The following is a 57,671-nucleotide window of genomic DNA, read 5'->3' on the forward strand; positions in this document are numbered from 1 at the left end:
CGGTTTGTCAATTTTCTTTAAGAAGTTTTTATTCATGGCTCATAATTTTTAATCTTTAGTTTTTTTAAATCTTTAATATATACAAACGTGCCGCTCCTAAGGAGCTCTGTAATTATCATGTAGATGTTTTGCTACAAACATTCCGCTCCTACGGAGCGCAGATCTTTCTTTATGAATATTTTAGATTGTCCTTTAAGATGCATATTCTACCAAACGTGCCGCTCCTACGGAGCTTGAATATTACAGGATATTTGGATGAAAATATTACGACCCAATCGAGTGGGAAATTATTGTACCTGATTTTTTATAAAATATTGATCTTAAGAAGCAATAGAGAGGAGCTTGAAATCGGTTGGAAAAAGAAAAGAATTCACAATTTTATAAGCTAAAGAATTAAAAAAAGATAAGCATGTCTTATAAATACTTTTTTATAGTTATTGAACAGGAGAAAGTATATTGAAATAGTCTTGGTTTTGAAAAATCATATAAAACAAATCCCATAAACTGAATGGCTGATTTAAGATCTTTCTTGCAAACAAAGAGAAAGTGCAGAATGAGAAGAGGAAAATATGAAAAATGCTGAAAGAATTGATAGCAGATTATAGATAATTAAAACAAAAATACCTCAGGGAATTTTAGAGACATTATATATGCGTCTATTAGTTTTGAATGTTTTCAGATTCTCCTTAAATTTGTGTAAAATTAGAATAATGAATTACAAACTTGAGCTCAATACGCAAAAGCCTGGCTCTAAAATTGTTTTTAATACCATCGTATTTGACTGGTTCAAGATTAATATAGTCGAAAGATACATGGGAAGGATGGAAGCTAATCCGAAACTATGTGAAGTTCTGTTTAAAGTAAGAACTCTTGATGATGATATTATTAAAAGAAAAGATGGTCATTTAAGAATAAGAATTAAAGGGGAGGATTTTGAAGAATATCAGAAATTGAGCAAAGTATTGAATTCCTATGATTATCGGAACAAATTGCTCAACCGAAAGGATGCCGATCAGGAGTATGTTCATTTTATATTGAGGCTAGTGATCGCCAATTATGAACTTAACTGATTACTTTTGAAGAATCTAAGCAGCATTATACAACTTTCAATATTAAAAAATCATTGACAAATACAAAAGCATGTCTATAACAAATGAATCTGAGTTAATCGGAATGAAAAAAGTAAGTGATGTTGTTGCTTACACTCTGAAAGAAATGAAAAATCATGTCAAGCCCGGCATGACCACTAAAGAACTTGATAATTTTGGGGCGGCTATTTTAAAAAGTTTTGGTGCAAAATCTGCACCACTTCTGACTTATCAGTTTCCGGGTTGTGCCTGTATAAGCGTAAATAATGAATTTTGCCACGGTATTCCTTCTGAAAATACAGTTTTGAAAGAAGGTGATCTTATTAATATAGATGTCTCTGCTGAATTGGATGGATTCTGGTCTGATAACGGAAATTCATTTGTAATAGGAAAAGACATCCATCAACATCAGAAATTGGTTGACGCATCAAAAGAAATATTAAAAAAAGCAATCAATCATATAAAAGGCGGAGTAAAAATCGCAGATATAGGGTATCTTATGGAAAGCGAAGCTAAAAAGAAAGGTTATAAAGTGATAAAAAATCTTGGCGGTCATGGCATTGGGAAAAGTCTACACGAACAGCCTGAAGAACTTTTAAACTACAGAAACCGATTTGACCAAAGACGATTTAAAAAGAATGCTGTGGTTGCTATTGAAACTTTTATTACTACATCTTCATCATATGCTGTAGAACTGAATGACGGCTGGACAATGGTTGGTGATAAAGGAGGATTTATGGCTCAACATGAGCATACTATTCTTATTACAGACGCAAAACCGATCATTTTAACTGAAATGAATGGAGTCTGGAATTAGTAAAATTCCACACCAACTCAGACATCACAATATTGATTACATATTCCTAATTCTCCTGATAAGTTTAAACCTAAATTTTTCACTGTACTTTTCATATTAAATCAATACGATTTTAGTCTTTTTTTATTTATTCAAAATTCAGTTTAAAAGTGAATATTTTAAAGAAAATAAAAGAACTCTAACTGGCTTTACTCTTTATTTAGTTTGAAAATTTGGTTTCTCACAACAAGAAATCAAGAAACACCGATGAAGCCTTGCATAGCTCCAACTAAAAAAAGCAAAATGGTTTTCATCATATATTAAATGAATTATATCAATTCTTAAATAATTAAAATGAAAACTCTTGGTATCAGATTTGTAACTCACTGTGTCAGCAAATACATTGTATATGTACATTTTTCCTCTTTATTGGAAGTTAAATGAAACCAATGTAAATCACCACCACATCACAAAATTTAATGACTAATGAAAATATTCCTCACCGGAGCTACAGGTTATATCGGAAAAAGACTTCTCATCCAGCTTTTGAGCAACGGTCATGAAGTGATTTGCTCTGTACGTGATAAAAAACGTTTTGACCTTTCTCTTTATCAGAATTATGAGAACCAGCTTAATGTGATTGAACATGATTATAATGATGATTCTACACTCTCTCCTATTAATCAGGAAATTGATATTGCTTTTTACCTCATCCATTCGATGTCTGCTAATGCAGATTTCAGTAAGGCAGAAAAAATTTCGGCTAAAAACTTTGCTAAGGCTGTTGAAAAAACAAATTGCAGACAAGTAATTTACTTAACCGGGATTGTGAATGAAGACCAGCTTTCAAAACATTTGCAGTCAAGAAAAGATGTAGAAAAAGAACTTCAGTCAGACTCCTATGCATTAACGGTTTTGCGTGCCGGAATTATCATTGGCTCAGGATCGGCTTCGTTTGAAATCATCCGTGATCTTGTAGAAAAACTTCCTATAATGGTTGCTCCCAAATGGCTGAAAACGCTTTGCCAACCTATCGCCATCAGAAATGTAGTTGAGTTTCTCACAGGAGTAATAGGGAAATCTTTTACCTACAACAGACACTTTGACATTGCAGGTCCTGATATTCTTTCTTATAAAGAAATGTTGCTCATCTTTGCTGAAGAAAGAAAATTAAAGAGAACAATCATCTCTGTTCCCGTTCTCAGCCCAAAAATATCTTCTTACTGGCTTTATTTTATTACTTCTACATCCTATGTTTTGGCTAAGAATCTTGTTGACAGTATGAAAGTAAACGTCGTTGCAGAAAAGAATGATCTTGCAGAAAAATTAGGCATCAAACTGCTTTCTTACCGTGAAAGTTTACAATTAAGTTTCGATAAAATAGAACAGAATGATGTCTTATCTACATGGTATGACTCTTTCGGAAACTATAAATATTCTAAAAACGTCTGGAATTTTCTGGAAGTACCAACAATGGGAGTTTTTAAAGATAAAAAAGTAAGAAAAATAAAAAATGAAGAATTAACGCTTGATAAAATCTTTGGTATCGGAGGAAAAAACGGATGGTATCATGCAAATTATCTGTGGAGTCTGAGAGGAAGTATCGATAAACTTTTTGGAGGTGTAGGGCTGAAAAGAGGGCGGAAAAATTCAAAGTCAATCAATGCCGGAGACAGCATAGATTTTTGGAGAGTACTCTATGCAAGCAGAGAAGAAAAAAGACTCCTTCTTTTTGCCGAAATGAAAGTTCCGGGGGAAGCGTGGCTTGAATTTAAAATTACAGATGGAAAACTTATCCAGGAAGCTACATTCAGACCTGTCGGTATTTTTGGAAGGTTATACTGGTATGCGGTACTTCCCTTTCACGGATATATTTTTAACGGAATGATCAGTAGGCTTGCCGAGGATAAATAGAATTTATTAAATCATTTCTGAATATAAAATAGTAATAAATCTGGCATAAAAATTGAAATTAAAAAAATTAACTATTAAAAAATCTGTTCAAAGGAACTACAAATATTCTCAGCAAAAGTTGAGAATATTTTTTTGCTCTAAAATTTTAAATTTGATTCGTGTATCAACACTCAATGAATGATTAGATTTGTAAAAAATTACGCTTGCCAAACCAATCACATTTAAAAATGAAAAAGTTCCTTCTTATATTTTTAATCTTACTTCAGATCAATGCATTTTCACAGCAGAAAGAAATTGCAGATCATTTCACATTGCAGATACGTGAGGAAGAAGGAGATCTCAACAAAGATGGTTTGACAGACAAGGTGATTATTTCAATGGATACCATTGATGCCACACAACCATTGAGACTTCAAATCTATTTTAAGCAACCTGATAATAAATTTAAATTAATCATTTCTACGACCGATCTTCTCGATCCTCAATATCCAAATGGAAAATATGGTGGAAATCAAATTCCCGATATATTTATAGAAGATGGTTATTTAATTTTAAATTCTGAAATAAGAGATGAGCATATTGAGCATAAATTTCTCTTTAATAAAGGAATTTTTGAATTAATTCATCTTTCAAAAGTTATTTGGGATGGAAAAAATACAACTACCGAAACAGATTTTAATCTTATGACAGGAATAAAAACCGAAGTAGTGAAGTCCTTAGGTTCAGAAGAAATACTCTGGAAAAGTGAAAAGAAAATCAATATAAAGCCATTGCCTAACATTCTGAATATCAAAAATTTCATTTCCAAATTTGATTGAAAACATAAAAATCAGAAAAATCAATATTTTCAATATATTGATTTTAGGGCATAAAAAACCCCCGAACTCCTCCGGGGATAAAAACTAATAACCATGAAAACTCAATTAAACATGAGTACTATATTGTATTGAAAAATTGTGCCAAAATTTAGCATTTATAGGCTTTTAACATTATTTAATAGTTTCTTTTTTTTACAATTTTCGAAGCGTTCTGAAAATGAAATATTTATGATAAGTTCTTAATAAACTTAAGCTGATTTGTTTCTAAATATTGTTAAACTTCACTTATTATTTTTCAAATCTTAGAAATTATAGAATATTTTTATTTATAGGAATTCATATTCATTGAACCAAAAACTTTTGTGTTTTTATGCAAATCACGCTATTACTAAATAGTTTAAATCATACTGCAATTTATTCCAATTGTACTATCCATTTAATAATTCTTCCCACTCTTCAAAAGAAAGAGGGGGTAAACCTTGTTTCTCTCTCTGCTCATTTTTAATTTTTACTGAAATTGGGGTAATCTTCACTCTACTATTCTTCTTTGCTATTTCGATCTCTTGTTGAGAAGGAAGTTCAGGTAAAATTAATTGGTTTGTAAATTCTTCTATACTTTCAGCAACCTTGCTCGGCCATTTATCAACTCCCTCAAGTCCCCAATCATCAGTTTCATGAAACCAATAATAAACCTCGTCAGACTTCTTGTTCATGCACAATAAATCTCCGCCATCTACACTTCCTATAGGAAAAATTTCATCAGGCATTCTATTTACGTAGGTCTCATAATTCTCTGATAAACTTTGGTATTTATCTTCTGAAATTCCAAGAAAATAATTTAAATTAAATTCAAGGTTATTCTTTTTATAAAATGTTTTAACGGGCTTACAGACATTATAATCCAGTATGAGTTGTTTGAAGCTTATAGGAAGTTCCAAATAATATCTCAATTCAAAATCCTTAATTTTTTCAGCCAAGACATCTTTGTCTAATTCTACTAATGTTATTAATTTAGTCATATTATTTATTTTAAGGCAAAGTTCCATCTCTTAAACCAGAGGCTCCTCCGGTATGTGGAAAATTACCGTTGATTGATTTAGGAACTAATTGCATTGTTAATCCATCTTCGACATGATGCCAAACATATCCTGCTGGAGTTTCCGTGTAACCTGCAGCTGCATTAGCTAAAGCTTCATCATGTGAATACTTTCCATTCATACCTGTTACTGGACTAACTTCATCAATTGCATGTGGAGAAAAATCTGGATAACCTGCAGAATTATAAGTGACAGAATCTCCGTTAATATCTGTATAAGTTGTACTACCATCAGGATGATTGATTGTTTTGGAATGATCAATTTTTTTGTTTGTAGATGAAGGACTTCTTGGTTTACATCCATTATGAACCAAGACCCCATCTTCGGTCACATAATAATTCTCATTACCCTCAATATCAAAATTATAAACTTTTTCGTAATGAGGCAAGGTTTCGATGCTGATAATCGTAGTGTAATCTCCACCTTTTAGATGTAATAAATCTCCAGCTCTTAGGCTTCCAGCTTCAATCCATTCATCATTACAGTAAAATCTGTGTTCTGGAGTGACACGAACAAATTCTCCGGTTGGTAACTCTAATGAAAGCATTTGCTGGGTAAATCTTTCGTGCTTCTGAAGAATAGGTTTGTATTCCTGTTGCTTTGTTTCCTCATTATAAGTAAGTACAAAATCTCCTTCGAATAAATCTTCAATATTTGCCAATCCGTTTTGGGTATGAACCTTCGTTCCGGCAGGAAAACATACTAATGTTGCACCTTTAGCAGCAAAAATACCCAGTATAAGACTTACACCACTTTCCTGTAACTTCTCAAGGGCGCTTTTATCGCTGCTCCAAATGTTATACTGTTCATAATAAGCTCCACCAATTCCCAGTCCACGCATGGTTTTACAGAATAAGGAAGCATTTTTAAATCCTTTAAAAGTAAACTGTTCGATTAATTCTTTTCTTGCTGTATTTACAAACTGCTTACCAAATTCACGTCCGAAAGTAGCGGCTGTTTGTCGTATTCCGGTTGCTCCGGCGGCTGTAGTTGCTCCGGCTGCACCGCCTACCATTCCTACTGCGCCACGTCCTGCAAGAAAACCAAAAGCAAAATTGGCGACGTGACCAAGATTCGTTAATGCAGCACTTCCCCAAGCTTCCCATGCAGTTTCTTTTGGCGTAATGGTTCCTCCTTCTGCAGGGCAAACCATAATGGATGATAATGTAAGAGCTTTTTTGTTTTCTATTGAAAATTTCTGTGCAGTATTGGTCCATTTTCTAGTAGCCGCTGCTGCCTTACATTTTAAGGCTCCTATTGCAACCGCAGCCAAAATAGCTGCAGCAATAATAGCAGCAACAAGCCATCCCGGACCAGGAATCATGGCACATATTCCTACAGCAATTCCTGCTACGGCTCCTGCAATGAATGCTGTTTTTCCGAGGCAAATAAAGTTATTGCCTTTTAAAGTATCAAGTTCGGTTGCAGCTTTATCTCCGCTGAAGGTTACAAAATCCTGGCTTGTAACTTTCATCTTTTTGGGAGCTACGCCTTTATCACAAACGACATAGTGCTTTTCTGTAAGATATTGTTCATCAGCCATACTGTTAGAATTCTAAATGAGTATCCATATAACAATGATAATAGAAAAACTCACCAAGCTGCTCTGTGATTGTAAAGTCAGACTTCAGCAAGATTCTGTCATCATATAAGTACTTTCCTTTTACTTTGTAATCGGGGTGCATATAGTTGTCTTTTGCAAACTCCCGTAACCTTCGGATCATTTTATCATCTCTGATCATCATTCCTTCAACATTCCATTCGCTTAATTGCTGCTCGGTCAGTTTTTCCGTCACTGAAATATTAACAGGAATAACAACACCAGAACCAAATCTATCCATATCTTCTCTTTTCTGATAACTTTTGCTTCCTTCTGCCAAAGGTTCTTTACCAAAAATGTAGAAAAACTGATAGAGAAAGTGAATGTATCTGATGCTCTTGATTTCCATCTCTTCATTGGTAAGTTCATATTCTTTAGCTCTGATAATTTCATAAGCTTCGATGGGATGTGAGTTGGTTAACCAGCCTTTTACTTCTTTCCACTTATTCCGAATATCATCTTTATTATATATTTTAGCAATCTCTCCCTTTTTATTGACTCCAACTTCAAGTGTCCTGTAGATACTACAAACTTTATTGGTCATCTCAGTAATTTGTACAATGAGAGGATCTTCGTACATTTCTAAATTGTATTCGGTCTCAGTGATTTCAAAAATGTGAAAATCTTCATCGGGATCTTTCCCTTTATAAGTGACTGCTGTTTTAATATTTATTTTATAATTACTATCTAAACTGTGGACTTTTGTTTTGCCGATGATATCGGTATTATAAATATATTCTTTTCCTATTTCCATCAGAATTTACTTATTTATGTTGACCTTACTTCCGTTGATCTGCACTTCAGAGGTGCCGGTAACTTTTACATTTTTCCCACCGACGGTAGTTTCATTAGTAGCTGAAAGATTAATGGTTTGTGTAGCATCAACTTTTATCTCTTTACCGTTGATTGTAATTTTACCATCCTTATCAATGACAATGGTACTTGCTCCTACAACAATTTTAAATTCTGTCGTTGCAGTAAGAGAAACTTTCCCCGATTTGTCCATCTGAAGAATAGAAGCTTCACCGACATTGATCATGTTTGTGTTCCCTGCTTTTATGGTATTATCATTCGCCACATTAACTGAATTATTATTTCCTACTGTGACAGTTTTATCGTTATTGGTATTCGTCGTAGCATTTCCGGCTCCGTCAAATTTCATGTTTGCACCGCCTTGATCTGTTAGAAACACAGAACCAGCACCATCGTCCAGTTCAAGTTTATTTCCACTTCGGCTGCTTAAACTTTTAATATTATTTCCTGTTCCGCCGCCACTACCGACTTGTCCGTGGAACATTCCGCCCATAACAAAAGGTCTGTCCGGGTGTTGGTGTGCAAAATTGACAACCACTTGATCTCCTACTTCAGGAATTGCCATAAAACCACGGTTTTTGCTCACCTTATCGCTTCCTCCTGCATCGGGAGTCATTACTCTGATGAATTCAGAAGTGTCCTGACCGCTTTGCCAGTCAAATTGTACCTGCACTCGACCTTGATTTAAAGGATCTGTATTGGATATTACTTTTGCAAATTGTGCATCTGCTTTGGGATTTTCAAATTCAGGACGGGGAATATAACCGCAATCAGCGGCAATTGCCTCAAAATTCCCTGTATAATAACCTCTTGCATCTACAACATGGCTTACTTCGGTAATCATTAGTTTTGTGAAATAGGAAGTCTGGTTGGTATCGGTCTGCCGCATTTCGATATCTGCAGCACAACCCGGATACAGAAAAGGAACCGTCGTTGTTCCTGAAGTGATGAAAACTTCTGATGCTTTGCTCCCTGCTGTTCCTTTTTGGGATGCATCAACATCCATAAATGAAGATGCTTTTATTGGAGCAACCCTTAACGAAGGTGTTGTAAAAGTTTTTTCTGAAATTTCGTAAGCTCTTTTCGCAATGTCTGATGTATGGATAATTTTAGAGTTTCCTGTGGTCAGTTTTTCATTTTTACTGCTGTTATAACCATAGAATGTCGGGTTGACATGCTGAGCTTTCATTTTGATTTTAACATCATTTACGCTGCTTCCATATGTTAATTTTACAGGTTGCTCTGAAGGTGGAAGTTTCCCGAAATGGAGGACCTCGCCGTCATAAAAAAACTGCTCACCGTAAGCTTCAGCCATTCTTGCCAGATAATTATAATGTGTCTCTTCATATTGCGAGCTGTAAGAAACATTGCCGTGCTTTGCATCGACTCTGAAATCAAATTTACTTCCGCCCAAGCCTTCTTTGATCACCCGATCGGCAATACTATTTAAGCTGATTTCCTGTGCCCCACCAAAGCTCTGAATGTGCGGAGCTGCATCTAAAAGTACAGTCGGACTAAAACCTGTAAGAACAATATTTCCTAAACTGCCTTTTTCCTGACTGAAACCAACTTCTGTAATCACACCCACAAAATTTCTTTCGGGTCCATCGATCACATCTTTATATTTGAAAATAACAGTCAGTCTTTTGCCTAAAAAGTTTTGTGCTTCTTCTAAATTGTGATTTTCTGCATTTCCTAAACTATCATATGCTAATGTAAGACTAAACTGATGATGCTTGATTGCACTTTGATTCAATTCAAAATGTTTAAAATGCTTTATCACTTTTCCTTCAATGACGATCTCAAGTTTTACAACTCTGTTGATTCCCAAAACCTGACTTGAAGGTATGGCTTTGGCATTATGAATTTTGGAAGTCGGCTGTTTTGACCAAACTTTTTCTTGCGAAGTTATTGCATCATTGGAATGCAGATCCTGATTCATAAACATACCTGAAACGCCTTGAGCAGGTCCTGCAAATGATTGTATCTGAGAAACTTTATCTGCTGTTTTCTTTATATTTCCGTCAACTTTCTGCAGTTTAGTATTTGCTTTGGCTTTTACATTATTCACTGCAGATTCTTCCAAATTGTGAAAAGTTTCAGAAGATTTTACACTTTTAGGAGTCTCCGGTTTTGATGATTTATTATCCTGAAACATAGCTTAGTATTTTTGATTATACATCTGTCTTTTACTCTCAAAAGAGATCGTGATTTACATAACAGAATGCCTGTTCTGATAATCCTTGAAAAGTTTTATACAAATAAAAATATATAAAACGTAATCATACTCAAAGACAGAATAGCTTACTTTTTTAGAAGTATGCTATTCTGTAAAAACTCGATTTACCAAAGCTAATCTGCTGTTTTTATACTCCCGGCCAAAGACCTTTATACGCTGAGTTTCCGTAGTTGATTGTTTCTGCGCTCACAACAAAGCTGATCAGCATAGAATTTTCGTCAACTGCGTCGAAGTCTACTTCGTGCTGAATAACGTAACCGTTTTCCCAGTTTAAAGTGATCAGTGTGCCTTCTTCGTGAGATTTGTTAAAAGTAATCTCGCCGGTTGTAGGTTTGTACTTACCATTTAGTAAAGATTCAAGGATTTCAGATTTTTCTGTAGCCTCAATAGTAAGTTTAATAAGTGCATTCGAAGGATCTGAAGCTACTCGTCCCGAAACGTCTGTAGATCTTGATACGCTGTAATTCAGCTTTAATAATTTTTGTCCTTCGCTGCCATTGAATTTTAAGATTCCTCTTGAATTTGCTGCCATGATGTGTAAATTTTAATCTGTTAATATTTTTGTAAGTGATTGATTTGTATACTTCAAAGATAAACAGTGATTTGATATCAAGTAAAAATAAATCTGATTATTTTACATTTTGTAGTAGTTCTACGATTTGATGTAGTAATTCTACGATTCAGTTTTTTTGAACATATGGCGGCAACGAAAGTCACAAAGAATAATCTCTTAAAAAAAAAATTAAGAGAAGTATTATAAGTGTTATGTTTTCAGATAAAAGTGAAAGATTTTTGTGATCTTAAAAACACTCTTCTGAAGAGAATAAAAGTAATAACCCAAAGAGATCATCTATTATTTAGATAACATATAATGACTTATTGGGAATTAATAAGATTTGGTAAAATTAAACTCATGTGAAAATATTTAAAATTATAATGGCTAGCTCGTAGTTTCAAAAACCCTGTCAATATCAGAATTTGAAAGCAATCCTCTGATTTTAATAATCAGATCATCCATATCAAAAGGTTTCGGAACAAAATCTGTTGCTCCTGCCCCGTTTGCAATACTGCTTCCGTCTACACTAGCTGAAAGTACGATCACAGGAAGTTTTTCAAACTCATCGGTGGTTCTTAGTGCTTTTAAAACCTGGTCGCCGGACAAAACCGGCATCCAAAGATCAAGAAGTAAAAGATCCGGCAAATTGATTTTCATTTCCTTGATGAGGTTTGTACTGTTGATTTCGGTAATTACATCGAAGCCTTCAGATTCCAGCAGCATCTGTAATACATCAAGAATTCCCTGATCATCATCACAGACCATTATTTTTTTATTTTCCATTGTTATCAACTTTCATTATTGGTAAGGTGAAGCTAAAGGTTGATCCTTTACCTATTTCGCTCTCCACCCAAAGCGAACCTTTATGGTTGGCAATTATTTCGTGAGAAATATAAAGACCAATCCCCAGACCAGGGAATTTTTTCTGTATATCTCTCGCTCTGAAGAATCGTTCAAAGATCTTGGTTTTATCCTGCGGACTTATGCCCATTCCGTAATCCGTAACAGACACTTTTACAAAACTACCAACTCTACTCACATGCACATCTACTTTTTCTGCACCCGGAGAATATTTAATAGCATTTGATATTAAATTATTGATGACCTGCGAAACCTGCAATTCATCGCCCAAAATAACAGCATTGGCTTTTCCTGCCAATACAACTTTGTAATCAGGAGTTGCAATTGAAAGACTTTCAACAGTATCTTTTATGGTTTTATCGATGTTAAAAGGCTCATTGTGCAATTCTATATTACCCGACTGTATTTTTGAGGTGTCGAGAAGTTCTGTGATGAGGTTATTAAGTCTGTCTACATAATTTCCTACTTTGCTTAAAGTTGCCAAATATTTTTCTGAAGCTCCATCAGGTGGCATCCTCTGAAGCAACTGCACCAGACCTTTAATGGTCGTTAAAGGAGTTTTAAGCTCATGACTTGCGATCGAAAGAAAATCGTCTTTGCGACGGTCAATCTCAGTTTTATCAGTAATATCTTCTATGGCAATTAAAATTCTGTCTTTATACTGACCTTCAAATTCTACTCTGTAAGCATTCAGCAACATGACTTTTTTTCCGATGTGTGGGAAATCATGCTCTACTTCAAAGTCAATCACAGGATTATTGGTAGGAAGAATTTTGATCAAAAGTTCCTTTAAAGCTTCAATATCCCATTGGTGATTTCCTAATTCAAATAACAATGTACCGACTGTATCTTCTGCAGAAACTTTGAAAGTATTTAAAAAATGGGTATTTGCACTGATTACAACAAAATTGGCATCCAGTACCAAAAGACTTTCTCTTACGGTATGAATAATACTTGAAAGAAATGCCTGATTATCTATAAGCTCCTGAGTCCGCATCTGTATCTTTTTCTCAACAGACGCTTTCTCTTCTCTAAGCTCGTATTCCGATTTTTTGCGTTCGGTAATATCATTTTGAACACCTATAAAATGTGTTATTTCTCCGGCATCATTTTGTACGGGAGAAACATATAGCTCGTTCCAGAAAAGTTTACCGTTTTTCCTGTAATTTCTAATTTCTACTTTACACTCTTTTCCATTTTTTATGCAGTCTTTGAGAATACTTCTTTCTGGCTGTGACCGATCCTGAGATTGTAAAAAACGGCAGTTATGACCTATGATTTCGTTATGATGATATCCTGTAATCGTCTCAAACGCTTTGTTACAATAGATAATAGGATTATCAGGCTGAGTATTGTCAGTAATGATAATCCCTGAATTTGCGGAATTGAGCGCCTTAAGATAAATGTCGATATGATTTTCTAAGTTGCTGTATGACCCGTTTGAGGCCTCATTTGATGTTTCCAATTCTAAGCGGTTTAATTAACACAATCCTGCAATAATAGTAGAAATTTATAATTTATTCAACTATTTTTTGATGCAGATAACGTTACTATCCAAATATTATGCCCATAGTATATACAAAATCACAATTTTTTATTATTATTCATCAAATAAGATTATTATTCTTATTAAATCCAGTTATCTTAAATTTTATTTAAAACAATTTAATTTTAAAACTGACTTAAAGTTAAATATTACTTGTTTAGCAAGGAATTTGCTTTATCATCATCAATCGTCTACTTTTACAAAAACTGTTTAAAGACGGTCAATTATGATTGAAAATACCTTTGGCATAAACATCGTACCCGAAAATGACGCAGAGCGCATAGAAGCATTAAAGCGATACAGAATTACCGATACCCCCTCAGAAGAAAGTTTCGATGGAATAGCAAGACTTGCTACCCAAATATTCAATGTTCCTATTTCTCTTCTTTCACTTTTAGATGCCGAATCTGTATTTTTCAAAGCCAATATTGGTATGGGAACAGCAAAAGAAGCAAACCGAGGGAAAAGTATTTGTGCTTTGGCAATACTTAATCATAAAGCTACCGTTTTTGAAGATGCTTTGAAAGAACCCTGCCTTATATCTAATCCTAATGTAATGGGTGATTTTGGGTTAAGGTTTTACGCAGGTGCTCCTCTGATTACCCATGATGGCTTTTTAATTGGAACACTTTGTATTATTGATAAAAAAACGAGAGAATTTAGTCAGTCAGACAGAGAAATTCTTGAAGGTCTTGCATCAACTGCGATGGAACAGATAGAACTGAGAAGATCATCGCTGGACACGATTGACGAATTAAAGAAATCAAATCTTCAGTTAACAAATACAGAGCTTGATCTGAAATCTGCCATTGAAGAGCTCGCTACCATCAACGAAGAAATGGAAGCGACCAATGAAGAACTTCATACCGCTAATGAAAATGTAAGCAAATCCTACGACTTAACAGTAATTCTTAACAAAAACCTACAAAACAGCGAATTACGTTTAAAATCTTTTATCAGCAAAGCGCCAATCGCATTTGGAATCTTATCAGGCGAAAATCTTATAATAGAAGTTGCAAATGATATGATACTTAAAGTTTGGGGCAAAGACAAAAAGATTATTGGCACACCAATAGAAGAAGCCTTACCTGAGCTGAAAGGGCAACCCTATATTCCCATTTTAAAAAATGTTTTTAAAACCGGGACCACTTTTGTTGGTGATACTGCTCATGTAAAACTCGAATTTGAAGGAAATTTAAAAGATTCTTATTTTGATTTCATTTATGAACCTTTGAAAAATGACGAGGGAGAAACAATCTCAATCATCGTTATCGCCAATGAGGTTACAGACAGAATCTTAAAAAAACAGGAGCTGGAAAGTCTGAATCAGCAAATGGAGATTGCGCTGCATGCAGGTCAGTTGGGTTCTTATAATTTAAATTTATCAACGGGCGACATCAGTTCTTCTGATCAGTGCAAAGCAAATTATGGTTTAGCGAATGATTCTAAATTTGATTTTGATGATCTCATGGAAATTATTGTTCCTGAATACAGAGATGTTTTAAAAGAAAAAATAAACCTTTCTATTGAAAACGGAACACCACTACACGCAGAATATCTCGTCAAATGGCCTGATGAATCTCTTCATTGGATCAACGCAGCCGGACTTCCCAATTTTGACGAAAACGGAAATGCAACCCATATGATTGGTGTAACTGTGGATATTACCAAAAGAAAAAACTATGAAACTCAAAAGGATGATTTTTTAAGTATAGCAAGTCATGAGCTGAAAACTCCTATCACTAGTCTCAAAGCGAGTATACAGCTTCTCACGAGGTTAAAAGATAAGCCGACTCACGAGATGATCCCAAAACTGATCGATCAATCGGCAAAAAGCCTTGACAAACTGAGCACTCTTGTTGATGAGCTGCTAAATTTAAACCGATTAAGCGGAGGTAATCTTGAGCTTACCAAAGAAGTTTTTACAGTTTCGGAAATGCTGAATGCTTGTTGTGACGATGTAAGAATTACAGGAAAACACCATCTCATGCTTAAAGGTGATCTTGATGCGACCATCTTTGCAGATTTACAGCGCATTGATCAGGTAGTGGTCAACTTTGTAAACAATGCGGTAAAATATGCTCATTTATCGGAAGAAATTCATTTGATTGTAGAAAAATTAGACAACTGCGTGAAAGTGAGTGTTAAAGATTTCGGTGACGGAATTGATCCTAAAATTCAGCCATTTCTTTTTGACAGATATTTCAGAGCCAATCACAATGGTAAAAAATATTCAGGTTTGGGGCTTGGATTATATATTTCATCAGAGATTATTAAACGTCACGGAGGTGAAATTGGTGTTGAAAGCTCAGTTGGCAAAGGAAGCAGTTTCTGGTTTACCATTCCTTCAAATTAACATCTGAATTTATTAAATTTGTGTTCCTTAAATTTTTATGATTGAATTTGAGTTTCTCAACAATTACATTCAAACAACAATATATTATATTTTGTGAAATTTTAAAATATTTCATCATTGTAAACTGTATATTTGCGAAAATTATTTTTAAAAAAGATTGAACGATATCAATATGCAGAATTTTGATTTCCACAGACTGATACCGATGACCAGTTTTGTAATCGACTACTATTCACACGAAGGATATGCCGATCTGCAGAGCTTGCAACTGATGAAAAACTATGCTAGTTTCCTCAAGCAACCATTGTCATTAAGAATGTTTGTACCAACAGATACCAATGGTGAGCTTATGAAAGAACCTGAAGATTACCCAATCTGGAAAGAAGCAAAAAATAAGACCAGAAAAGATACATTCACTTCCGTACAAACTGAAAAATTCAAATTGTACGAAAAGGCTGAAAAAAAGCTTTTGTTTGAAGGTTTCAAGGTCGCATACAACGGATATTCGGTTGTAAGAATTGTTGCATCTTATGATGATTCTATAGAATTGTCTTTTAAAAAAGATCATTTAAACGATCAAACTACCGCAGATGTTGAATCTCTTACCAGCTTTGATGTTATCTATCTTAGCACGGCATCATTGAAATTGATAGGTATCAGCAAATAATCTGTCTGAACTTTTTATCTGAATTTAAAATTATCTCGCAGAACTTCCTGAATGTTTTCTTGCAGAACCTATTCCGTGAAAATTTTGATAGGTGTGATAAAGATCCTTGAAATAAAGATCAGACTCCACCTCAATGTAATCTGACGCAAAATACATATGTTCTGCTTTTGGCGGAGTTGAAATCTGAGTTGATTTCGCCGTTTTTTTTGTTTTGCTGCAATGACAATACTTGCGGTCTTTTATTCTGTGAATTTCCAAATCTAAAATTCTGACATCAATTCCCTGATATTGTGTTTTTGCTTCGAATATTTTTTGATCAAAGGTAAACCACGGTTCACCGTGATAAAAAAACTGATCAATAATTTCAGGATGGTCATAATCATTTCTGTCAACCGGAGTTGCTGAACAATATCCTTCACAACTTGTACAAAAAGCTACTTTAATAGAAATCGACTTCATATTTTCTTGATTTTGGATTGTACCTTTATATATCAGAAGTTGTGCCACAAATGGCTTCAGTAAAGAGAAAACTGAGATAAAGTATTTTTATCCTGCAACAAAATTTAAGCAACGAAAAATATAACACAACTTTCAACTTTTAAATAAAATAATTTATTGGTGAAAAATTTTTAGAAGAGAATTATTTTGAATTAAAAATTTAGTTATTGATGGAATAATCTTTGTCGGCTTCATAACGTACCAATATTTAATTTAAACTTTAATCTATGAAAATAGCGACTTACAATGTAAACGGTGTCAACGGTCGGTTACCTGTTTTGCTGCGATGGCTTAAAGAAGCGAAACCTGATATTGTATGCCTTCAGGAATTAAAATGTCCGCAGGAAAAATTCCCAATTGAAGAAATTAAAAAAGCCGGTTACAATGCAATATGGAAAGGGCAAAAAAGTTGGAATGGCGTTGCAATTCTTGCAAAAGGTTATGACATCACAGAAGTTCAGGGCATACTTCCAGGTGATTCTGAAGATCTACAAAGCCGATATATAGAGGCAATCATAAATCAAATGGTTATTTGCTGTCTTTATCTTCCCAACGGAAATCCTTACCCGGGACCAAAATTTGATTATAAACTTTCATGGATCAAACGTTTCAAAAGGCGAACCAATCAACTCATTAAAATGGAACTTCCTGATTTTAATATTATTCCCACAGAAAATGATGTGTACAAACCTGAAAAATGGGAGGATGATGCCCTTTTCAGACCAGAAGTGAGAAAAGCATACCAAGAATTACAAAAGAAAGGCTGGATAGATTCACTTCGAACAATTTATCCTGATGAAACGATTTATACTTTTTGGGATTATCTGTATAAATCTTATGAAAGAAATGCCGGAATGCGATTGGATCACATTTTATTAAGTCCATACCTTGCCGGTTCATTAGTGAATGCAGGAGTAGACAAAGATGTGAGAGGGTGGGAAAAAAGCAGTGATCATGCTCCGACCTGGATCGAATTAAAAAAATAACATCTTTTTATTAAAGCAAAAAGTCATACTTACGCATGACTTTTTGATTGTAATCTATTTTGAAATAATTATTTAGCTTCAAAGTAAACCCTTCTGTTGGCTCTGTTTTTCCATTCCGGGCATTTTGTTGCAGGATCACATTCAGGATATTTAAGGTCTTTTTTACCTTTACCCATTGCATCCAATTTTGTAGATTCTACACCGTTTTTGATCAGATAATCTTTTACGCTGTTTGCTCTTCTGTCAGACAATTTCTGATTGTACTCTTCAGAACCTCTGGTATCTGTAGCTCCAATTACTGTATAAGAACCGTTTGAAGAGTTGATATAATTTACAGCATTGTTCAGAACAGGTGTATTTGAAGGTAAAATTCTGTCTGAATTTAAATCAAATTCAATTCCGTCTAATTTTGTTTCTGCTTCTGTAACCGTTCCAGAATTAGTTGGAGTTGTAGGGCAGCCGTTGTTTTCTACAGGTCCCGGAACCGTTACACATTTGTCGTAAAGGTCGATAACTCCGTCCATATCAACATCCAAAGCTACACCAGCACCATCAACTCTTGCACCTGCAGGAGTATCAAGCTGTCTGTCCCAATCGTCGCAAACACCGTCGTTATCTGCATCACCTTTTTTACAAACTTCAACATCCATATTCTTTTCTGCAAGGACATCAAGTTTATAATAAATTTCCTGCAAAGGATCATGCCACATTAAGTGAGAATCGTGTTTCCCTAATTTAACAGAAAGACCAAGAGTTGCATTGAAGAAATTATCAGAAACCTGATCTTCTCTTCTGTTGATCGCACTGTACTGTTGTCCACCGCCATCAAACTGATCATCTGTGGTTACCACATACATTACTCTACCTTCAAGATCAAGTCTGTTGTTGATTTTATATTTCAGACCAGCTCCTGCCTGTCCGAAGAATGATTGAAATTTGAAAGGCTTAACCTCAGTCATTAATCTTTGTCCGGCATCATCTTTTAAGTAAGCTCTATAGGCAAGTGTTCCTATACCTGCATAACCATGTAAAGCCCATCTGTAAGGAGATTTGTTATCAACACGTCTCATTAAATTAGAAAAATTAATATCTCCTAAAATTGAAATTGCGTCGTACTGTGTTCTTGCACCCTCCTGTCTGTTTGCTGCTGCATTTGCAGGTGCTGCATCTTTAGTATTAAACCATCCTTGTCTTGTTTCTCCACGATCATATTGAAGGTTAATCCCGAAAGCATGGGTAATTGCTTTGTCAACACTTACATAAGCAGAGTAACCAATAAGGTTTTTACCATTTCCGTTTTTAATGGATGTCAAATCTGCAGACTGCATCAAAGGAACACCACCACCAAAGGATACCGACCAATCATTAAATCTCTTTGAAGATTGTGTAAACTTGCTTACGTTGGCAGATCCCGAGCTGAAAGTATTTGGATACTCTCCACTTGATACTACTTGTAAACTGTCTTGAGCAAAAGCCGTTGCAGGCAAAGATAATGCTAAAGAGAAAATTGCTAAACTTAATCTCATATTTTAAATTTTAAAAAATTATTATTTGACTGAAAAGTAAATCAATGTGATTTACCTGATACATATCTCTCGAAGAACCGATTTGTTCAAAAGTGCCTATAGCATGAGATTCGTACGTGCAACTGTACACAATTACTGTACCAAAAAAAACATCAAATAAAGATTTTAAAGAAATATTTTAAAGAGAAACTAAGAAAAACTGATAAAAATAAATGGTAAAATAGTACAATTTAAAATTTATAACTATCTCAAAGTAAGAAGCTTTCGATTCAATTAAAAAATTAATAAAGTTTTTCAAAAACAGTGAAAAATTTCACTTAATAAAATTAATCTGGAATCGATTTAAATAACATTTACACTACTCTATCACATACATAACTTTCATTTTAGCATAATTATAGGCATTTTTTGCATCGTCATAATTTATTTTGAGCGAAATTTCAAATCCGTTATTCAGAAAAAAGGTAACATAACCATCGTTATTAAAAGCCAAAAAACAGATATGTTCGGAGTCAAGAATGATAGGTGCACCTAAAGTTTTGGCACCTTCTACAGAATTTGATCGTCTGATTGACTGCACAAATGATGGGGAGATTATAATCTGACCCTCAACTGTTGTTTCGAGTTTAGTTTTCATAAAATATAATTTGGTGAAATGAGATATTTCTGAATTTGTGAATCAGTTGCTAATCTATAACTTTTGAGATTTTAGAATTCTATTTGATTAAAAATAATCAAAAACTATACCTGTTACAACAAGTTCATTAACTAATATTTCAATAATTCAATTAAATACTGTCACTTCTCTTTTACTATTTTCACTGTAACTAATTTCAGCTTTTTAATTATAAAATATACAGGAAGGATACATATTGTACAAGTAAGTGATGATTAATAGGACTGCTTTTAAAATTTCAGTATCCGAAAATGTAGACCAGCACGCATGTCTGTTAATAAATTTTTATCTATTGATAAACAACCAAAATATCAATAAAAATATAAGAATAGAATAAGCTATTGCCTTTTTATTGATCAATCCTATAAGAAATACGATAACAAATTTAATTGGCATAAAGAATAAAATCCCATCGAATGACGAATTGGTTCCATTCATAACAAGAAACTCAATCCGGTAAAAATAAAGCCATTTGTATTCTTCCAATAACATGTAGTAATTCTACAATTAGGAGAAGCTAGTTAGGTTAGGAGAAGGGAAAGTTTAGAACAAAAAAAAGCCGCCTCTTGCGAGGCAGCTTCATGTAACGATATATATCGATTATGCAAGTCTTACGTTAACTGCATTTAATCCTTTTTCGCTTTTTTCTACGTCAAAAACTACTTTATCATTCTCACGAATCATTTTAGTGTTTAATCCTGAAGAATGTACAAAAATGTCTTGTCCTCCTTCTGTTGGAGAAATAAATCCGAAACCTTTTGTTTCGTTAAAAAATTTTACTGTGCCTTGTTGCATTGTATTGGTATTAAAAATTGTTTTATTGTTTTATGTCTGATTCAGGATCAGACTTTTTCTGTTTTACTTCCTGAGTCATGAGACTGCAGAATATTCCGTGGTTTTCATGGTCTCCATTCTGCCGTTACAAATCTTGTCTGCAAAACCACTGACTTCCTTGGATAACGTCGATGAATAAAGTATGTTTTGTCTTTTTACAGGAAGTTTACTTATGAGTTTTTTGAGCTCATCGGGATTCTTTTCCAGTAAAATTTCAATATCATCTATGATCAAAAATTCTATTTTTGAAAGACTGATATGTCTCTGATCATCTAATTCCAGAAGTTTTTCCGGTGTTGCAATGAGTACGTCTAATCTTCTTCTGAGTGAAGAAAGCTGCGTTCCGTTTGAAATACCTTCATATACTGAAAGCTGTGATAATGGAAGATATTTGGTGTAAATTTCAAAATTATCTTCTATCTGCAAAACAGTTTCTTTGGTGGGAGTCAAAACCAGAACTCTTGTATCATTGTGATCCGGATTGTTCTTTTTCAACATCTGAAGAACAGGCATTGTGAAAGAAGTCATCCTTTCTGTTCCGCGAGGAATCTGACAAAGAACATCTTTACCACTCAGAATTTGCGGAATCATTTTGATCTGCAATTCTGTAGGCATCGGACATCCTGCTTCTGTAGCAGCGCGAATGATGGGATTGATTAAGTTTAGATTCTTAAAACTCATGGTATTATTTTGCCGAGTAACGGCTTTCCTTTTTCAAAATTGATCGGGAAACTTTATTTAATAGTTGTGATCGGTGAGATCGTTTTTTATGAGAATTCTAATATTCTCTGTTTATTATTTCTTTAAATTCATATCATAATCATTCAAAGCTGTGACAACTTATCTTTAAGCTGATTATGCTGCGTTATTTGTCTTTTGGAATTATTATTTTTGAACTCAATAAAGAAAAGGGGAATTTTTCTCAGAAGAACTTTTCAATTCTTATAGCATCGAGACTTAATGCAAAACGTATAACTCTTATGTTTTAAAATACTTTTTGAGAAAAACTGTTTTTTTTTATTTACTGAACAGCATCCAGATATTATTTTACCTGACAAAGGTGAGCTAAAAAACCACAAGATGTTTATATAAAAAAATATTCAATTTACATAAATCACACATTTTACAAATCTTCAAGGTTCTTTTTGCGTTTTAATTTCAGCTGCCTGTAAAAAGACGGAGCCAATCCTGTGATTTTTTTAAACTGATATGAAAGGTGTCCTACGCTGCTGTAATTGAGTTTATAGGCAATTTCGGTGAGATTTAATTCATTGTAGAGCAAAAGTTCTTTTACTTTTTCAATTTTATTCAAAATAATAAAGTGCTGTATCGTATAGCCATTAACTTCTGAGAAAACATTGGATAAATAAGTATAATCATATCCCAGTTTTTCGCTCAGATATAAAGAATAATTCTCTTTTGGCTGCTCATCAGCATTGTGAATCATTTCTGTAATGGTATTTTTAATTTTTTCAATTAAAATACTTTTTTTATCATCCAATAATTCCAAACCTAAATGTGCTAATCTTGATCTGAAAATTTCAAGTTTTTCATTTTCAATGATTCCGGGGAAATCTACAGTTCCCAACTGAACAACAGCATGTTCTAAACCGAGCTTGTCAATTTCTTCCTGCACCATCATCTTACATCGCAGACTGACCATATATTTGATGTATATTCTCATACGTTCCTTATTTATGGTAATCTGAAAAAATTTGTATTACATAATTAAAACGATGACCTTGTATTAAAATGTAAGGTACACAATTTAAATTTAATTTTCCCGGCTGATAAAAACAATATTCAGTTTTCACAATCAATTTAATCTTGGTTATATCAAAATCAAATATTTACAAATAATTCTCATTTCTTATTTGAAGTATAACTACCTTTAATCAAGTTGTTTGCTTCGGTGAATGATTGATAATAATAAAACCATGCAGACAACATTTTCGCAACCTCTTCCACAGACTCAAACTTCAGCTGTCAATTCTTCAGCTTCGGTGCGAATTGCGTATTTTATCATGATACACCATGAGCCTGAACAATTTATAAGAATGTTTAAGAAAATTTATACCCGAGATCAGTTTTATCTTATTCATATTGACCGAAAAGCAAATGAGGAAGTAACAGAAATGATTCAGGGATTTACAATTCATTACCCGAATGTTTATATTCTTGAAAGCATGAATATTACTTCAGGAGGTTTTAATATGGTTCAGATCGAACTTAATGCCATGGAATTTCTGCTGAATGTAAGCACAAAGTGGGAATATTTTATCAATCTAAGCGGGGAAGATTACCCTCTTAAATCTCAGGTGATCATCAGAAAATTTCTGACGGCTCAAAACGGGAAAAATTATCTTTTCTATTATGATCAGAAATTTTACAGACCCGATACGCTGAAAAGAATTCAAAATCATTTTACCGAATTGGCATTTAAGATCTCATCATTTATTTATAAAAGAGACTTCATGAAAGATGTTGTTCCTTACATCGGCGGAAAATGGATGATCCTCACAAGAGATACGTGCTCTTTTCTGAGCAACAGCGAAACGGTAATGGCTTTTGAAGATTTTTATCTGCATACGTATTTACCTGCAGATTCTTTTTTTCAGACTGTATTGATGAATACTTCATTTCATCAGATCATCGTGAATGATGACAAACGGGCTATTATTAATCTTAATGCTTTAGAAATGAATACTTCACCTTTTATTTTTGAAAATTATTTACGGTCAAACAATCATCTTTTTATCCGGAAATTAAAATCTAAAGATTTTGAGGAACTCTTGCAGTATATTGATGAAAATTTTCATTCACCTTTACCGGAAATCAATGACATTGATAAAGAACTCAAAAACAGATCTGACCAAAATAACTGATGAAATTTAATTTTTAAAACAAAAATCTCCACAGATAATTCTGCGGAGAAGTATTTTATTTAATATGCTTTAGATTAAACCAAAGACATCCAATTGCTGTTTTCTGAATAATCATCCAATGGTTTTAAATCCTGATGGTGATTCATCGAAGCAAGAAGAGAAACAATCTCCTGTCTTGTCATCTCTACCGAATTGTCAACCAATTTCTGATTAAATCCTGCATTGCTTAATTCTAAAAGATCATTTACCGTAATAATTCTGGCAACAACTTTTCCTAAATCAATCATTTTTCTCTGAGAAATTGCTGTATTGATTGTGAAATCTAAATTTTGGGTATATAATTTTGCAGCGTTTTCACTTAAAACATTTTGTTGAAGATATTCACCTACATTTTCTAGTTTCTTTTTCTTCATATCTTTCAGAATACCTTCTGAGATTTGGGTGTAAAGCATTTCGTTTGAACCTTCAAAAATCTGGAACGGACGGCTGTCCATGATTCCTCTGCCTCCTATATGACTCATTCTGTAGCCTTTTCCGCCTGAAAGCTGAACCAAAATCTGTGCAGCTTCCTGCATCATATCTGTTACCAAAGCTTTCATAGAATTGGCATGAACTCCTTCTGAGGAAAGATTATGATCAATTCCGCTGATCTTAGAACTTTTTGCGCACATTGCCGAACACAATGTAAAGAAAGATTCTAATCTTGTCAGTTGATACTGCACCTGATCGAGTGCATACAAATTTGAATTTCCTACAATTCTGTTTCTTGTATGATCCAGAGCTTCATCAAGCATTCTTTTCAAAAAGCCCATTCCCATTCCCGGAAACTGAAATCTGCTTCTGTGAAGAATATCAAGCATCATTTTCAGACCTGTAGATTCTGGGACTAACTTATTTTCCTGAGGAACTTTAATATCAATTTTATTAAGACCATAAGGAATCATGTATAATCCAGGATTATCATAATATTCTAAAACCTCAATATTCTGTTGCGGTTGATGAGTATCTGCAATGAAAAAATCTACATCCCTCGACAAATTTCCTTCAGCATTGGCATTTCTTGAAGTGATTAACCAATAATTAGCCAATCCTGTTAATCCTTGCCAGTGTTTTGTGCCTTTTACCTCGTAAGAATCACCGTTCAAAACATTTTGAGTCTTCATATTTAAAGCATCGCTTCCAAAATCCGGCTCAGTGATCATTAAACCACCCATTGCGCCGTAATTTAGAAAATGTTTAAAAATATTTTCTTTAATAGATTCGTTACCATATTTAGCTAAAGGCTCAAGAAAAAGAGCGATGTTGATCCCAAAAGTTAATGACAACGGAAGAGATTCGTATGATGCAGCTGATAAAATCCCCAAACATTCTTTTACTTTCAGTCCACGACCTCCAAATTCTGAAGGCACAGCGACAGATAAGGGTTTCAGATTCATGATTTCTTTCCAAACACTTGGTGGCAAACCTCTTTGCAGACTTAACTGGTCGATGTTTTCTCTCTGAAAAAGATGATGGAGTGAAGTTTTAAAATGATCAAGAAATTCAGGGTATGTTTCCCCGGATGTCTTGTAAGAAGATTCATTCATACAAAATAAAAATATGTGCTGTATGCCATCGATACAACGGTATTACGAAATGAAGCGAATGGCATAACTTATCTTTTAAATCAGCAGCTTCACAAAATATGTGAGCAATATACAAATTTTCAAACTTCTTATGTGTCTAAAATTCAAAAATTGATGTATTATTAACGTAATATTATGATTGTTGTTTAAAATTTAATATCAAACTGATATTTATCAGTTATTTTTAATTTTCTTCACTGTTACTTAGAATAATTCTTGTTAACGAATATTAATTTACCATAAATATAAATCATGATTTTTTCCGAAACAGGATATAACAGACCAACAATGTCAGATTAACCAAAACCGCAAAGGCATTTGACAGGATAATAGGCAATTCGTCACGCATAATTCCATACCATACCCACGATGAAAGTCCGGTAATCAAAACAATAATCATTACCCACGAAAGATCCTCCACGTTTTTCTCACGAATAACTTTTATAAGCTGCGGGATCATTGCAACAGAAGTAAGCACACCTGCTACAATTCCTAAAATATTTACATCCATGATTTAAAAATACTTAATTAATCAATAAGCGGTTATAACCTGAATCACAACCGCGGATATCTCTTTCATTAATTTTAAAAACTAGCGATGTCTCTTCCCTCTTTGATGATAATCAACATTCTGAGGTTTTGCCTGATAGTTTTTTGAAAATTTATCATCGTGCAGATGATTAAATGAATTGGCTGAATGATTTTCATTTTCAAATTCTAAATTGTCGAAATGAACAACCTTACCATTTCTATAAGCTTTACCTTCTGAATTTCGGTAAATTTGATTTTCCTTATAAGTATTTCCGTCTGGCGCTGTGAATGTTTTAGTCTTTTTACTCAGCCTTTTTCTTCTTTCATTAAGGAGCAATAAAGTTCCTCCGGCCAGAAATGCCAATGCTACTTTTATTTTATTGTTCATAGGATTTATTTTGTTTTAAATTAACAAAACGCCTGCCAATAAAATATTTATAAAAACTTTCTTTTAAAATAGATTTTATAGGTCTTTGGTCTTAAAATTGAATTGTAAAGATAACTTAAATCAAAAAATAAACAATATGGCAACTAAAACAGCAACAGCTAAAAAAACTGCGGCACCAAAGAAAAGTGCAACACCGAAAAAAACTACTGCTTCAAAATCTTCAGCCAAAGCACCTGCGAAAAGCGATGCAGCATCTGATCTGAAAGATTTTTTTGAAGATGCATTGAAAGACATCTATTGGGCTGAAAAAGCTTTAACAAAAGCACTTCCGAAAATGGAAAAAAATGCTACCCATCCTGATTTGAAGGAAGCTATCGCAACTCATTTAAAAGAAACTGAAGTTCACGTAATGAGATTGGAAGAATGTTTCAAATCTCTTGGCTTAAAACCAGAAGCTAAGAAATGTGATGCTATGCAGGGATTGCTTGACGAAGGTAAAAGCATAATGGAAGAAACAAAACCAGGAGCAATCCGTGACGTAGGTATTATTGCTGCTTCACAAAAAGTTGAACATTATGAAATTGCTACTTACGGAAGTTTAGCTGCATATGCTAAAGTTTTGGGTGAAAAAAAATGTTTAAGCAATCTTCTAAGTACTTTAAAAGAAGAAAAAAACTGTGACAAACTTCTTACTCAAATCGCTGATACAGCTTTGAACAGCAAGGCGAAATAAATATTCTAAATTGCTTCATAAAAAAATCCTCAATTACTTGAGGATTTTTTTATCACTTAAAAATAATACTAAGTAAGTCTTTAAGTATTCAAAATCAAAAGATTATTCAGTTCGCTTTTGAAACACCCTAATATAAACTCTGCATAATAAAGCTGTGCATTGAGAGCCTGCGTTTTTGGATGAAGCTCAAGTTTTTTAGATAAAATAATTTCGCCTTTATATGCAATTGAATAATGCGCAAAAACGCTGTAAACCGAATTTCTTACCGGAGTACAATATCCTGTAGTTGCAATTGACCAATCACTTTCGAACATTTTAGCAACATTCAAAGCCATTGTTTCTGCAATATTTTCTGAAACACAATCGCAAACTTCAGCTTCATTCTGATCAACATTAAGCAACCTCACTTTTTCAGGCAATGTATAGGCGGTAATTCCGCCTTTATAAAACATCGTCGCATTTGGCATCTGTGAAAAAGCCAACTGCAACATTCCCGAAGTCACACTTTCTGCAACAGAAATGGTTTCATTATTGGTAATCAGACATTCGCTTATGTAGTCTAGTATTTTTTGTTGAAATTCCATAATAGTAAAATTTATTGTTATATAATTTCAAAATCTGCAATTTCAGTTATACTGGGTTTTTCAAAATTCAGAAAAAATCCAAATTCGAAAAAAATTGCTTTCATATTATATATTGATTTAGTGTAAAAAAACCATCGAATTTTATGCCATAGAATTACGGTCTTTCTCAAGATCCCAAACTCTGTGAGCGGCAACCGCAGAAATAAATTGATCATCAGAATTTCCACTTCCTGCTTTTATAATTGCACGGTCCTCATGTTTCTTTTTAGCTATATGAGTCGCATTATAAATGTCGTCTGTATCTTTCCCAAAATAAATGGCTTTACAATGTTTGTATGCTTCATTGATAAATTCTGTAACAATAGGTTTTACATCCGGTTGCATTAATTGTTGTACAGATTTTTCTCCAGAACAAATATAAAGCGCATCAAAACTTACACTTGCAACACTGGAGATTGAATGTTTAGGTTCAAATGTAGTTTTATCATCTGCAGTCACCGGTGCGACACTAGGTGCAATGATCTGTACAACAGCCCCTTTACTTTCAAGCTTATTTTTCAAAGACTTCACAGCCTGAGTATTTACTCCATTTGCCATTACAAAACCGATTATTCTGCTTTCGATAGTATCTTTTACCGTATTTTCCATGCTTAAAGCTTCAGAACTTTTTGTTGCAGGCTCTCTTTCCTCGCTTTGTAAACTTGCAGAATCTACGTCTGCAGGAATACTTCCATTCGGATTATCTAATTTCTTCACTTTAACCCCTACTTTTTCGGCGACATGAGAAGCCAGTTTCTTATCAATAAAATTCAGTTGTCCCACTACTCTCTCTCTTATCTCAGGGATGGTAACTTTTGAAAGCTCAAAAACCAAAGCATTCTGAAGGTGAGTTTTTTCCGGCTCAGACTGACTGTTGAAGAACATTTTTGCCTGAGAATAATGGTCAACAAAACTTTTGCTTCTTGCCCTCACTTTGTGCCCGTCAACTCTTTCATTATTTGAAGTAAAACCGCCTTCTTTCATCATCGCCTGAAACGGACAACCACCACCGATAGAATTTGGCTCGTAACTCACTTTCCCTTTTACAATCTGCTGTCTCATATGACCGTCACGCTGATTATTGTGCACCGGATTGATTGATCGGTTGATCGGAATTTCATGGAAATTCGGCGAACCTAATCTTGATAATTGAGTATCTGTATAAGAGAACAGTCTTCCCTGAAGAAGCGGATCGTTTGAAAAATCAATTCCCGGAACCAAATGTCCCGGATGGAAAGCTACCTGCTCTGTTTCCGCAAAAAAGTTATCCGGATTTCTGTTTAAAGTTAAAGTACCCACTAACTGTACTGGCACGAGTTCTTCAGGAACTATTTTGGTAGGATCCAGAAGGTCAAAATCAAAATCATGTTCGTTTTCTTCAGGAATGATCTGCACCCCAAAATCCCATTCAGGAAAAGCACCATTTTCGATAGATTCCCAAAGATCTCTTCTGTGAAAATCGGGATCTGTTCCTGAAATTTTCTGCGCTTCAGTCCACGCAACTGAGTGAACACCCAATTTTGGTTTGAAATGAAATTTAACGAAGTGAACTGCGCCTTCGCTATTGACAAATTTAAATGAATGAACACCAAAACCTTCCATCATTCTATAACTTCTCGGAATTGCACGGTCACTCATTGCCCACATGATCATATGCATACTTTCCGGCATCAGGGAAATGAAATCCCAAAAAGTATCATGAGCAGAAGCCGCCTGCGGAATCGCATTATCAGGTTCCGGTTTTACTGCGTGTACTAGATCTGGAAATTTCATTGCATCCTGAATAAAAAATACAGGAATATTATTTCCTACAAGGTCGTAATTTCCTTCCTCTGTATAAAATTTTACGGCAAAACCTCTTACATCTCTCGCAAGATCCGTACTTCCTGCACTTCCTGCAACGGTAGAAAATCTAACGAAAACCGGAGTTTCTTTTCCGACTTCATTTAAAAATTTTGCTTTTGTATATTTTGCTAAACTTTTATTGAGTTTAAAAACACCATGAGCACCGGAACCTCTTGCGTGAACGATTCTCTCAGGAATCCTTTCATGATCAAAATGGGTAATCTTTTCTCTGAGGATAAAATCTTCGAGTAAAGTTGCACCTCTTTCGTCTGTTTTTAAAGAATCCTGATTATTATTGATCTTTAAACCCTGATTTGTCGTCAGTTTTGTATCCTGATTATCAGTTGTGTGATCTTGTAGCTGATCTAGCTTTTCATTTTTTTTAATGTCTTTATTGTCCATATTATATTGTAGTTTGATTTTAATTAATTTTTAGTGAATTCTTCCGTGAAATCCTGCCATTGAAGTTTGCTCCCACCAAAAATTCCGCCGCCGCCAACAAAGAGGTTTCTGCAAGAATTTAAAAAGCCAACATTTTTTGTATTGGGAATTTCATTTCTCCCATGAATACTAAACTGTATCGTTTTATTTTTTTTAGCCAGAATAAAAGTACTCGAAGCATCTTCTGTATAAAAATGAGCGGTATTCCCATTTGAATTTTCCGGACATGAATGCGGTTTCATTTGTAATAAAAATGCTTTCATATCCACACTTTCTATTGATTGGATTTTATGCACGATTACCCAATCAAAACCATTTCCCAGTTTATTTTTCGGTGCAGGTATTTTGATTTTCACCAAATCGTTTTCCTTTACAAGTAAAGACAAGTCCTGATTTTCTTTACCATCTTTATAAATAAAAAATTCAGTAGGATTTTTACCTGCATTTACATTCCAGCTATCAATTTTTAAAAGATTTTGCGATAGTTTTTTAAATCTCTCAAATGCTTCAGTCTCTGATTGGCAGATCAGAAATGACATGGCATTATTTTCAGAACCTTTTTTATTGACAGGCGGCAAATCCTGAACATCAATTTTGTAATTCATAATTTTAAGAAATTAGAAGAAATTATTTACCTTTATCCTTATATGCTAGCCTTCCGCAATATCAAAGTTTATTTCTAAAGAAATTTAAAACCCGTGAAACTGATATAAAATGAGTAGCATAAATTGTATGGCAGGACAGAAGCTTAGACTTAAACAAAATAACAATTCATTTTGCATAGAAAATATAGCCTGATCAAGATGAAGTGATTAGTAATTTCATACTGTCGTTATTTGGTGTATCATCAAATTTATACAAAAGTATGTCAAACCTTTTATGATTTGAATCACAACCATTTATAAGAAAAAAACTTAAGATTGATAATTTTTTAAAAAGCTGCTTTAAAATATATAAATGGCTTGTAAGTAATAATTGCTAAGGATTTAATTTTTCAAGATTTTCAAATTTATTGTAAGACGCTTTCAGATGATGAAGCTGGTCTTGTATTTTCCTTGAACTTTCTCCGTTAAGATCACCGCTGTCTAACGCATCCTGATAAGCTTTGATGGCCGCATCTTCACCGAAGACCACATTTTCCAAAGTCGATCCATCTTTATTTCCGGAAAATGAATTTTTAACATCGATCCAGGCTCTGTGAATTGCTCCTGCCGTAGTCGTTACGTCTTCTGCTTCTCCACCCCGCTCCCTGATCATTCCTATCAGTTCAGATTTCATATCCTGAGAATAGGCAACCATTCTGTCATAGTCGGCTTTCAAATATGAATGCGCGTTCCACACTTTATCTTCCACTTTAGAAAAACCTTCAATTCTGTCGTTCGTAATTTTCAGTAAATCATTGAGTACTGCAATTGTTTTTTCGTTGTTCATAATAAAAATTTTGGCTGGTATATTTTATTTTACAATTTGTATGCCTTGACTATATATTTTACCATTATTTAACATAATATAATTTTAGGCACAGATTTTGAAATTATTTTTACAGTAAATAATTAAAAATACACCAACTTACACATCATATTAATACTAAAATCCCAACTTTTCTGTTTGGGATTTTTTTGAGAAATAATAATTACTTCAAAGATTTATTTTATACATTAGTTCACTACTAAAAACTACTACAATGGCACACAAAGAATTTAAAAAAGAAGATTTTGTAAAAAAGGACGATGAATATCAATTGGAATATGCAAAGTCTGAAATCGGCGAAGGAAGCAATCTGATCGTTGAAGAAAAAAATGAGGACGGAACTTACTCTGTGATTCAGGTTCCGATAAAAAGATTTAACGAAAGTATTTTCATTGCCGCAACAGAATCTTTTGACGGAAGAATTATTTTTGAATAAAAACAAATCCCCATTCGTATCTACAAATGGGGCTATTACTTACATTTTATTGTCTAAAATATCGGGTTTTTCTTTAAGATATGTTTCATAAAGATCTTTCCTTCTGTCATTAAGAATCTGAACCGAACCGTGATAGTGAAGATCTTTTAATAAATTTAAATCCACATCAACGATAAGTGTCATTTCGGTATTCGGTGTTGCCTCGCCTTTTACAGCATTTGACGGAAACGCAAAATCTGAAGGAGTAAAAACGGCAGCCTGCCCAAATTGGATGTCCATATTATTTACACCCGGTAAATTTCCGACACAACCAGCAATTGCAACATAACATTCGTTTTCAATCGCTCTTGCTGCTGCACAATGTCGAACTCTCATATAAGCATTTTGAGTGTCTGTAAGATAAGGCACAAATAGAATTTTCATTCCCTGATCAGCTAAAATTCTCGGTAACTCAGGAAACTCAACGTCGTAACAGATGACCAGACCAATTTTACCACAATCTGTATCAAAAACCTTGATCTCACTGCCGCCTTTCATTCCATAATATTTTCTTTCATTCGGAGTGATATGAATTTTTCTGTACTCATCAATACGGCCGTCACGATGAAGCAGATAACTTACGTTGTACAGATCATTATTTTCAAAAACAGGCATACTTCCCGAAATGATATTGACATTGTAACTGATTGCCAGTTCAGAAATTTTAGATTTAATCTGATCTGTAATCTTCGCTAATTCGATCATACTGTCACGCTCGGAAAGACTGTTAAAAGGCGCCAGTAAAGGTGTATTAAATAATTCAGGAAACAAAACAAAGTCTGATTTGTAATCTCCCATTACATTAACGAAAAACTCTACCTGCTCATAAAATGCGTTGATATCTTTAAAATGTCTCATCTGCCACTGCACAAGCCCCAATCGAATGGTGCTGTCCTGCATCGTGTTTGGTTTTTTACTGTAGTAAATATTGTTCCATTGAAGTAAAACTGCATTTTCACGGGAAGCTTCATCTTCGGGAAGATATTTTTTTAAAACTCTGATCGGCAAAAAATTATTTGAAAGCTGGAAAGAAAGCACAGGATCATAAATCTCTTTATCTCTGACTCTTCTGATGTATTCTCTTGGTGAAATCTCGTGACTGTACTTATGGTAATCAGGAATTCTGCCACCTAAAATAATTGATTTTAAATTTAATTGCTCGCAAAGCTCTTTTCTGGCATCATACAATCTTCGTCCCAATCTCAGTTCGCGGTAAACAGGATCTACAAAAATTTCAATACCATACAATACATTTCCTGTGGATGAATGAGTATTGAAAGTATAATTTCCGGTAATATCACTGTAAGTATGTTCATCATCAAATTCTTCATAATTTACAACAATCGAAAGAGCCACCGCTGCAACTTTACCATCTACTGTGATGCAGATTTGTCCCGGTGGGAAAATTTTGGTGAGTTTAGCAATGCTCTTTTTAGACCAAACATATTCAGACATTTTGGGATAAGCTCGGCGCATTGCCGAAACCAACTCATCATAGTCATCAATATTCAGTGTTCTTGTATCTATCTGCATAAATTTATTTTTACTAAAGTTAAGGAAAAATATAGGAATACTAAGATCAAGAAATGTTTGGGAATAAATTTTAAAGATATTTAAATCAATTTCTACTGTAAATTAAAGGTTCAACTTTTAATACAAATTAAAATATGTGATTATGTATAAAAGATAAATTAATTTTACAAACAATTGATAAATAATAATTTACAATTAAACATTTCGGTTAAAATTTATAAATTATTACGTAAATATTTATAAATGCCTCCAATGATGCTTTGCGAGTGAAGACAGAAGTCTATACTTTAGCAGTATAATAATTGAGAGATAAAACAACAATACACAACTCAATTATAATTGAACTTAAACATTCATCATTATCACATCAAAATATATTGTTTCATCACTTAGTTTCTATTAGTAGTATGCCAGAATTTTTCAATTCTGGCATCTACTTTTTATATAGTCATAGAAATAAAAGTTAGAAACACATATTTACTCACCACCTTCAACCTCTTTGATTCTTTTTTTGATAAAATCTACCGGGCGGATTCCGTTTATTTCGAGAAAAATATTTGAGAAACTCTGTCTGTTGCTGAAACCTGAGGCAGAAGCAATATGCTCTATGGAATACTTTCTCCATTCTCTGTCGTGATAGATCTTTTGTGTTGCGTAATTGATTCTTAACACGTTGATGTATACACTGAAATTACTTCCTTTATATTCATTAATAACCTGAGACAGATAAGAGGTATTGGTTTTGAAGTGTTCGGCAAGCTTTTTCAAAGTCAAACCTTTTTCAAGGAATTTTTCGTTTGCTTCAAAATTACTAATATCTTTTAGCAGTTTTTCTACAATATTCTGATCAAGCTTGATATTTTTATTCAGATCAAATTTCAAAGGTTCAGGCTCAGCCTCAGAGAATTTTTCTTCTTCTATTTTCACCAATAATTGATTGTATTTCTCCTGAATCTGCTTTTGTTTTCTGATTCTGTAAAACATCATAAAGCCTAACAGAATAATGATTATTCCGGAGATAATGAGCAAAGCAATACCAAATGAATTGGTTTTTTCGAGATTTTCTTTAACCTCAAGCAATTGTTTTGTATCATAATCTTTATAAATACGGGTTGAAAGGTATTTAAAGTCAGAAGAAATAACGCTATCGACTTTTAAAAGCTGATTGGTATAATACAATTCGTTTTCAGGACTGTTCTTTTTTTTGTAGTAAGTAATAAGTTCTTCATAATTACTCCTTAATTCAGGAAGAATAAACTGATGCTTATTAAATATAGAATCGACTTTTTTATAATTTTCTACACCCAATTCCTTTTTACCCAAATTTGTATAACTTTTTCCCTTATAAAAGTATACATATGATGCCCAAGTAAAATCATTAGCCTTAAGAAGACCGGGCAATGACTCATCAAAATCCTTTATAGCTTCGGAGTATTTTTTATTTGAAAAATCAGAGACTCCTTTACTTTTTTTAAAATAACTTTTTTCCAGAGTGAATTCCTTTGTCTTTGGCGTAAAAGCGGTGGCAAGATTTAGCAACCTTTTTACATCATCATTTTTTCCTAATGCCTGATAACATATAATAGCTTGATGTATTGAGTTTAGATAGCCTTTTGTATTATTATAAATTAGATTTTCATGAATATTTCCTTTTGTTTTGTCTTCAAAAAAAGCAATACATTCTTTAAATATTTCCAGAGCTTCATCATAGTGACCTAAATAGCTCTTAACCACACCAATATGATAAAAATTTTGGTATTTGAGAAACTCATTTTTAGAATCTTTCAAATATTCATAAGCGGTTAAATATTCATTTAAAGCAAGCTGAAATTTTCTGTGATTGAAATAATAAATAACACCTTTACTCAAATATGCATTACCAATAAGATCACTATTACCTGATTTCTTTGCAGCATAAATCGCACTGTCTGAATATTGTATTTTTTTATCTTTAGAAAATAAAATTGCATCTTTATAAGCCTGAAACAACTCAGAATAATTCTTTTCAGATTTAGCATGATTGATGTATTGATTAAGATAAATAAACGCACGTTGGTCGTTCTCCTCATATCCTAAATATTTTTTCTGATACTTAGAATAAATATCTTGTGAAAATAAAATTGAAATAAAGAAGCAACAACACAACGTAATCAGTTTCTTTACATGTTGATATTTTTTTTTAAAAATCATATTCAAAATTAAGCAAATTCATTTATTATTACAATGGTCAACATCAAATAATTATTACGTTTACAATTTAGATGGAAAAATCTAATTTATAATAAGTTATACAAATACATTAAGTAATTATTTATAAATTTTTACGACATGATTTATAAAATCACTTCCTATAAACTTGCATAATGATAATCATATTTATATCTTTGTAACAAATAAATTCAGTAATTAAAATAATATTAAATCTTAACTAACATGATACAAAAGTATTTTTTTATAGTAGTACTAATAGGGTGCATTAGCATTGTGTCTTGTAGGAGCGATGATGAATTTAACACTAAAAATGGCAATAGCATTTTAGAAGAAAAAATTCTTGAAAAAACTGAAAATAAAGATTCAGCAAAGAAATCATCTGACTCTTTAATAATAGACCAAGATTTATTTGTTAGATCCGACTCTTCAAAAGTTGAAATAATAGATAATCCACCTCCAGTAGAAACAACACATTGGAAGAATAGTAAATAATTTAACTCTATATCAAAAAAAGCAAAACTAATATAGTTTTGCTTTTTTTGATTGATTAAATATCTTTAGACTGCTATAAACACAAATAATACACAATTTCACACTTACTTCCACGAGTTACAAAGTATAAAAAATTAATTTAAACATTATTATATTCTCGGTTTTCCCCAAAACGTAAAAAATAATTATTAAATACCTTATTATTTTCATTTAAGCAAACTGGCTATATTACTACATTAACAGAATAAATAGCATTACAAGAATTTAATAAATTATTTTGAACACAAACATTAACTATTAATCAAAATTCATTTCATAAAAATAAGCTCTCAAAAATGAGAGCTTATTCGATGATTAATATTGCTTGTATTTATTCCTTAATAAATTTCTTTTGCACATTACCTTTCACATCTTCTATGTCGATAACATATAATCCGTTAATCAGGCTACTTACATCAATTTTATTATTCATAATCAAACCAGTTGATACAAGACGTCCTGAAGCTGTATAAATCTTGTAATTTGCCTTTGCACTAATGTTTTTCACATTCAATACTGTACTTACCGGGTTTGGATAAATCAATATATCATTTTGGTTAACAGAATTTGGAACAGGAACTTTAGAAATTTTCACGGTATAATCTTCAACCTCACCATTATCGAAACTTACACAATTTACCGGAATTCCGTCTTTTTGCATTGCAACTCTCATGACAACATATTTATAATCTGTCATACTCACAAATGCATCAGAAGGCACACTAAACGTTGTACTTGCAGTAGGATTCGTATTTGGACCGTCAACGAGAATTCTCTCATCTATATCAAAATATCCATTTCTATTAAAATCAATCCAAACTGCCACTCCGGCATTTTCTCCGTTAGTTAATGTTTTATCAATTGTGATCTGATTACCAGTTGATCCCTGAACCATTTCAATAAACTTTAATGGATCTCCAGTAAAGTCCGAGTAATTTGATGCAAGTGATTGATTAATCATTTCCGGTTTCCCATTAGGTTTAACCGTTACTTTAGAAATAAACTCTGTTGCAGAATTATTTGAGGAAACCTGGCAATAGACAACAGTAGGGGTTGTAAAGTAATAAAGAGGGGTAAAATTACCTGGTGTTCCATTACAAATATTCGCAACCTGCATTTCATATTTAGTTAATTCCAATAATCCGGTGATCGTATAGGTATTAGTACTCACAGGTACATTTATCCAGCTAGGAATGCCTACTTTTCTATATCTCAACATATAAGTTGCTCCAGGGAAAGGATCCCAAACTACCTCTGCACTTGTTGGGGTTAGTGTGGTAATCGTCAATCCGGGAGGAGGTATTTCACAAACTCTTATCGTGGTAAATACCTGTGGATTTGCCCACGGGTTTGGAGTAACTTCACCAACACACTGATTAGCAACCTGTACTTCATAAGACACAAACGAACTTAATCCTGTAATTGTATAAGAGTTTGCCGGTGGTTGCGGAATCACAGGAGTTACCCATCCCGCAGCACCAGATCCAACTACTCTATACCTTAAAATATATGTTGCATTAGGAACAATTGGGTTCCACGTAATAATGGCGGAATTTGAAGTGACATTTGTGATAGTTACATTCGGAGGTGTCGGATCGCATCTTGTTGTGAATGTTTGTATAGCTGTATAAGAACCGGCACCACCATTACCACATACTGCGGCCACTCTCACTTCGTAAGTAGTAGCTGGTGTTAAACCATTAATTGTAACAGGAGGATTACCTGCCAGAATAGAAGCATTAATAACAATCCAAGTTGGTGATGTTATTTCTTTATACTCTAAAATAAATGCATTATTATTCGTTGCGGGAGTCCAGTTGATTGTGGCCGAATTATGAGTGACTGGATTAATTGTTACATTTGTTGGAGTAACATTACTACAAGGTCTCAATTTCACAGCATAATCTTCAACCTCACCATTTGCAGGATTTACACACATTACAGGAGCACTTCCACGTTTCAACACAACTCTCATAGTGGTTGTAAATGGTCCTGTATAAATTCCTGTTGCCGGAACATCAAATATAGCCGTCACAGGAGTTGTTGTGCTTGATGCAGATGTCATAATTCTTTCAGAATCTGCAAAAATACCGTCTCTATTCCAGTCAATCCAAACATAAACAGCATCAGCATAAGTTGTTCCCACCCAAGATTTTGAAACAGAAATCTGATTACCCTGAGAACCGACCTCTAAATTGATCAACGTTGGAGGCGTATTATAACTGATATAATTTGTCTGTAAAGATGTATTATCCATTAAAGGAAAATTCACAGGCGTTACCTTTACATTAGAAATAAAATCATTAGTTCCCGTTCCTGTCATATTACAATACACAACCGGAGGTGTAGTAAAGTTCACAGAACCACTAAAAGCTCCCTGAACACCACCACAGATCGTGGCAACCTGTACCTGATAAGCGGTCTGCTCAATCAGATTGGTAATTGAATGAAAACTTTGTCCTGCAGGAAGCGTAAGTCCTGTTGGGCTTGGCATCCAAGCTCCCGTCGTTCCTTCTCTCCATCTTATAACATACGTCGCATTTGCTGTTGGCATCCAAGAAACATAGGCAGTTGTAGCAGTCATACTATTGACAGCAATGTTTGTTGGCGGAGCTGTTGTGCAAGGCTGTAAATCAATAAATTTAATTTGATAATCCTCAACTTCACCATTGCTTGTAAGCGCTGAGCAAGCATCCCCAGGAGTTAAGAAATATACAATAACCCTCATTTTAATTTTACTAGTTCCAACATAAGCATTGGCAGGAACATCAAAATTAGCTGTAACGGGAGTTGTATTAGAATATCCTAAATTCATAATTCTTTCTCCGCCCGATGTTGTTGAAGGGTTATTATTAAAAATTCCATCTCCATTAAAATCTATCCATGCATATGTAGAATAAGTACCTGAAGAAATTGCTCTTCCTACAGACAAAACATTATTGGTTGAATTTCTCAATAATGTAATTGTTTTAGTGGGATCTAAAGAATAATCCGTATAGGTTGACGGTCCTGAATTATTACTCGTTGGAGGTACGTTAGAACCAATCATTGAGATATTGCTAATATAACCATTGGTCACAGATCCTGTACCGGTATTACAGTATGTCAAAGCCGGTGTCGTAAAATTAACACTAGGTGAAAATGCTCCCTGCGTACCACAAATTGTTGCAATCTGTACTTCATATTGATTTTGCTCAGTAAGACCAGGAAGAGTAACACTATTTGTAAAAGGCGTATTGACATTGATGGTTTGCCAACCTCCGGAGGGAAGCAACCTGTATCTTACAACATAAGTTGCAGCTGCAGCAGGTGTCCATGAAACCGTAGCTGACGTTGTCGTAATATTACTTACCGTTATATTTGTTGGAGCAGTCGTTGTACACGGCGCCAAAACTGTCCCAACCATCTGAATAATCGGAATAACAGAATATCTGCTTGTAGCAGTTGGAGGATTTGCAGGATCAGGATTGGTTGTTGTATTATAATATAACATTCCTTTGTTTGTTCCTGCAGAATAACTTCCCCAGTTGGCTGTACATGAAGTTCCTGTAGAATTCTCATCTACCGCTAAAACAATATTGCTGGTTCCGTTCCAAAGAAATGGAGTGCTCAATGGAATATTTACCCAAGTACCTGCTGTCATTGCAGGAAGTGTTCCTGAGTACACTTGTGTTAAAGATGAAGGAGACACCCAACTTGTAGTTGTTGCAAAATCAGTTTGTGTCGTATTTCCCATGTAGACCACCCATTGATTGTAATTTGCCTGTGTAGCTGCAGTAGTAGAAACATAGAATTTGATCGAAGTTATATAATTATTAGTTCCTACAGCGCCTGCAACTTCTGAAGCAGTATAAATTTGCTGAGAATAATTAAATCCTGAACAAGAATAGACAGGCAAAAATGCATGTGTAGCTGTTCCTCCTCCAATCTGACCGGGCGTAAAAGGAGTTCCTTCTACCCATGCCGACTTGTCTGAAGCCGAACAAACAGATCTTACCCACCAATAATAAGTAGTTCCCGGAATCAATGGTGTTAAATTAGCAGTTGTTCCCGGAGTTGCTGTGCCTAAAGTTGCTGCAACAGGAGGAGTATTTGTAGTAGTGTAATAATACTCATATCCATTTGCAGGAGCCGGAGCTGGAGACATAGGAGGAGTCCAGTTGATCGTACCTGAATTAGGAGTAATATTCGTTACCGGCAGAGTTGTCGGCACGAAACAGGTCGGAGCCTGTATTACCTGAACCTCATCCAGTAAAACATCATCATAGAAATATCCGTTTCCCGCTACATCTTTATCAACCGTAAATTTAAGCTGAATTGTAGCCCCAACATATACTGCACTCAGAGGAACACCAACCGTTCTCCATTCAGGATCGTTTGTGTTACTTGCCCAAATCTGCACCCATCCTGCTCCACTATTTATTTCAAGCTTCAGCTGATTATGTTCATAATTAGGAACCGTACCTGTAAGTGATGTCAAATGATTTTTAAACCATTCAAACTTTACATAAGGGTTTGTTAATCCTGTAAGATTAATTTGAGGAGTTATTAATTCTACACTATGCTCATTTGCATAAGGGGAACTTGCATCTACCCAAGCAAATGTTCCTGCTGGTCTTCCTCCATTTCCTGTAGCACCATAACCAGCCGAACCTGTAAATTTCCATTTAACGTTGGCATTGGTTGATGTAGTAGTGGGATTTTGACTGACCCAGCAGTTGGGTAAGGCACCGGTACTGAAAGACTGTAAAAAAGGTACCGGAACAGGCGCGCATTGCGCCGAAATTTTAGCTACTAAGGCTAAGAAGAAGGTTATAATTAGTAAAACTTTATTCATATTCTAATATTATGAGTTATACATTTTTTTAAAAATTTATCGTAGTGATTTTATCTACATAAGAGAGATTTTTAAGTAATATCATCGTCTAAAGAGAGGCAAAACTGTAAAAAATTTGAGCAACTTTCCATAGGCTTAATTATATTGATAATTGACAAATTTAATTATTTTCAACAACTTAGCAACATTTTTTTATTTAAAATATAAAAAACAACGTTATTAATTAAAAATAATACAATAAATCACAGTTATGCAGAAATATAAATGAGATAAAACACTTATCATTATTTTCGCAAATAATTGTGTAAAAAAATAGTAACAGTAAACAAATATTTTCGCATCGATTCATTGCAAAATCTCGGTTATGCAAAATTTATTTCCTCTTTCTGCTGACTTAATTTTTTTAAATTATTTTTAAAGAAATCTATATTTCAATAATTTTAATATTCCCGGAAAGAAAGTGATTTTATTTTGATGTATACGAATTAACCCATTCACACAAAATTTGTTTTTAAGAGAATTATAGAGAACGATATATTTAATTTTTCATAAATTCGTTTTCAACAAAAAAATTCACTTTACAAGAATGAAAATCAAACCGCAGTTCACAGCAATCCTCACCTATTTACCTGCAAAAGACGGAGTAAAAACGACCCCTGTTTCCTCGGGATACAGACCTTCCATCAAATTTCCTTTTGACCTGGAATTGTATACAGGTATGCAGAATTTTATCGGAACTGATCTGGTTTTTCCAGGAGATACTGTTACTGCCGAAATTGCCTTGCTAAAAAGTGAATATGTAACCGGGAAAATCTACGAGGGATTGGATTTTGATTTTTTTGAAGGTGAAAATTTGATCGGTCATGGCGTTGTCACAAAAATCATAAATCCTGAACAAACTAATCCTTCTGAGGAATAAGATATTTCGTGAAGATTTAAAATATTTGGCTAAAAATAGTTTATTCCGTTTGCTCCAGGCCTTCCTTATATATTTTCAATGCTCTTTCTCTCGCCGACTTGTGCTCAACGACTGGTTTTTCGTTATAATCTTCTGGAAGCCATTTTTTGATATAGTGTAAGTCTTTATCAAATTTTTTAGTCTGAGCCTCCGGACTGAAAACCCTGAAATATGGAGCCGCATCACAACCACAACCTGCTGCCCATTGCCAGTTTCCGTTGTTTGACGATAATTCATAATCCAAAAGTTTTTCTGCAAAATATGCTTCTCCCCATCTCCAGTCAATCAACAGATGTTTAGTAAGAAAACTTGCGGTGATCATTCTGACTCTGTTGTGCATAAATCCGATTTCATTGAGCTGTCGCATTCCGGCATCGACAATGGGAAAGCCCGTTTTTCCTTCACACCACAGTTTAAATTCTTTCTCATCGTTTCGCCATTCAATATTTTCATATTTTTTTTTGAAACATTTATTAACAACAAAAGGAAAATGGAACAAGATCTGCATAAAAAATTCGCGCCAGATCAATTCACTAAGCCAGATTTTATTGTGTTTTACAGCAAATTCTACACATTTTCTAATGGAAATCGTTCCAAAGCGAAGCGCAATTCCTAGATGTGTTGTATGATCTAAAGCAGGAAAATCTCTGTACTGATCGTAAGAATCGATGATTTTATTTTCTAAAGTTGGTTTTTTAAATTCAAAATCTGTTTTTTCAAATCCAATTTCTTCCAGACTGAGAATTTTTTCAAATTTTGCAGAGAGAAAATTTTTAAAATCAGCCTCAAACTTTGTAATTTTTATGGTATTGAAATTTTCTTGCCATTTTTTTGAATAAGGTGTGAAAACGGTGTAAGGAGAATTGTCACTTTTTAAAACTTCTTTTTTTTCAAAAATCACCTGATCTTTGAAATCTGAAAATTTAATTCCTTTTTTATCTAAAAAATCTGCAACAGACTCATCCCGTTTTATAGCCTGCGGTTCGTAATCTCTGTTACAGAAAACCGTATCAATATCATAATCTTTGAGCAACTGTTTAAATATTTCCAATGGTTTTCCGTAGAAAGTTTTTAATAAACTTTTATGTTTTTTAAGCTCATTGTTGATTTCAGTCAATACCTGTTGAATATAATCTACCCTTTTATCAGATTTGTTACTTAACTGATCAAGGATTTCACGATCAAAAATAAATACCGGCAATACTTTTACTTCTGATTTCAAAGCGTGATATAATCCCACATTGTCTTCAAGCCTCAAATCTCTGCGGAACCAAAAAACATTAATCTTACTCATTCAAAAATTTATTACTGACAAGATACAAATCTTAAACCACGAATCTTATTCTTAATTTTTTTAAATAATTATTATTCGTTTAAAAGCATTTGATGTCTTAGTCGGGCATACTTCTTGTACCAAACGATCTTAACCAAAATATAATTTATTATGAATAATGAAAGAATTGCAGTTATCTTAAATGATCTTCTGCACATTACCAACGACAGAATTGCAGGCTTCGAAAGCGTTGAAGGTCAGGTTTGGGAGTCTTATTCTGATCTGAAACAAGAATATGACCGTATGATTTCAGAATCAAAAATCATGAAAAACGAATTGATCAATCTCATCCAGGAAAAAGGCGGAAAAGCAGATGATTCAGCTTCTGTTGCAGGAGCAATTCACCGTACATGGATTGATCTGAAAAATTCATTTGTTGGAGGCAGCAAAGAAAAATCTACACTTGAAAACGTCGTTTACGGTGAAAAAAATGCGATTAAAGCTTACGAAGATGTTCTTACCAGCGGAGAGCTATGTAGCGAAAGTGCAAAGCTGGTTGCTGACCAATTGCAACAACTTAGAGATTCTTATACAAAATTTAAAAATATTGAAGAATATAAAAAGAAATCTTGAATATTTTAACAAATTAATTAACATACTGAAAATCAGATAGTTTTAAAATTACTATGTTCAGAATTTAAAATTAATTTATAATAATCTTTCTAAATAGGTAATAAGACAGGGAATTGTCATAATTTTGAACATTACTCCGTAAAAAAAGACTTTCAGTGGGTATGTATTAATGAAATTTATGATGAATATAAGAATAATAGGTTCCGGCAGTTTCACCCCTGAAAATGTAATGAGAAATGCCGATTTTACAGATCATGTATTTTTGAATGAAGAAGGTTTGGCTATCAAATTTCCTGAATCTATCATAGGAAAATTTAAAGATATCACCGGAATTGAAGAAAGAAGATATGCTGATAATCAACACGTAACATCTGACCTTGCATTTTTTGCTGCAGAAAAAGCCATCGAAGATGCTGATATTGACCGCGAAACAATAGATTATATTATTGTTGCTCATAATTATGGGGATATTGAGAAAGGAAAAATTCAGTCAGACACGGTTCCCAGCATCGCAACCCGTGTAAAAAGTAAGTTACGAATCCAAAATCCACATTGTGTAGCTTATGATCTTTTGTTTGGTTGCCCCGGCTGGAACGAAGCAATGATTCATGCAAGCTCTTTTGTAAAAGCAGGGATTGCAAAACGTTGTCTTGTCATAGGTGCAGAAACATTATCAAGAGTTACCGATCCTTATGATCGTGATTCTATGATCTATGCAGATGGTGCAGGTGCAGTAATTGTAGAAGCAACAGAAGAAAACAACGGCATTCTTTCACACGAAAGTGCAACTTATTCTTATGATGAAGCCAATTATTTATTTTTCGGAACTTCATATAACCAGGATGACGCATCTGACATCCGTTATATCAAAATGAAGGGCAGAAAGATTTATGAATTTGCTTTGACAAAAGTTCCGTTAGCCATGAAATCATGTCTTGAAAAAGCCGGAATAAAAATCACAGACCTGAAAAAGATCCTGATTCATCAGGCAAATGAAAAGATGGACGAAGCCATCATCGAGCGATTTTACAGCTTATACGATATGACTGCTCCAACGGATATTATGCCGATGTCAATTCATAAATTCGGGAACAGCAGCGTTGCAACAATACCAACTTTGTATGATCTTATTATGAAAGGTGAAATGGATGAACATTCTTTCGCCAAAGGTGACATTATTCTTTTCGCATCCGTGGGAGCCGGAATGAATATCAATGCATTTACTTACCGGGTATAAATTTATTTTACATTTAAAAAATATATTCACTGTCAGAAATTTTTGACAGTGATTTTTTTATGTTTTATTTTTGCTTCTGATATAAATACTTCCTGTTATCATCAGGAAAAGAATTCCCACAATAAAACCTCCGATCACGTCTGTAAACCAATGTGCACCCAAATAAATACGGGAAGTTGCACCCAGAATAATCATTGTAAGACAAGCCAAAGCGATGAGTAGTTTTAATGATATTTTCAGAATTTTTGAATACAAAGCAATGATCACCAAAGAACCAAAAAACACCGTATAAAAAAGTACATGACCACTCGGGAAGCTTTGATAATGAGTTTCTTCTACAATCCTCACAAAATCAATTGTCGGTCTGGGACGGTCAATGAGCATTTTTAAAACATAACTTACTCCACCAGATAAAATACAAGACAGCATAAAAACTCCTTCTCTGATATATTTAAAAATAAAAAAAACCAACGCAAATAAAAAAACCATAATTGCTGCTACATAAACCGTTCCCAGCCAGCTGAGAGCTTTCATCGCCATATCTAAAATCATATTTTGATCTTCCTGAATTTCCCTGCTGACCGAAAGATCCCAAGAATGCGGAGAAAAATTCATCACAAACAGGCTCAAAAGTAGAAATACGATAATGAAGAATATAGAAAAGCACAGAAACAAAGTTTTCTTTCTGTTTCTGAAATATGTTGAAAAAAATTTACACCTATTTTCATTTCCAATCCTCATACCTCTCTGATTTTTAAATTGATCATCGTTTGAGTTGCAAAATTGATGCAAATCTCTGAACAATGATAAAATATTGTATTATTTGGCTTTTAGATATAAATTAGCATTAATTTTAGAAAATAAGAGTAATTGAGTTAGGAATTTCATGAGAAAACAAATTGCAAAAACAATCGGTACTGGCATTCTGGCAAGTTTTCTAGCGGGAACTTTTTTCATGATTGCAATCTTGATCATTATTGATATGCAAACTCCGGATCATTATGATGACGGAAGGCCAAGAATGAATTGTTTCGGAGGATTACAATACGGTATTGCTATAGGAATTCAAATGCTTTTAATTATTGCTGCCCTACCCGCTTTCTTTAATCTTTTTCAAAAAATACGGGAAAACAAAGTCTTATCATTTTCAGCATTTTTTGGCGGCTATATTTTATATCTTATATCAATTTTTATAAACTTTTCCGAATTTTCCGGTGAAGAATATATAATTATAGTTCCATGGGTTAATTTGCTGACATGGTTATATTTTTATTTTAAAATGAGAAAGTTTTTAAAGAAAAAAAATTAACTTTTCAGATAAAAATTTTCCAGTCTTTTCAATCCTTCAATTAGAATTTCTCTCGGGCAGGCAATATTGATCCGCAAAAATCCCTCTCCTGCTTTGCCGTACATCGTTCCCGAATTGAGCCAGAGTTTTTCGTTGTCAAGTAAAATTTTTGTAAGCTCGTCTGATGTTTTATTGAAAAAACTACAATCTAGCCAAACGAGATAAGTTGCCTGTAATGGAATGACTTTGATTTCAGGTAAATTTTCTTTTAAAAAATTAAATAGGAATTGATAATTATTCCAAAGATATATTTTTAGCTCGTCCAGCCAATTTTCTCCTTTTGTATAAGCAGAAATCAAAGCATCTACAGCAATTGGATTCGGATAAATGGTTTCCTGAATTTCTAAAGTTTTATTGATTTGCTTTAAAATTTTTTCGTCCTGTGAAATGATATAAGAAATCGGTAAACCCGACAGATTAAAAGTCTTGCAAGGCGAGCCACAAGTGACGGATAATACATTATAATCCGAAGCAATGGAAGCAAAAGGAATATGTTTATGGTCTCTAAAAACAAGATCAGCGTGAATCTCGTCTGAAACAACTATTACATCATACTTTGAACATATCTCAGCAATTTTCTCAAGCTCAGATTTTGCCCATACTCTTCCAACAGGATTATGGGGATTGCTGATTAACAGCATTTTCGTTTTAGGATCAGAAGCTTTAATTTCCAAATCATTAAAATCAATCTGGTAATTTCCATCTTCATAGATAAGATTATTTTCAATAAGATTGCATCTGCAACTTTCAACAATGGTAAAAAAATGATTGTAAACCGGAGTTTGCAAAATAATATTTTCTCCTGCTTTCACAAAAGTTCTTACAATCGCTGAAAGTGAAAGAATCATTCCCGGAACTGGCAGTAGCCAGTCTTTTTCTATTGTAAACTGATGATTATCTTTCCACCAATCAATAATTGCCTGATGAAAATCCTGTGGAATAATGCTGTAGCCGAAAACACCATGTGAGACTTTATCTGAAATCGTTTCTATAATTTCAGGAGCAGTTTTAAAATCCATATCGGCAACCCACATCGGGAGAACTTCGGGATCTTTCGCCACATCCCATTTTACAGAATGGGTGTTTTTGCGAGGTACCATTTCGTCAAAATTATATTTCATGTTTTGTTTTTAATTAGAATTCAGATAATGTTTCAGATCCGAAATTGTTTCTATTTTAAGCTGTTTTGATTGCTTTTTACGCATCATTAAAGCATAAGAATTATTGAATCCCAACGGTTGTAACCATTGAATCCCGTATTGTTTTTGAAATTCGGAATTGACATAATCATAGGTACTTTCAGCACTTTTGGAGACTTCTAAAATTGTCTTTTCGTCAGGTTTTAATAAAACCAAAAGCCCTGTTCCTGTATATTCAGGGTAAAAGTCGATAGCATCATTCATTAATGCATCGAAACAGATCTTCGTTCCTCCCAAACCTGTTTTTGTTTCGACTCTATAATGGGTGTAGCCTTCGATCAGCATTTTATAAATTTCAGTCAGAATATATTGTTCGCCGAAGATCTTTGAACCAATTCTTATTGTTGCTCCGTTGCTGTTCTGTGGATTTTTATACAATTTATTTTTAATCAAAAAGTCTTTTGCAATTTTTTCCGGTGTTAGGTTTTGATAATCCGACTTATAATTAAGATCTGTCATTATTGAATCATTGAATTTTCCAGCCAACAGATCAAGTGTTTTTTCGAGTTCAGGAAATTTCTGTAAAGTTTTTGTTTTAATAATCGGCGCAGCAAAATACGGTGGAAATATCTTCTTGTCATCTTCCAAAACATACAGGTTAAAAGCTTTGATTCTTCCATCAGTAGAATATCCGCTTATCAAATCGAGCTCGCCTTCATAAGCCGCTTTGTACATAATTGCATCACTGACTACTTTCGGATTAACATTTAAACCATAAACGGAACGCAAACCCAGATCGCCATCTTGTCTTCCCATAAATTCCGGTGTGAAACCAGCTTTAAGTTTATTTTCAGAGGAAGAAGTCAACCAATAACCTGAACCAATAATCACAAATATCACAGGAATAATATACCTTAATTTACGAAGATTCTGATATTTGATTTTTTGAAAAACAGCAATCAGTTTATCCAACAAAATAGCCAATAACGCAGCGGGAATTGCTCCTGCTAAAATCATATTGGTATTATTTAATGAGATTCCTCCAAAAATAAATTCACCTAAACCACCTGCTGCAACAAATGAAGCCAATGTAGCAACTCCAACATTAATTACTGCTGCAGTCCGTATCCCTGCAATGATGACAGGCATCGCCAATGGAAGTTCTACTTTGAAAAGCAATTGTTTCCGGTTCATTCCCATTGCTTTTGCCGCTTCGATCACAGCCGGATTCACTCCTGTAATTCCTGTGTATGTATTTCGGATGATCGGTAAAAGAGCGTAGATCAGTAAGGCGACAATTGCCGGAGTTGCACCAATTCCAAACGCAGGAATCATAAAACCTAACAAGGCAATGCTCGGAATTGTCTGTAAAATTCCTGCTGCGCCCAAAACAGAACCCGACAATTTTCTTTTTCTTGCGATAAGAATTCCCAATGGTAAACCTACGATGATCGCTAACAATAATGACAAAAAAGTAAGCCCCAAATGTTGAGTGATTTGGACTAATAATTTTTCATGCTGTTCAGAAACAAACTGCCAAAGACTTTGCTGTGTCATGTGATCTGTAATTTTCTGTAATCATTGAAAGCTTTTACGATCTTTTCGTAGTCATCCGTTCGTTGTTGATCTGAGCTTAATTTCTGTAAAATATTCCAAATAGCAGAACCTTCCGGAAAATCAATTTCAAAATCAGAAAGGAAGGGAAATAGATCTTTTAAAACAGTAATTTTATATTCCAATAAAAGTCGGTTTGCGGCGAAAAATTCTTTAACGAAGCCATTCTTGTGATGATAAAGCATTTCTTTTGGAGTTCCGGTCTGGATAATTTTGCCTTTATCCATCAAACAAATCCGATGTCCCAGTTCAAAAGCTTCCTGAACATCATGTGTGACCAAAATAATCGTTTTATTTTTTAGTTCTTCCAAAGATTTGAATTCTGAATGAATATCGGCTTTGGTAATATTATCCAATGCTCCAAATGGTTCATCCATCAATAAAATAGGAGAATTTGCGATCAAAGCTCTCGCAATCCCCACTCTTTGTTGCTGACCACCGCTCAATTCATTGGGAAAACGGAAAAGAATATCTGTTGAAAGATTAAGTTTGCTTAAAAGTTCTTCTGTTCGTCTTTCGGTTTTATTTTTGTTCCATTTCAGCAGTTTCGGAACGGTTGCGATGTTTTCTTTAATTGTGTAATGGGGAAACAATCCCGAATTCTGCATCACAAAACCAATTCCCATCCTTAGGGTTTCAACTTTCTGATCACGAATATTTTTTCCATCAATGAAAATATTCCCTGAATCAGCTTCTATCAGTCTGTTGATCATTTTCAGGGTTGTCGTTTTTCCGCAACCGCTTGTTCCCAAAAGCACCAAAATTTCCTTATCATTTGCATGAAAGGAAATATCATCGACCGCAGGTCTTCCGCCAAAATGTTTAGAAACCGATTCAACTGTGATCATAGGGAATTATTTAGCCAGCCGAATTCCTGTGAACTGCCATTGCAGATTGGTCGGGAAAAAATTCCGATAAGTATTTCTGCTGTGACCAATAGGTGTTGCTACTGAAGCTCCACGAAGAACAGTCTGATTAACCATAAATTTTCCATTGTATTCACCAACCGCACCTGCTTCCTTTTTGAATCCAGGATACGGCAAGTAGGCAGAATTGGTCCATTCCCAACGCTTTCCCCAATCGAAATGGTCTGATGCAACTTCCCATTCCGCTTCGGTTGGCAAACGCATTTCTTTCCAGGAAGCAAAAGCTGAAGCTTCAAAGAAATTGACATGACAAAGTGGTTCGTCAAGATTAATTTTCTGCAAGCCATTTAATGTATAATGCATCCATTTCCCATCAATAAAATGCCAGTATAAAGGAGATTTTGCGTTATTCAGCTTCACCCAGTCCCAACCTTCAGCGTGCCAATGTCTGAAATCTGAGTACCCCTCATCGTTCATAAATTCCAGATATTCTCCGTTGGTTACTAGTTGATTTGAAATTTCAAAATCATTCAGATACACTTTATGTCTTCCCAGTTCGTTATCAAAACAAAAACCTTCACCCTCAAAACCAATTTCATACACACCTTCAGAAAATTTAATCATTTTTGAAGGAGAAACAGGTTCACTTTGCTCTTTATTTTCTTTTTTATAAACGGGAAAAAGCGGATTGTGTCCTAAAATATATTTAATATCCGTCATTAATAATTCCTGATGCTGCTGTTCGTGATTCAAACCTAATTCCAACAACGGTTCAATGCTTTCATTCATCATATCACTTTGAAGAAAATCATGCATTTTTTCGTCAACGTATTTTCGGTATTTATAAATATCAGAAACAGAAGGGCGGCTCAGATTTCCTCTGTCTGTACGGATTACCCTCGCTCCTACCGCTTCATAATAACTATTGAATACAAAATTATACTGTGCATCAAAAACTTCGTAATCCGGAACATTAGGACTCAGAATAAAAGTTTCAAAAAACCAAGTAGTATGTCCTAAATGCCATTTTGGCGGACTTACATCAACAATTGGCTGTACAACATAGTCTTCGATTTCCAGAGGTTCACAAATATCTACCGAATGCTGACGGATTTCTGTATATCTCTTTACTAAATTTTGGGCAAGTATTTCTGCTGTCATTTTTTCGCTTTTAGTTAAATCACTTTCCATACTGAATCTACAAACCAGTTTTTAGAATCTTTTATTTCTCCCAAAACTTTAAAACCAGACTTTTCCGCTAATTTACTGATCTCTGATTCAGAAAATTTTTGGGAAACTTCCATATCGATCAATTCATTTTCTTTGAATGAAATAACTTTATTTTCTATCGTTATATTTTGATCTTTCAGACTGACAAGATAGCTTCTGCAGGCTCCGCTTACAGGGTCATAAGTCTGATAATGCTGGAAATTTTCAACTGCAAAATCGGCATTCAGTTCATGATTGATCCGCGTCAGCAGATTAAGGTTAAATGCTGCTGTAATGCCTGTCTGATCGTTATAGGCATTCAAAATAATATGTGGATTTTTCTTTAAATCGAAACCAATTAAAGCTACATCTCCTGAATTAAGATTTTTATTCAGCTTAATACAAAAACTTTCCGCTTCATCCTTATTCATATTCCCGACATTGCTGCCCAAGAACAGAACTACTTTTCTTCTTGAAGACATTGAAGCAGCTTTATCAAGCATTTCAAAGTAATCTCCTTCCAGAGAAACAATTTCAAGATCAGGAATTTCACTGCTTAATTTTTCATTTAAAACCGACAAAATATTTCCTGAAATATCGATCGGCATATAAGTGAAATCTTTTCCTTTTTCAACTAAATATTTTAGCAGATAAGTTGATTTCATCGCATCTCCTGCACCCAGCTCAATTAAATCGAAAGGTTCATTTTCTGAAGCGATGAGACGGGTAAGATTTTCTGTTTTATTTTTAAATATATCAAGCTCACATTTCGTAAGATAATATTCCGGCATTGCCATTATTTCCTGGAAAAGGCGGTCGCCGATCTTATCGTAAAAGTATTTGGATGATAATTTTTTTGGATTGCTTTTCAGACCGTTGATTATATCTGAACGAAATTTATCAACGTTAACTTGATCATTTTCTATCTGAGAATCTGTATCTAACTGTACATTCATAACGTATATTTTGATGTTGGTTGTTGGGTGAGTACAACTATCTTGCCGCAGCCTTCATTATTTCTCTGCAATTGATGTGCCTCTACAATCTCTTCTAATCTAAATATACATATATTTTTGGTTTGACGATTCCGTTTTCGACTTCGTAAACCAATTTTTGAAATACTAGGTTTTATTGCCTTTTAATCCGGATCTGTTTATGTTAAAACAGAATCTCGTGATAAAAATCTGATAACTACATCAAAATAGTTTCTTCCATTTAGCTATTGTATTCCTGCTTATTTTAAAATGTTTTGCTAATTGAGTATTATTGATCATATGTTTCTTTTGATAATTTAAGATCTCTAAAATATCAGATTGTTTATATGAACGATGTTTTTGATTAAACTGTTGGCTCTTTGAACCAAAGATCTTACGATTAAGTTCTATTATATCGAGTACTGACAGGTCTGATTTTTCTAATAAATCTGTACAATCAAGTTTTCTAGAGGGATATTTTTTACTGATAATGTCAGAATAAATACGTTTATAATCCGGTGTCACTTTTTTCATAATTTTTTATTATTTTATCTCATTTTGCTGACATCATTATATATATCAATATTTATGTAGTACTGTCTAAATTGTATTTTTTTAACCATTTGTATAAAGTGGTTTTGGGAATTCTATACTCTTTAATCACCTGCGTTTTTGTCATTTCTCCCTGGTCTATCTGCTCTAAAATAAAATCAATTACTTCCCTAGTATATATATTTTTCTTAAATTGAGGCAACACAGACTTTTTTTCATTTAAAGTACGATTGTAAATTGCTTTTCCCTGCGGTGCATATAAGATAAGATGTTGATTGTAAACTCTAAAAAAATCGTATTCTAATAACTTACTCCATCGTAAAAGAATTTCGGTATCTAAACTTGTTGCTTCATACATTTGTTGAATTTCAATTTCAGAGCATTTTAAAAATCTGCAAATTCTGCCAAGTTCCACTTCAAGTTCTGTAACTCTTTTCAGAATCAAGGATCCTATGTGAATGTTTTTAAAATCAATTTTCAATATATTTTGCTGCATTATTAAGTGATTTTTTCAATTCTAAAATCTTTTTTATTATAAGGTCTACTACTTGTACAATAAATTTTTTGCTTTTTTTCGTTGGATGATAATCTTAATTGGGGTGACAAATAATATCTTGCTGATGCCAAAGCTTTCCAGAATAGCCCAAAAAGATTATAAATATTCCAGGATAAAGGATTTATACTTTTATTGTTATTATTATTTGTGTAAAAAATAAACCACTATTCAAAAATTCATTTCATTATTTGAATTTCAGAATAGAGGCTTATTTTGAAGGATCAATTATTTTACATTTTTATACGCAATTTTTAAGGCTTCCAAAAGCTCCATACAGTCCCGTTATAAACTGCAAGTTGTTTTTTGACGGTATCATATACCATCATTCCCGGTGCAGGGTCCTGAATATTGAGATGTGGACTCGCCACCTTGGGCAAAACCATTGCTTTATTGGTATCTGTAAGCACCAGAATTCCATTGGTAGTATTTGTAGCTCCACTTATCCCTATTGCCGTTTTAGCATTTTCCTGCTCTTTTTTGCTATCCTGCAATGATGAATCTATATTGGCAAACTGCGTAATTGTAACATCCTGATTAGATGAATTTTTTATTACTAAAGGAAAAGTAGGACTTCCTGTAAGATCAAACCAAACACCGGCTTTTCTGTATTTCATTTTTTTATCAGAAAGATCAAAAATAATCGTGCCATCAGCAATGGTTCCCTGTATACCTCTGTAGCCTGCTCCGGTAGTACCATTGTATGCTACAGGATTGTCTGCTACTGTAGATACCCAGGGCACTACTATTCCTTTTGCATTGTCTGGAGCGTCGTAAAACTCCAATGATACAGCCGAACCTGCTGTGGTAGAACTTTTGCCTATTGCCACCTGCGAAAACGCAGTAGTAGCAAATAATATTGATAGTATTGTTATAAACTTTTTCATAGCTTTTATTTTTGTAATTGAGAAGATTAGGAGGTGGACTTATATTTTCACCTCCTTTATCTTCTATTTAATGTTAATCAGGACACGCCTGTGTAGTGAGACAATGCCAAGCTGCTGTAGTATCACCGTCTTTGATGGTATATATTTTCAGGCAATCTGCTTCTTCGTCATATACCATCATCCCTTCTATTGGATTGGTAATTGAAGATAGATTTGCTGTTAATGCCACTCTGTTGATTACAAATCCTTTTTCTTTGGATTCCAGAACTGTCCAAGCGCCGTTTCTTACCATTGGCCAGTTATCACTATCAGACGACCCAGCTCTGCTTAGTGCGGTAATCCCATGCTTAGTTTCCAACACTGTACCGCCGGTTGCTCCAGGTTTGTAACAAACACCACTGGCACAACTTAATGAACCACCATCTGATGTTTTTGTGTTGATAAATAATCCGTAAACTTCTACTGTGGTAGAACCAAAAACCCCCGAAATTTCCATTACCACTTCATCAAAAGGTTTGGTGGTAGTAAACCCTACATTCTGAGTACCTATTCCCCAAATAGGAATATAAAATAAAGAGAATGAGCTCAACTGTGAAGATGTTTTGCTTTCCTGTAATACCCCGTCCAAATAAGTTTTTATGGTGGTGTTATTAAAGAAGCTTAACTGACCAAGAGAAGCTGCATATTTAACAGTGTAGCCTGCAAAAGTTCCTTTAGGATAGGTATTTGAAGGATCTACAACACCAATGGAATTTGTACAAACAGTTCCCGAAAGATTAAATACCGCAAAGTTAGATGGGTCGTTATCTATCACATAACCCGGATTTTCTACGGAGCTGTTGGTACAACTCAGTCCACTGGTTCCTGTATATGCAATATCCAACACAACCGGAAACGTAGGGTTTACCAGATAATATTCATTATTACAATCTATAACGCCTTGACAGGTTTTTGTAATAACCAGATTATATACCTCTGTAGTGCCTAGGTCAAACCCCACAATATTGTTTACACTGATCCTAACTTCGTCAAAATCAAACTTGGTAACAATGCCTAAGGTTTGCTTAGTACCTCCATTGAAAATAGTACTTCCAACTCCGAAAATAACCGAAGTGCCGGATACATTCTCTTGCTCCACACCATCCAAATAGGTGGAAATGGTGACACCTCCCAGAAAATTACTGTTTACAATAGATGCATTTCTAATTGTAAAACCTGCAAAATATCCTGCCGGGAATGTAGAAAGTGATTTCTTCACCGATATACTTCCCGAGTTACCAACGCCTGTAAGCAAAGTAATGTTCGCAAAATTATTAGCATCGGCATCTATTACGTTCTCTGAGTTTTGCACATAGTTACCAGCAGCTAATGCTCCTGTAAGTCCCGTTCTTGGCAAACTGATATTCACAGGATAGTTAGGCGTAGTATAATTGGTAGGTGTGTTACATACCAAAGGAACCGTTCCTTCACAAGGTTTTTTAAGCACCAAATTAAACACACGTGTTTCACCCAAACTTAATCCAAAAGGATTATCTACAGTTATCTGAACCTCATCAAATGTTTTTGTGGTTTCAAAACCAATTACTTGTGGGTTAGTAATATCAAACGCACTCACAGATGCGAAGATAGAAGATCCACTTTGTGATTCCTGCAATACACCGCCATTATATGTTCTGATTGTAATACCACTTAATAATGAGGCATCAAATATGCTAATATTTTGAATCTTGAATCCGGCAAAAGTACCTGCAGGATATACAGTAGAGATATCTTTCACAGATAAATACGCACTTGCAACAATACCCGAAGCAGAAAGACTTGAATAATCGGTAGTACTTGGAGATACTACTGCTCCAAAATTAGGAGCCCAAGAAGCACCAACATTCAATCCTCCTGCTCCTGTTCTTTCAGGATTCACAGTGACAGAATAACTGCTTTGACTAACATTTGCTTCTGTATTACACACCAAATCAGGAGATGAACAAGACCTCATCAGAATAGGATAATAGATACTGGCAGTCAAACTTCCTGCAAATATTATCTCAACAGAATCAAAGTCTTCGGTAGCGACAAATCCTACATCTACACGTGCACCGCTAGGAAATGAACTGCCCGCTGTGAATGTTTTGGATTCTGCCAGTACAGATAAACCAAGACTATTCTTTTTATATGTATTTATAGTAAAAGTATTATCAAACGGAAGTGTAATTAACGAAAGATTATACCCTACAAAAGTGCCGGCACCGTAGATATTGGTATCATCAGAAACACGGAAAGATTTTGGAAGACCAGCTGTAGCTGTAGCAGCATTGGTATCGTCAGTATCAATCAAATTCTCTCTAAAAAAAGTATTTCCTGTAGCACTTGATGTTACTGTAAGATCAGAAAAAGCATTATTCTTCCATGCAGTCATCGTATTACACTCTAAAACCGTAGGGCAGGTTCTGGTAAGGATAGGGTAATACACATTGATCCCTCCGGCAGTTAAATAAATCTCAACAGCATCAAAGGCAACAGTAGATTTTAAAACAAAATCAGAACCGGTAGTAACTAATGTGCTAAAAATACCTGTCTGCACAAGGCTGCCATTGTTATAAAGTCTGATTTCAAAAGGCAAGGGCGATGTAGCAGTACCTATATGAAAACCTGCATAAGTACCTACTGTAAAAGTATGATCGGGATCTGTTACCCTTAATGATTTAGGACCTATACCGCATAATGTACAATTATTTGCAAAATTACTAAGATCTGAATCGATAACATTTACATTACCTGACCAACCAGTCCCGAAAGTATTAGTGGTCGTTACAGACAAATTAGGATAGGTTGCAGAAGTAATGAGATTTGTAGGTGTATTACAAACCAGCGGTGTAGTAACCACAGTTACAATAACGGTAGCAGTGTCGCAATGCGAAGGATCCGACTTGTCACACATCTGATATACCAATGTATAGGTTCCTGCAGGTACACTATTCCCAACGGAAATAATACCGGAAGAATTGATCGTTACCCCTGCATTGGTTGTAGACACCTGGCTTACCGTAACATTAGACGTTGTCGCAGCACCACTATTATAAGTATCATTACTCAATACAGATTCTACATTAGAAGACCCCGTAACAAGATTGTAAGAATCATTTACCGCATCTATCGTATTTTGTATTGGAGCAGGCGTAGCTGATGCACTATTATTAGAGGTATCAGGATCTGACAATGATCCTATAATAGTAGCCGTATTGGTATAGCTACCCGCAGATAAAACTTTTGCGACTATGCTAAGTGTGGCAGAAGCACCGTTATTAAGTGTTCCTATAGCCCAAACACCTGTTGTAGCATTGTAAGTTCCTGTACTTGGTGTATAATTTACTGTTGTATATCCAGATGGAATAACATCAGAAACAGAAACATTGGTATTATTATTAGGACCAT

The 57,671-nt window shown here is 34.2% G+C and carries 49 protein-coding genes (1 of these 49 running past the window's edge); 15 read left to right on the forward strand and 34 right to left on the reverse strand.

Annotated elements, in window-relative coordinates; genetic code table 11:
- Nucleotides 1–710 precede the first annotated feature (710 nt).
- The 4 genes from K0R77_RS16225 to K0R77_RS16240 all read left to right on the forward strand — a co-directional run bounded on the left by K0R77_RS16225 (nt 711) and on the right by K0R77_RS16240 (nt 4,616).
- Complete coding sequence (locus K0R77_RS16225) at nt 711–1,070, forward strand: prevent-host-death protein (protein ID WP_300354735.1); 360 nt, start codon at nt 711–713, stop codon at nt 1,068–1,070.
- A gap of 70 nt (nt 1,071–1,140) precedes the next feature.
- Nucleotides 1,141–1,905 (forward strand): type I methionyl aminopeptidase, encoded by a 765-nt coding sequence (gene map / locus K0R77_RS16230; protein WP_300354738.1) that lies wholly within the window; start codon nt 1,141–1,143, stop codon nt 1,903–1,905.
- Between the two features lie 465 nt (nt 1,906–2,370).
- Nucleotides 2,371–3,798 (forward strand): SDR family oxidoreductase, encoded by a 1,428-nt coding sequence (locus K0R77_RS16235; RefSeq protein WP_300354741.1) that lies wholly within the window; start codon nt 2,371–2,373, stop codon nt 3,796–3,798.
- 227 nt (nt 3,799–4,025) lie between these two features.
- Nucleotides 4,026–4,616: a hypothetical protein gene (locus tag K0R77_RS16240; RefSeq protein ID WP_300354744.1), complete on the forward strand. Its 591-nt coding sequence runs from the start codon at nt 4,026–4,028 to the stop codon at nt 4,614–4,616.
- A 428-nt stretch (nt 4,617–5,044) separates the two neighbouring features.
- Here K0R77_RS16240 and K0R77_RS16245 read toward each other — a convergent pair whose 3' ends face one another.
- The 7 genes from K0R77_RS16245 to K0R77_RS16275 form a co-directional block, all read right to left on the reverse strand.
- A complete protein-coding gene (locus K0R77_RS16245) occupies nt 5,045–5,635 on the reverse strand; it encodes an SMI1/KNR4 family protein (protein ID WP_300354747.1) in 591 nt (196 codons plus the stop codon).
- A gap of 10 nt (nt 5,636–5,645) precedes the next feature.
- Nucleotides 5,646–7,256 carry a polymorphic toxin-type HINT domain-containing protein gene (locus K0R77_RS16250; protein ID WP_300354750.1) on the reverse strand — a complete coding sequence of 537 codons (1,611 nt, stop codon included), beginning with the start codon at nt 7,254–7,256 and terminating at the stop codon, nt 5,646–5,648.
- Nucleotides 7,257–7,260: 4 nt separating this feature from the next.
- Complete coding sequence (locus K0R77_RS16255; RefSeq protein ID WP_300354753.1) at nt 7,261–8,067, reverse strand: hypothetical protein; 807 nt, start codon at nt 8,065–8,067, stop codon at nt 7,261–7,263.
- Between the two features lie 6 nt (nt 8,068–8,073).
- A complete protein-coding gene (locus K0R77_RS16260; protein WP_300354756.1) occupies nt 8,074–10,284 on the reverse strand; it encodes a phage baseplate assembly protein V in 2,211 nt (736 codons plus the stop codon).
- 208 nt (nt 10,285–10,492) lie between these two features.
- Nucleotides 10,493–10,897, reverse strand: a complete 405-nt coding sequence (gene tssD, locus K0R77_RS16265) for a type VI secretion system tube protein TssD (RefSeq protein WP_300354759.1) — start codon at nt 10,895–10,897, stop codon at nt 10,493–10,495.
- 408 nt (nt 10,898–11,305) lie between these two features.
- Nucleotides 11,306–11,704: a response regulator gene (locus tag K0R77_RS16270; RefSeq protein ID WP_300354762.1), complete on the reverse strand. Its 399-nt coding sequence runs from the start codon at nt 11,702–11,704 to the stop codon at nt 11,306–11,308.
- On the reverse strand, nt 11,694–13,247 hold the full coding sequence (locus tag K0R77_RS16275; protein WP_300354765.1) for a PAS domain-containing protein: 1,554 nt from the start codon (nt 13,245–13,247) through the stop codon (nt 11,694–11,696). The genes K0R77_RS16270 and K0R77_RS16275 overlap by 11 nt, the downstream gene beginning before the upstream one ends.
- 307 nt (nt 13,248–13,554) lie before the next feature.
- Here K0R77_RS16275 and K0R77_RS16280 point away from each other — a divergent pair, with 307 nt between their 5' ends.
- Entirely contained in the window at nt 13,555–15,684 is a 2,130-nt protein-coding gene (locus K0R77_RS16280) for an ATP-binding protein (RefSeq protein WP_300354767.1), read from the forward strand.
- A 157-nt stretch (nt 15,685–15,841) separates the two neighbouring features.
- A complete protein-coding gene (locus K0R77_RS16285; protein ID WP_300354769.1) occupies nt 15,842–16,351 on the forward strand; it encodes a hypothetical protein in 510 nt (169 codons plus the stop codon).
- 30 nt (nt 16,352–16,381) lie between these two features.
- On the opposite strand, the gene K0R77_RS16290 is transcribed toward K0R77_RS16285, so the two are convergent.
- A complete protein-coding gene (locus K0R77_RS16290; protein ID WP_300354772.1) occupies nt 16,382–16,810 on the reverse strand; it encodes a hypothetical protein in 429 nt (142 codons plus the stop codon).
- Between the two features lie 266 nt (nt 16,811–17,076).
- Here K0R77_RS16290 and xth point away from each other — a divergent pair, with 266 nt between their 5' ends.
- The gene (xth, locus tag K0R77_RS16295) at nt 17,077–17,835 is read left to right on the forward strand and encodes an exodeoxyribonuclease III (RefSeq protein ID WP_300354775.1); all 759 of its coding nucleotides are present in this window, start codon (nt 17,077–17,079) and stop codon (nt 17,833–17,835) included.
- A gap of 68 nt (nt 17,836–17,903) precedes the next feature.
- Here xth and K0R77_RS16300 read toward each other — a convergent pair whose 3' ends face one another.
- The 5 genes from K0R77_RS16300 to K0R77_RS16320 form a co-directional block, all read right to left on the reverse strand.
- Nucleotides 17,904–19,361: an OmpA family protein gene (locus K0R77_RS16300; protein WP_300354777.1), complete on the reverse strand. Its 1,458-nt coding sequence runs from the start codon at nt 19,359–19,361 to the stop codon at nt 17,904–17,906.
- A gap of 358 nt (nt 19,362–19,719) precedes the next feature.
- Nucleotides 19,720–19,998 carry a hypothetical protein gene (locus tag K0R77_RS16305; protein WP_300354780.1) on the reverse strand — a complete coding sequence of 93 codons (279 nt, stop codon included), beginning with the start codon at nt 19,996–19,998 and terminating at the stop codon, nt 19,720–19,722.
- Nucleotides 19,999–20,637: 639 nt separating this feature from the next.
- Nucleotides 20,638–20,832: a cold-shock protein gene (locus tag K0R77_RS16310; protein WP_050378562.1), complete on the reverse strand. Its 195-nt coding sequence runs from the start codon at nt 20,830–20,832 to the stop codon at nt 20,638–20,640.
- 75 nt (nt 20,833–20,907) lie between these two features.
- The gene (locus tag K0R77_RS16315; protein ID WP_300354787.1) at nt 20,908–21,552 is read right to left on the reverse strand and encodes a DEAD/DEAH box helicase; all 645 of its coding nucleotides are present in this window, start codon (nt 21,550–21,552) and stop codon (nt 20,908–20,910) included.
- Nucleotides 21,553–21,994: 442 nt separating this feature from the next.
- Nucleotides 21,995–22,555: an AraC family transcriptional regulator gene (locus K0R77_RS16320; RefSeq protein WP_300354790.1), complete on the reverse strand. Its 561-nt coding sequence runs from the start codon at nt 22,553–22,555 to the stop codon at nt 21,995–21,997.
- A gap of 253 nt (nt 22,556–22,808) precedes the next feature.
- Between K0R77_RS16320 and K0R77_RS16325 the strand changes: the two genes are divergently transcribed.
- Nucleotides 22,809–23,756, forward strand: coding sequence for a beta-1,6-N-acetylglucosaminyltransferase (locus tag K0R77_RS16325; RefSeq protein WP_300354793.1), 948 nt, complete (start codon nt 22,809–22,811; stop codon nt 23,754–23,756).
- A gap of 74 nt (nt 23,757–23,830) precedes the next feature.
- Here the strand turns inward: K0R77_RS16325 and K0R77_RS16330 are convergent, their stop codons facing one another.
- From K0R77_RS16330 to K0R77_RS16340, 3 genes are all read right to left on the reverse strand, one after another.
- A complete protein-coding gene (locus tag K0R77_RS16330) occupies nt 23,831–25,342 on the reverse strand; it encodes an acyl-CoA dehydrogenase family protein (protein ID WP_300354796.1) in 1,512 nt (503 codons plus the stop codon).
- A gap of 289 nt (nt 25,343–25,631) precedes the next feature.
- Nucleotides 25,632–25,892: a SemiSWEET transporter gene (locus K0R77_RS16335; RefSeq protein ID WP_300354799.1), complete on the reverse strand. Its 261-nt coding sequence runs from the start codon at nt 25,890–25,892 to the stop codon at nt 25,632–25,634.
- Nucleotides 25,893–25,973: 81 nt separating this feature from the next.
- Nucleotides 25,974–26,300, reverse strand: coding sequence for a hypothetical protein (locus K0R77_RS16340; RefSeq protein WP_300354801.1), 327 nt, complete (start codon nt 26,298–26,300; stop codon nt 25,974–25,976).
- Nucleotides 26,301–26,436: 136 nt separating this feature from the next.
- Here K0R77_RS16340 and K0R77_RS16345 point away from each other — a divergent pair, with 136 nt between their 5' ends.
- The gene (locus K0R77_RS16345) at nt 26,437–27,033 is read left to right on the forward strand and encodes a ferritin-like domain-containing protein (protein WP_300354804.1); all 597 of its coding nucleotides are present in this window, start codon (nt 26,437–26,439) and stop codon (nt 27,031–27,033) included.
- 80 nt (nt 27,034–27,113) lie between these two features.
- Here K0R77_RS16345 and K0R77_RS16350 read toward each other — a convergent pair whose 3' ends face one another.
- From K0R77_RS16350 to K0R77_RS16365, 4 genes are all read right to left on the reverse strand, one after another.
- Complete coding sequence (locus K0R77_RS16350; RefSeq protein ID WP_300354806.1) at nt 27,114–27,617, reverse strand: CinA family protein; 504 nt, start codon at nt 27,615–27,617, stop codon at nt 27,114–27,116.
- A gap of 141 nt (nt 27,618–27,758) precedes the next feature.
- Nucleotides 27,759–29,903, reverse strand: a complete 2,145-nt coding sequence (locus K0R77_RS16355) for a catalase (RefSeq protein WP_300354809.1) — start codon at nt 29,901–29,903, stop codon at nt 27,759–27,761.
- Between the two features lie 23 nt (nt 29,904–29,926).
- Complete coding sequence (locus K0R77_RS16360) at nt 29,927–30,547, reverse strand: hypothetical protein (protein ID WP_300354811.1); 621 nt, start codon at nt 30,545–30,547, stop codon at nt 29,927–29,929.
- A gap of 373 nt (nt 30,548–30,920) precedes the next feature.
- Nucleotides 30,921–31,373, reverse strand: a complete 453-nt coding sequence (locus tag K0R77_RS16365) for a PA2169 family four-helix-bundle protein (protein ID WP_300354814.1) — start codon at nt 31,371–31,373, stop codon at nt 30,921–30,923.
- 253 nt (nt 31,374–31,626) lie between these two features.
- On the opposite strand from K0R77_RS16365, the gene K0R77_RS16370 reads away from it, so the two are divergent.
- Complete coding sequence (locus K0R77_RS16370) at nt 31,627–31,848, forward strand: glutathione synthase (RefSeq protein ID WP_300354817.1); 222 nt, start codon at nt 31,627–31,629, stop codon at nt 31,846–31,848.
- A 39-nt stretch (nt 31,849–31,887) separates the two neighbouring features.
- Here K0R77_RS16370 and K0R77_RS16375 read toward each other — a convergent pair whose 3' ends face one another.
- Together K0R77_RS16375 and K0R77_RS16380 are read right to left on the reverse strand one after the other, a co-directional pair.
- Nucleotides 31,888–33,420 (reverse strand): carbon-nitrogen hydrolase family protein, encoded by a 1,533-nt coding sequence (locus tag K0R77_RS16375; protein ID WP_300354819.1) that lies wholly within the window; start codon nt 33,418–33,420, stop codon nt 31,888–31,890.
- 477 nt (nt 33,421–33,897) lie between these two features.
- On the reverse strand, nt 33,898–35,610 hold the full coding sequence (locus K0R77_RS16380) for a helix-turn-helix domain-containing protein (RefSeq protein ID WP_300354822.1): 1,713 nt from the start codon (nt 35,608–35,610) through the stop codon (nt 33,898–33,900).
- Nucleotides 35,611–35,853: 243 nt separating this feature from the next.
- On the opposite strand from K0R77_RS16380, the gene K0R77_RS16385 reads away from it, so the two are divergent.
- Nucleotides 35,854–36,123 carry a hypothetical protein gene (locus tag K0R77_RS16385; protein ID WP_300354825.1) on the forward strand — a complete coding sequence of 90 codons (270 nt, stop codon included), beginning with the start codon at nt 35,854–35,856 and terminating at the stop codon, nt 36,121–36,123.
- A 370-nt stretch (nt 36,124–36,493) separates the two neighbouring features.
- Here K0R77_RS16385 and K0R77_RS16390 read toward each other — a convergent pair whose 3' ends face one another.
- Nucleotides 36,494–40,999, reverse strand: coding sequence for a fibronectin type III domain-containing protein (locus K0R77_RS16390; protein ID WP_300354828.1), 4,506 nt, complete (start codon nt 40,997–40,999; stop codon nt 36,494–36,496).
- A 586-nt stretch (nt 41,000–41,585) separates the two neighbouring features.
- Here K0R77_RS16390 and K0R77_RS16395 point away from each other — a divergent pair.
- A complete protein-coding gene (locus tag K0R77_RS16395) occupies nt 41,586–41,918 on the forward strand; it encodes a hypothetical protein (protein WP_300354831.1) in 333 nt (110 codons plus the stop codon).
- A 40-nt stretch (nt 41,919–41,958) separates the two neighbouring features.
- Here the strand turns inward: K0R77_RS16395 and K0R77_RS16400 are convergent, their stop codons facing one another.
- Nucleotides 41,959–43,251 carry a deoxyribodipyrimidine photo-lyase gene (locus tag K0R77_RS16400; protein WP_300354834.1) on the reverse strand — a complete coding sequence of 431 codons (1,293 nt, stop codon included), beginning with the start codon at nt 43,249–43,251 and terminating at the stop codon, nt 41,959–41,961.
- 150 nt (nt 43,252–43,401) lie between these two features.
- On the opposite strand from K0R77_RS16400, the gene K0R77_RS16405 reads away from it, so the two are divergent.
- Both K0R77_RS16405 and K0R77_RS16410 read left to right on the forward strand, forming a co-directional pair.
- Nucleotides 43,402–43,863 carry a PA2169 family four-helix-bundle protein gene (locus K0R77_RS16405; protein ID WP_300354837.1) on the forward strand — a complete coding sequence of 154 codons (462 nt, stop codon included), beginning with the start codon at nt 43,402–43,404 and terminating at the stop codon, nt 43,861–43,863.
- 181 nt (nt 43,864–44,044) lie between these two features.
- A complete protein-coding gene (locus K0R77_RS16410; protein WP_300354840.1) occupies nt 44,045–45,100 on the forward strand; it encodes a 3-oxoacyl-ACP synthase III family protein in 1,056 nt (351 codons plus the stop codon).
- A 57-nt stretch (nt 45,101–45,157) separates the two neighbouring features.
- On the opposite strand, the gene K0R77_RS16415 is transcribed toward K0R77_RS16410, so the two are convergent.
- On the reverse strand, nt 45,158–45,715 hold the full coding sequence (locus tag K0R77_RS16415; protein WP_300354843.1) for a phosphatase PAP2 family protein: 558 nt from the start codon (nt 45,713–45,715) through the stop codon (nt 45,158–45,160).
- Between the two features lie 271 nt (nt 45,716–45,986).
- Between K0R77_RS16415 and K0R77_RS16420 the strand changes: the two genes are divergently transcribed.
- Entirely contained in the window at nt 45,987–46,409 is a 423-nt protein-coding gene (locus tag K0R77_RS16420) for a hypothetical protein (protein WP_300354846.1), read from the forward strand.
- Here K0R77_RS16420 and K0R77_RS16425 read toward each other — a convergent pair.
- The 9 genes from K0R77_RS16425 to K0R77_RS16465 all read right to left on the reverse strand — a co-directional run.
- Nucleotides 46,406–47,569: a MalY/PatB family protein gene (locus tag K0R77_RS16425; RefSeq protein ID WP_300354848.1), complete on the reverse strand. Its 1,164-nt coding sequence runs from the start codon at nt 47,567–47,569 to the stop codon at nt 46,406–46,408. The two genes, K0R77_RS16420 and K0R77_RS16425, sit on opposite strands and share 4 nt — an antisense overlap.
- A 9-nt stretch (nt 47,570–47,578) precedes the next feature.
- Nucleotides 47,579–49,144 carry an ABC transporter permease/substrate-binding protein gene (locus K0R77_RS16430; protein ID WP_300354851.1) on the reverse strand — a complete coding sequence of 522 codons (1,566 nt, stop codon included), beginning with the start codon at nt 49,142–49,144 and terminating at the stop codon, nt 47,579–47,581.
- Nucleotides 49,141–50,049, reverse strand: coding sequence for an ABC transporter ATP-binding protein (locus tag K0R77_RS16435; RefSeq protein ID WP_300354854.1), 909 nt, complete (start codon nt 50,047–50,049; stop codon nt 49,141–49,143). The genes K0R77_RS16430 and K0R77_RS16435 overlap by 4 nt, the downstream gene beginning before the upstream one ends.
- Nucleotides 50,050–50,055: 6 nt before the next feature.
- On the reverse strand, nt 50,056–51,228 hold the full coding sequence (gene egtB / locus K0R77_RS16440; RefSeq protein ID WP_300354856.1) for an ergothioneine biosynthesis protein EgtB: 1,173 nt from the start codon (nt 51,226–51,228) through the stop codon (nt 50,056–50,058).
- 14 nt (nt 51,229–51,242) lie between these two features.
- A complete protein-coding gene (gene egtD, locus K0R77_RS16445; protein WP_300354859.1) occupies nt 51,243–52,232 on the reverse strand; it encodes an L-histidine N(alpha)-methyltransferase in 990 nt (329 codons plus the stop codon).
- A gap of 240 nt (nt 52,233–52,472) precedes the next feature.
- Entirely contained in the window at nt 52,473–52,784 is a 312-nt protein-coding gene (locus K0R77_RS16450) for an HTH domain-containing protein (RefSeq protein WP_300354862.1), read from the reverse strand.
- A gap of 52 nt (nt 52,785–52,836) precedes the next feature.
- Nucleotides 52,837–53,298, reverse strand: coding sequence for a transposase (locus K0R77_RS16455; RefSeq protein WP_300354865.1), 462 nt, complete (start codon nt 53,296–53,298; stop codon nt 52,837–52,839).
- A 311-nt stretch (nt 53,299–53,609) separates the two neighbouring features.
- Nucleotides 53,610–54,242, reverse strand: coding sequence for a hypothetical protein (locus K0R77_RS16460; protein ID WP_300354868.1), 633 nt, complete (start codon nt 54,240–54,242; stop codon nt 53,610–53,612).
- Between the two features lie 73 nt (nt 54,243–54,315).
- A protein-coding gene (locus K0R77_RS16465; RefSeq protein ID WP_300354870.1) for a DUF11 domain-containing protein crosses the window boundary here: on the reverse strand, nt 54,316–57,671 show its 3' portion. The gene runs 904 nt beyond the window's last position; 3,356 of the gene's 4,260 nt are visible here — the last part of the coding sequence; the start codon falls outside the window, past its right edge — the gene reads right to left on this strand; its stop codon occupies nt 54,316–54,318.

It is taken from the genome of Chryseobacterium sp., from assembly GCF_029240215.1.
In the GTDB taxonomy this organism is placed as follows: domain Bacteria; phylum Bacteroidota; class Bacteroidia; order Flavobacteriales; family Weeksellaceae; genus Chryseobacterium.

Coding starts and splice junctions, on each gene's coding strand:
- K0R77_RS16225 (WP_300354735.1), top strand. CDS start 711: ATGAATTACAAACTTGAGCTCAATACGCAAAAGCCTGGCTCTAAAATT.
- map (WP_300354738.1), top strand. CDS start 1,141: ATGTCTATAACAAATGAATCTGAGTTAATCGGAATGAAAAAAGTAAGT.
- K0R77_RS16235 (WP_300354741.1), top strand. CDS start 2,371: ATGAAAATATTCCTCACCGGAGCTACAGGTTATATCGGAAAAAGACTT.
- K0R77_RS16240 (WP_300354744.1), top strand. CDS start 4,026: ATGAAAAAGTTCCTTCTTATATTTTTAATCTTACTTCAGATCAATGCA.
- K0R77_RS16245 (WP_300354747.1), bottom strand. CDS start 5,635: ATGACTAAATTAATAACATTAGTAGAATTAGACAAAGATGTCTTGGCT.
- K0R77_RS16250 (WP_300354750.1), bottom strand. CDS start 7,256: ATGGCTGATGAACAATATCTTACAGAAAAGCACTATGTCGTTTGTGAT.
- K0R77_RS16255 (WP_300354753.1), bottom strand. CDS start 8,067: ATGGAAATAGGAAAAGAATATATTTATAATACCGATATCATCGGCAAA.
- K0R77_RS16260 (WP_300354756.1), bottom strand. CDS start 10,284: ATGTTTCAGGATAATAAATCATCAAAACCGGAGACTCCTAAAAGTGTA.
- tssD (WP_300354759.1), bottom strand. CDS start 10,897: ATGGCAGCAAATTCAAGAGGAATCTTAAAATTCAATGGCAGCGAAGGA.
- K0R77_RS16270 (WP_300354762.1), bottom strand. CDS start 11,704: ATGGAAAATAAAAAAATAATGGTCTGTGATGATGATCAGGGAATTCTT.
- K0R77_RS16280 (WP_300354767.1), top strand. CDS start 13,555: ATGATTGAAAATACCTTTGGCATAAACATCGTACCCGAAAATGACGCA.
- K0R77_RS16290 (WP_300354772.1), bottom strand. CDS start 16,810: ATGAAGTCGATTTCTATTAAAGTAGCTTTTTGTACAAGTTGTGAAGGA.
- xth (WP_300354775.1), top strand. CDS start 17,077: ATGAAAATAGCGACTTACAATGTAAACGGTGTCAACGGTCGGTTACCT.
- K0R77_RS16300 (WP_300354777.1), bottom strand. CDS start 19,361: ATGAGATTAAGTTTAGCAATTTTCTCTTTAGCATTATCTTTGCCTGCA.
- K0R77_RS16305 (WP_300354780.1), bottom strand. CDS start 19,998: ATGAAAACTAAACTCGAAACAACAGTTGAGGGTCAGATTATAATCTCC.
- K0R77_RS16310 (WP_050378562.1), bottom strand. CDS start 20,832: ATGCAACAAGGCACAGTAAAATTTTTTAACGAAACAAAAGGTTTCGGA.
- K0R77_RS16315 (WP_300354787.1), bottom strand. CDS start 21,552: ATGAGTTTTAAGAATCTAAACTTAATCAATCCCATCATTCGCGCTGCT.
- K0R77_RS16320 (WP_300354790.1), bottom strand. CDS start 22,555: ATGAGAATATACATCAAATATATGGTCAGTCTGCGATGTAAGATGATG.
- K0R77_RS16325 (WP_300354793.1), top strand. CDS start 22,809: ATGCAGACAACATTTTCGCAACCTCTTCCACAGACTCAAACTTCAGCT.
- K0R77_RS16330 (WP_300354796.1), bottom strand. CDS start 25,342: ATGAATGAATCTTCTTACAAGACATCCGGGGAAACATACCCTGAATTT.
- K0R77_RS16335 (WP_300354799.1), bottom strand. CDS start 25,892: ATGGATGTAAATATTTTAGGAATTGTAGCAGGTGTGCTTACTTCTGTT.
- K0R77_RS16340 (WP_300354801.1), bottom strand. CDS start 26,300: ATGAACAATAAAATAAAAGTAGCATTGGCATTTCTGGCCGGAGGAACT.
- K0R77_RS16345 (WP_300354804.1), top strand. CDS start 26,437: ATGGCAACTAAAACAGCAACAGCTAAAAAAACTGCGGCACCAAAGAAA.
- K0R77_RS16350 (WP_300354806.1), bottom strand. CDS start 27,617: ATGGAATTTCAACAAAAAATACTAGACTACATAAGCGAATGTCTGATT.
- K0R77_RS16355 (WP_300354809.1), bottom strand. CDS start 29,903: ATGGACAATAAAGACATTAAAAAAAATGAAAAGCTAGATCAGCTACAA.
- K0R77_RS16360 (WP_300354811.1), bottom strand. CDS start 30,547: ATGAATTACAAAATTGATGTTCAGGATTTGCCGCCTGTCAATAAAAAA.
- K0R77_RS16365 (WP_300354814.1), bottom strand. CDS start 31,373: ATGAACAACGAAAAAACAATTGCAGTACTCAATGATTTACTGAAAATT.
- K0R77_RS16370 (WP_300354817.1), top strand. CDS start 31,627: ATGGCACACAAAGAATTTAAAAAAGAAGATTTTGTAAAAAAGGACGAT.
- K0R77_RS16375 (WP_300354819.1), bottom strand. CDS start 33,420: ATGCAGATAGATACAAGAACACTGAATATTGATGACTATGATGAGTTG.
- K0R77_RS16380 (WP_300354822.1), bottom strand. CDS start 35,610: ATGATTTTTAAAAAAAAATATCAACATGTAAAGAAACTGATTACGTTG.
- K0R77_RS16385 (WP_300354825.1), top strand. CDS start 35,854: ATGATACAAAAGTATTTTTTTATAGTAGTACTAATAGGGTGCATTAGC.
- K0R77_RS16390 (WP_300354828.1), bottom strand. CDS start 40,999: ATGAATAAAGTTTTACTAATTATAACCTTCTTCTTAGCCTTAGTAGCT.
- K0R77_RS16395 (WP_300354831.1), top strand. CDS start 41,586: ATGAAAATCAAACCGCAGTTCACAGCAATCCTCACCTATTTACCTGCA.
- K0R77_RS16400 (WP_300354834.1), bottom strand. CDS start 43,251: ATGAGTAAGATTAATGTTTTTTGGTTCCGCAGAGATTTGAGGCTTGAA.
- K0R77_RS16405 (WP_300354837.1), top strand. CDS start 43,402: ATGAATAATGAAAGAATTGCAGTTATCTTAAATGATCTTCTGCACATT.
- K0R77_RS16410 (WP_300354840.1), top strand. CDS start 44,045: ATGAATATAAGAATAATAGGTTCCGGCAGTTTCACCCCTGAAAATGTA.
- K0R77_RS16415 (WP_300354843.1), bottom strand. CDS start 45,715: ATGAATTTTTCTCCGCATTCTTGGGATCTTTCGGTCAGCAGGGAAATT.
- K0R77_RS16420 (WP_300354846.1), top strand. CDS start 45,987: ATGAGAAAACAAATTGCAAAAACAATCGGTACTGGCATTCTGGCAAGT.
- K0R77_RS16425 (WP_300354848.1), bottom strand. CDS start 47,569: ATGAAATATAATTTTGACGAAATGGTACCTCGCAAAAACACCCATTCT.
- K0R77_RS16430 (WP_300354851.1), bottom strand. CDS start 49,144: ATGACACAGCAAAGTCTTTGGCAGTTTGTTTCTGAACAGCATGAAAAA.
- K0R77_RS16435 (WP_300354854.1), bottom strand. CDS start 50,049: ATGATCACAGTTGAATCGGTTTCTAAACATTTTGGCGGAAGACCTGCG.
- egtB (WP_300354856.1), bottom strand. CDS start 51,228: ATGACAGCAGAAATACTTGCCCAAAATTTAGTAAAGAGATATACAGAA.
- egtD (WP_300354859.1), bottom strand. CDS start 52,232: ATGAATGTACAGTTAGATACAGATTCTCAGATAGAAAATGATCAAGTT.
- K0R77_RS16450 (WP_300354862.1), bottom strand. CDS start 52,784: ATGAAAAAAGTGACACCGGATTATAAACGTATTTATTCTGACATTATC.
- K0R77_RS16455 (WP_300354865.1), bottom strand. CDS start 53,298: ATGCAGCAAAATATATTGAAAATTGATTTTAAAAACATTCACATAGGA.
- K0R77_RS16460 (WP_300354868.1), bottom strand. CDS start 54,242: ATGAAAAAGTTTATAACAATACTATCAATATTATTTGCTACTACTGCG.